The organism is Acidovorax sp. SUPP3434, assembly GCF_030159015.1.
Classification (GTDB): domain Bacteria; phylum Pseudomonadota; class Gammaproteobacteria; order Burkholderiales; family Burkholderiaceae_C; genus Paracidovorax.
This window is the reverse complement of the sequence record NZ_BQXL01000017.1, coordinates 56,514-98,836: the sequence shown is the minus strand read 5'-3', so window position 1 is coordinate 98,836 and position 42,323 is coordinate 56,514. Positions and strand designations below refer to the sequence as shown.

Below are 42,323 nucleotides of genomic sequence, written 5' to 3'. Positions count from 1 at the left end.
GTGAAACGACTTTGCGCCGATGATAGTGCGGGTTCCCGTGTGAAAGTAGGTCATCGTCAGGCTCTTACAGCCCAAATCGCCCCGACATCCAACGATGTCGGGGCGATTTGCTTTGGAGAATGAAAATTTTGAATCAAGCAATACAGTTGTAGTCACATGCAATTACAAGATATTCTTTATTCCCAGGGTTTCGGAACACGAAGGGTATGTGCAGGGTTGATCCAACGAGGCTTAGTGTGCTTGTTTGACCCGAAAGCTGATGCATTCAGCATTTGCACGGATTCCTCTGTTGATGTAGCTCCGGATGGGTTGCGTTTTCAGGTTCAAGAGGAAACGTGGGTGTACCAAGCCAAAGCCTATGTGATGCTTCACAAGCCATCTGGGACCGAATGCTCTCAGAAGCCTTCCACTTATCCAAGTGTCTATACATTACTGCCTGTGCCGTTGCGACAACGACCTTGTAAAAGTGCAATACAAGGTGTGCAAGCGGTAGGGCGTTTGGATCAAGACACGACGGGATTGCTGTTACTCAGCGATGACGGGCAATTCATTCATCGCATGAGTTCTCCCAAAAAACATGTTCCCAAAGTGTACGAAGTGGCGACGAAACACCCTGTGAGCGCAGTTCAAATTTCCCGCTTGCTCGAAGGCGTCGTACTTGATGATGATCCTGTTGCGGTGAAAGCCGCTGCTTGTGTTCAGACATCCGATCACGGTGTAAGCCTCACTTTGACAGAGGGTAAGTACCATCAGGTCAAACGCATGCTTGCTGCAGTGGGGAACCGTGTGGAGACCCTGCACAGGTCGCGTATCGGCAATCTGGCATTGCCAACCGATCTGGCGCCAGGGCAGTGGAAATGGCTTGATGACAATGATCTTGCGGCCTTGACGAGCTAGCCTGCCGCTGACTATCAATTTTTGTCGTCTCTTGCGGTGGGCTGATAAGGTACTAGGTTGTTACCTGATGGGGCAGATGCGGTGCACTTGCACCGGCTACACTGCCGCGTGTTGAAAGTACATGCTGTGAAGTTTTCATTTAGCGGATGTTTCCGCGGTGCGTTGTTGGGGTGGGCTTTTTTTGCTGCGACCGTGATCAGTGCGGCCCCTTCGTCACCCCCTCCTGTGTTCGTGCTGAACTCGCTTGAAGCGGATATCAGCGTGATTGATCCGGCTACCTGGACGGAAACCTCGCGGATTCCCACGGGGAAAGAGCCGCACCACATGTACCTGACACCGGACGAGAAATCTCTCGTGGTAGCAAATGCGCTGGCAGATACGCTGACCTTCATTGATCCCAAGACCGCCCAGGTGCAACGTACGGTGCGAGGCATTGTTGATCCTTACCATTTGCGGTTCACTCCCGACATGAAATGGCTGATCACCGCGGCCAATCGCTTGAACCACGTGGACTTTTATCGTTGGGATGGCAAAGACCTGACTTTGGTACAAAGGGTGGCGACAGCCAAAACCCCGAGTCATCTGTGGGTGGATAGCCAGAGCCGAACGGTCTACTCCACGATGCAGGACAGTGATGAACTCGTTGCGATCGACATCGCAACCCAGAAGATCAAGTGGCGGATCAAGACGGGAGCCATGCCGGCCGACATCTATGGAAGCCCGGACGATAAGTTCCTGTTCATCGGTTTGACGGGCAGCGACAGTGTCGAGGTGTTCGACGTGTCTGAAAATACGCCTCGCAGCGTCCAAAGGATCAAGACCGGCAGCGGTGCCCATGCGTTCCGCGGTGCAGGTGACAAGCGCCATGTGTATGTCAGCAATCGGGTCGCCAATACGATCAGCAAGATCGACATGGTCAAACGGCAAGTCGTCGATACCTATCCTGCGCCCGGTGGGCCAGACTGCATGGACGTTTCTGCGGATGGCCGGTGGATTTATGTCAGTGCCCGATGGGCCCGCAAGATGTTGGTCATCGACACGGTAGAGCGTAAGGTCGTTCAAAAAATCAATGTGGGCAAATCGCCTCACGGCGTCTGGACTCTGCAGCACGCTCCCAGATAAAACTGGAAAAAAATGGCATTGCGCACTTCGACCTTCGTGGGTCTCTATGCTATTTTTTTAATAGCATCTGGGGCCGTAAGTACGGCGGAAGCGGCTGAAGCAGCCGATTGCCAAAAACCGCTGTACCTGACCTTCGATACGGGGCACATGGAAATTGCCCCCTTGGTTGCCGATGTGCTCAAGCGAAAAAAAGTCCTTGTGACTTTTTTTGCAGCCAATGAAAAAACAAAAACGGGCGATGGCAGTTTGGGAACGGCCTGGGCTCCGTGGTGGCATGCACGGGCGGCAGAAGGGCATGCGTTTGCCTCTCACACGATGGACCATACCTATTGGCGTGCCGATGCTGGCACGCCGACTGCGCCGCAATTCCATGTGCGTTCCTCTTCTGGCCCTCAGGCAGGCAAGGATTTGACCCTCAGCGCTGAGCAGTATTGCAGCGAGATACGAAGGGCTTCCGATCGCTTGCGCGAAGTGACGGGGACGGCGCCCCTTCCACTTTTCAGGGCGCCTGGCGGAAAGACATCGCCTCGCCTTCTGGCCGTTGCCAAAACCTGCGGCTATGCGCACGTGGGTTGGTCGCCAGCAGGCTTCCTGGGCGATGAACTGCCCAGTGAAAAATTCAGCAATGCAGCCTTGTTGAAGAAAGCACTGGACAATATTCGCAGCGGAGACATTCTGCTGGCCCATCTGGGCATCTGGTCGCGAAAGGACCCGTGGGCTCCAACGGTGTTGGAGCCTCTGATCGACGGGTTGAAGCAGCGCGGTTTCTGCTTCAGAACGCTGAATGACCATCCCGATTACCGCGACTGGCTGACGGGCAAGCGTTGAGTCCGATCAGTCGATGGACAGGACAGGAGTTGTGAGCGATGGATTGGTTGACTAACGGTTTTGATACCGCACAGCAATGTCTGTTCGAGTCGGTCATTCAGCCTGTGATGTTCGCGACGGGCATGGCGGGGCTGCTGGAGGATGGCTATGCCGCTACCGGGTGGCTGCTGGTCGGACTGCTGCAGCTGGTGGTGATGCTGGCAATCATTGCGCCGCTGCAGCGCTGGCGGCCCGTAGAGCCCCTGCTCGACCGTGCCGCGGTGCGGACGGACATTGTCTACACACTGATTCACCGCCTCGGCCTGTTTCGGTTGGCACTTTTCTTCAGTGTCGATCCGCTGTGGGACGCATTTTTCGGCGCGCTGCGCATGGACGGTATCAGCACGTTCCATCTGGATGCGCTATGGCCGGGCGTGACCGACCTGCCTTGGGTCAGCTTGCTGGTTTATCTGGCAGTGTTTGACTTCCTGGACTACTGGATTCACCGCGGGCAACACCACTTCGAATGGTGGTGGCGGCTGCACTCGCTGCACCACTCGCAGCGGCAGATGACCATGTGGAGCGACAACCGCAACCACCTTCTGGATGACCTGCTTCGGGATGCGATCGTGGTCACCGTGGCGCAACTGATCGGTGTGGCACCTGGCCAATTCGTGGCCATCGTGGCCTTGACTCAATTGAGCGAGAACTTCCATCACGCCAATTTGCGTGTGTGGTTCGGCCGCTGGGGGGAGCGTCTCTGGGTGAGTCCCCGGTTTCACCGCCTGCACCATGCGATCGGCATCGGGCACGAATCGGTGACGATGCGCCCGGTCCAGTCTCCATCGCAGGTCGTGGCGGAGCGCTATGTCCAAGCCGAGCCCATCCAGAAACCCGTCACGGTCTTGGGTGGCTGCAATTTCGGCGTGTTGCTGCCTTGGTGGGACATCCTCTTTCGGACTGCCAATTTCGAACTGCGATACGACCCGACCGGTGTCCGGGATCAGGTTCAGCCAGGGCCGGATGGCCGTGTTCGCAACTATGGGCGGGGGTTTTGGGCGCAGCAGTGGCGAGGTGTTTTGCGTCTCCTTGGCAAAGCCTAGCCAGCGGTCGGACTTCTGCCCACGCTATGCTCGCGCCATGGCATTGCTGATCGATTCCTTCTGGCGCGCTGCCGCCTATTGCCTGCACCCCCGCGTGATTGCGCTTTCCCTGCTGCCGTTGCTGCTCATGCTGCTGCTGGCCTGGGTGGCCAGTCATTTTTTCTGGGGCATTGCGGTGCAGGCGGTCCGCTCCGCACTGGAGTCATCGGACATTCTGGCGATGGTTTGGGGATGGTTTCAGGCCTGGGGCATCGAGCAGGCACCTGCCGCCATCGCTCCTTTGATCGTGGTGGTTCTCTCGACGCCGGTGATCATGATCTTCTCGGTGCTGGTGGTCGCAGTGATCATGACGCCTGCGCTCGTGACGGTCGTGGCCAAGCGCCGTTTCCCATTGCTGGAGCGCAAGCGCGGCGCGTCGATGGTGGCCAGCCTGGCATGGTCTCTCGGCGCGACGATGGCCGCCATGGCGGCGCTGGTGGTGTCCGTTCCGCTCTGGCTCATTCCACCGCTGGTGCTGGTGCTGCCACCGCTGATCTGGGGTTGGCTGACCTACCGCGTCATGGCGTTCGACGCGTTGGCCGAGCATGCGAGCCGACAGGAGCGCGAAGCCATTTTCAAACGCCACCGCATGCGCCTGCTGACCATCGGCATCTTGTGCGGCTACCTGGGGGCAGCGCCTGGAATCGTCTGGGCGTCCGGGGTGTTGTTCGCTGCGGCGTTTTTAGTCCTGATTCCGTTGGCCGTCTGGATCTATACCCTGGTGTTCGCCTTCTCTTCCCTGTGGTTCACTCACTACGCGCTGGACGCGCTCCAACAGTTGCGTGCCGAACAAACCGGCGGTAGTGCCGGCGGCGGTGCTGGCGCTGTACCCACTCCCATCCTTACCCCCATTGCACCCGCAAACCCCGCACCATGACGCCTTCCTTCGGACTCATCATCATTGGCGACGAAATCCTGTCCGGCAAGCGCGCCGACAAGCACCTGCCAAAGGTGATCGAGCTGCTGGGAGCGCGCGGTTTGCAGCTGGCCTATGCCGACTATGTGGGTGACGACTCAGGTCGCATTACCGCGACCCTGCAGCGTGCCTTCGCTTCCGGGGATGTGGTGTTTTCCTGCGGCGGTATCGGTGCCACGCCCGACGATCACACCCGCCAATGCGCTGCGCGCGCGCTGAACGTGCCGCTCCGGTTGCATCCGGAGGCAGAGTTGTTGATTCGGGAGCGCATGCAAGACGTCGCGACGGAGCAGGGCGTGCCTTATGAGCCCGACCGTGCGGACAATGTGCACCGACTGAACATGGGGGTGTTTCCCGAGGGGGCTCGCATCATTCCGAACCCGTACAACAAGATTCCTGGTTTTTCATGCGACGGCGGTGCCGGCGGTGCCGTGCATTTCGTGCCGGGCTTTCCCGTGATGGCTTGGCCGATGGTGGAATGGGTGCTGGACCGCCACTGTGCGCAGTGGTTCAATCGCGCCCCCCAAACCGAGCATTCCGTCGTGGTCTACGGCGCGATGGAGGCGGCTCTGACGCCGTTAATGGAGCGGATTGAAAGCCAGCACGCGTCGGTACGTGTTTTCAGCCTGCCGAGCGTGGACCATCCCGTGCATGGGCGCCACATCGAGCTTGGCGTCAAAGGCCCCGCAGAGTTGGTGCCCGCCGCCTGGACCGCGTTACAGGCAGCGTTGCATGAATTTGGTGCAAACTGCGGCCCTGAAATGGTGCGAAATCTCTAGAGCCCTGTTTCACGCCATGAATTGCACTTTAATGGTGCAAATTCAGTGGGGCGGCAGATCTGGAAGCGGTCGTGCTCCGCCTTAGTGCATTGCAGCACCTGGCTGGCACGCAACCTGCTTTTCTTTCGTGGTGTTTTTTTCAACAAGCGCTTAAATCCTGGAGAACCTGATGGCAAAGACCGTTGCAGACGTGATGAAGATGGTGAAGGAGAACGAGGTCAAGTTTGTTGACTTTCGCTTCACCGATACCCGCGGCAAGGAACAGCACGTGACTGTGCCCGTGTCCCATTTCGATGAGGACAAGTTCTCTTCGGGTCACGCATTCGACGGCTCTTCGGTGGCGGGCTGGAAGGGCATTGAAGCTTCGGACATGCAACTCATGCCCGACCCCAACACCGCCAACATCGACCCGTTCTTTGAGGAAACCACGCTGTTCCTGCAATGCGACGTGATCGAGCCGGGCGATGGCAAGGCCTACGACCGTGACCCTCGCTCCATCGCCAAGCGCGCTGAGGCCTACCTGAAGGCTTCCGGCCTGGGCGACACGGCCTTCTTCGGCCCCGAGCCTGAATTCTTCATCTTCGACGGCGTGCGCTGGTCCAATGAGCCCGGCAAGGTCATGTTCGAGATCGAAGAATACGAAGCGCCATGGAACTCCGGCGCCAAGCTCGAAGGCGGCAACCGCGGCCACCGTCCCACGGTCAAGGGCGGCTACTTCCCCGTGCCCCCCGTCGACAGCACGCAGGACATGCGCGCTGAAATGTCCCTGATCCTCGAATCCCTGGGCATTCCGGTCGAAGTGTTCCACCACGAAGTGGCGGGCGCAGGCCAGAACGAGATCGGCACCAAGTTCAGCACGCTGGTCGAGCGCGCCGACTGGACCCAGGTCCTGAAGTACGTGGTCTGGAACGTGGCCAATGCCTACGGCAAGACCGCGACCTTCATGCCCAAGCCCTACGCGGGCGACAACGGCTCCGGCATGCACGTGCACCAGTCCATCTGGAAGGACGGCAAGAACCTGTTCGCCGGCGACGGCTATGCCGGCCTGTCGGACTTCGCCCTGTACTACATCGGCGGCATCATCAAGCATGCACGTGCCCTGAACGCCATCACCAACCCTGGCACCAACAGCTACAAGCGCCTGGTGCCCGGCTTCGAAGCCCCGGTGAAGCTGGCCTACTCGGCTCGCAACCGCTCGGCATCGATCCGCATTCCTTACGTGGCGAACCCCAAGGGCCGCCGCATCGAGGCACGCTTCCCCGATCCATCGGCCAACCCGTACCTGTGCTTCTCGGCCCTCATGATGGCCGGCCTGGACGGCGTGGAAAACAAGATTCATCCCGGCGAAGCCGCCACGAAGGATCTGTACCATCTGCCGCCCGAGGAAGACAAGCTGGTGCCGACCGTGTGCCACAGCCTCGATCAGGCGCTGGAGTATCTGGACAAGGACCGCGGCTTCCTGACCAAGGGCGGCGTGTTCTCCGATTCCATGCTCGACGCCTACATCGACCTGAAGATGGGCGAGGTCACGCGTTTCCGCATGGCGCCCCACCCCGTGGAATACGATATGTACTACTCGCTGTGATCCCTGGGCTGCGGCCACGGGACACACCACCAAAAGGCGGCTTCGGCCGCCTTTTTTCATGGCGTTGCCAGCGCCGTGACCCATGGATGAATAACCGCCCCGGACCGGGGGCGCCGATTGGCGAGGCCCAGCGATTGGGAGATACTCCCCTGGCATCTCCCGCATGCCGCCGGCATGCCTTGCGAGGAACCTGAATGAAAAAAACACTCATCGCACTGATGGCCATCGCCGCCGTGGCTCCCGCCGCGTGGTCGCAGGATCGCATCTACCGCTGCGGCAATGAATACACCAACAATGCCAGCCAGGCCAAGGAACGTGGCTGCAAGCTGGTCGAAGGCGGCAATGTGACGGTCGTGCAGGGCGCGCGGCCAGGCGGCGCGCCAGCAGCTTCGGGCGGCAGCGCGCCGAGCGCCAGCACCTCGCCCGCCAATGCCCCCCGGGTGGACACTAATGACCAGCGTGCGAGGGACTCCGATGCGCGCGCCATCCTGGAAGCCGAACTCCGCAAGGCCGAGGCACGCCAGGCCGAGATCGCCAAGGAATACAACAACGGCGAGCCCCAGCGCACCGCCCTCGAACTGCGCAACCCCCAGCTGTGGATGGAGCGCACCGCCGAGCTGAAGGCCAGCCTCGCCCGCGCGGACAGCGATGTGGCCGGCATCAAGCGCGAACTCGCCCGCCTGCCCGCGGCCAATCGCTGAGCGTGGTGGCTTCTTCCAAACCCGATACCGCGCGCTACCAGGCGCTGGACCTCGTGTCCACGCTGGTGGCCGTGCTGCAACCCGACGGGGCCGTGCTGTTCGCCAATGCGTCCCTGGAGAACATGCTGGGACTGTCGCGGCGCACTCTCGAAGGCTCCGACTTCAGCGGCTATTTTTCCGACCCGGCGCTGCTGCAGACGGCCCTGGCCGGCGCGCGTGGGCAGGACTTCGCCGCGCTCCGCTTCGAGGCCGCGCTTCGCCGCGCCCAGCAGCAGGATGCGATGCCCGTGCACGTGCACCTGGCGGTCGCAGAGCACACCGGCGAGATCCTGGTCGAGCTGTGGCCTCTGGAGGCTCAGGCCCGGCAGGACCGCGAGGAGCGCCTGCGTGAACAGGCGCTGGCCAACAAGGAGTTGATCCGCAACCTGGCGCACGAGATCAAGAACCCCCTGGGCGGCATTCGCGGCGCGGCGCAGTTGCTGGAGATGGAGCTCGACAATCCCGAGCTCACCGAATACACGCAGGTCATCATCCACGAGGCGGACCGGCTGCAGAGCCTGGTGGATCGTCTGCTGGCACCGCACCGCCATCCGCACCTGGTGGGCGACGTGAACATCCACGAGGTGTGCGAGCGTGTGCGGTCGCTGGTGCTGGTCGAGTACCCGCAGGGGCTGCGCGTGCAGCGCGACTACGACACCTCGATTCCCGAGTTCCGCGGCGACCGCGCGCAACTCATCCAGGCCCTGCTGAACATCGTGCAGAACGCCGCTCAGGTGCTGACCGAACGCATCGCCGTGGGCGACGCGCTCATCACGTTGAGCACGCGCGTGGCGCGCCAGGTCACCTTCGGCCGGCAGCGGTATCGGCTGGCACTGGAATTGCATGTCATCGACAACGGACCGGGCGTGCCCGAAGCCATCAAGGAGCGGATTTTCTATCCCTTGGTGACAGGGCGTGATGGGGGATCGGGGTTGGGGCTGACGCTGGCGCAAACCTTTGTGCAGCGGCACCACGGATTGATCGAATGCGACAGCGTGCCGGGTCGCACCGATTTCCGAATCCTCATTCCCTTGCCTTGAGGTCCCGATAAGCAATCCATGGGAACAAGGTAGAACCAACACATGAAGCCGATCTGGATAGTAGATGACGACCCCTCGATCCGCTTCGTCCTAGAGAAGGCGCTGGCACGCGAGAGCTTGCCGACGCGCAGCTTCACCCACCCGCGCGAGGTGCTGGAAGCGCTGGCTGAAATCACCCCCGGCGATCCCGAGCGGCAAGGTCCGCAGGTGCTGGTGAGCGACATCCGCATGCCGGGTGGCTCGGGCCTGCAACTGCTGGAGAAAGTGCGCGAACAGCAGCCGGGCCTGCCCGTCATAATCATGACGGCGTATTCCGATCTGGACAGCGCGGTCTCCGCTTTTCAGCGTGGCGCTTTCGAATACCTTCCCAAGCCCTTCGACCTGCCCAAGGCGGTGGAGCTGATCCGCCGCGCCGTCGAAGAAAGCCAGCGCGAAGAAGTCACTGAAGAGCGCCAGACCGCCACCCCTGAAATGCTGGGACAGGCCCCGGCCATGCAGGACGTGTTCCGGGCCATCGGGCGACTGAGCCAGAGCCAGGTCACGGTGCTCATCACCGGCGAATCGGGCTCGGGCAAGGAACTGGTGGCGCGCGCGCTGCACAAGCATTCTCCCGTGGCCGGCGGCCCCTTCGTGGCCATCAACACCGCGGCCATCCCGAAAGACCTGCTGGAAAGCGAACTGTTCGGCCACGAGCGCGGCGCGTTCACCGGCGCGCAGACACAGCGGCGCGGGCGCTTCGAGCAGGCGGAAGGCGGCACGCTGTTCCTCGATGAAATCGGCGACATGCCGTTCGACCTGCAAACGCGGCTGTTGCGCGTGCTGTCCGATGGCCAGTTCTACCGCGTGGGTGGCCATGCCGGCGTCAAAGCCCATGTGCGGGTGATCGCGGCGACCCACCAGGACCTGGAACGCCGGGTGAAGGACGGCGTGTTCCGCGAAGACCTTTTCCACCGCCTCAACGTCATCCGGTTGCGCCTGCCCGCGCTGCGCGAGCGCCATGAAGACGTGCCCATGCTGACGCGGCACTTCCTGCAGCAGAGCGCGCGGCAACTGGGCGTGGAGCCCAAGCGCATCTCCGACGCCGCGCTCGTCCGGCTGGGCCAGTTCGGCTTCCCCGGCAACGTGCGGCAACTGGAGAACATCTGTCACTGGCTGACCGTGATGGCACCAGCGCAGGTGATCTCGCTGCAGGATCTGCCGCCCGAAGTCCTGGAGGCGCCGGTGGCGGCAACGCCGCTGGACGCAGCAGCGGCCTCGCCAGAGCCGCGCAGCGAGGCGCCGGTTTCCACGCTGGCGGCCCCGGCTTCGCAAGGCACCGCACCGGCCATTCCTGCGGCGGCAGCGCTGCCCCGGGAAGACCGGGGGGTTGCGGCGCCGGCCCTGGGTGCGGCCATCCCGCCGGCCGGGGCGTCGCAGGTGATCCTCGCCGACCCGCCGGGTTGGGAGCAGGCGCTGGAAGCCGAGGCGCACAAGCTGCTGTCCGGGGGGCAGACCGAGGTCTGGGATGCGCTGTCGCGGCGCTTCGAGTCGCGCCTCATCCGCACGGCGCTCGCCGCCACGCACGGGCGGCGCATGGAGGCGGCGCAGCGCCTGGGCATTGGCCGCAACACCATCACGCGCAAGATCCAGGAGCTGGGCCTGGATGCACCCGAAGATGCATGACAAAAAGGCCTCCACGGCAATGAAAGCGCCGGCACGTAGCTATTGATTTTGTAGCAATAGAGCAAGATTCGGCCAGTGTTTTCACGCCGGCCTGTGCAGGCACGAGTCCTACAGGCGTGCGGTGCACAGGCCGACCTCCGGCGCAATGGATGCCTTGAAGAATGAAGGCACTGTTCAACCAACCGGAGTTACTTCATGTCCGATTTCAACGATGCAAACCGCGACCCTCTGACCAACGAGCCTGGCGCACATCCCGTGGGCACCGGCGTCGGCGCTGCTGGTGGCGCAATGGCGGGAGCGGCGGCCGGTGCCTTCGGCGGCCCGATCGGCGCCGCGGTGGGTGGTGTGGCGGGTGCGGTGGTCGGCGGCCTGGCCGGCAAGGCGGCTGCCGAGTCGGTCAACCCCACCGTGGAAGACGCCTACTGGCGTGAAAGCTACGACCGCGAGCCCTACTACGTGAAGGGCCGTGCCTATGACGAATACCGTCCTGCCTACGAACTGGGCTGGAGCTCGGTCGGCCGATACGACGGTGATTTCGAGGCCGTCGAACCCAACTTGGCCCGCGACTGGGGCACGGCACGCTCGACCAGCCGCCTGGAATGGGAAGAAGCCCGTCCCGCTGCCCGCGCCGCCTGGGAGCGCGCAGGCCGCGGCACCACTTTGGCCTCCGACTCCACGTACGGCAACACCTACGACAACACCACTGCCCTGGTGGACAACGACGACGTGGTCGATGTGCTGGACGACCTGCTGGAATCCTGCCGCGATGGCGAATACGGCTTCAAGGCTTCGGCCGAGCACGCCGACTCGCCGGAACTGAAGGGCATCTTCCTGCGCCATGCCAGCGAATGCGCGGCTGCGGCCACGGAACTGGAGCGCGAAATCCGCAACCACGGTGGCGAGCCATCCAGCGGTGGTTCGATGTCCGGTGCGCTGCATCGCGGCTGGGTGTCCGTCAAGGCGGCGATGTCCACGCGTGACGACAAGGCCGTGCTGGAAGAGTGCGAGCGCGGTGAAGACGCGGCCGTGGCCCGTTACCGCAAGGCGCTGAAGGCGTCTCTGCCGGCCAACGTGCGTGCCATGGTGGAACGCCAGGCCGAAGGTGCCCAGCGCAATCACGACGAAGTGCGTGCCTTGCGCAATCGCTTCCAGGCTGCGGCATAACGCTTCCTTAGCCGGTTCCGCGAAAGCTGAATGCCGCGCTGTCACCGCCACTGCGGTGGCCGTGGCGGTGGTTATTTCGCTGCAACCCTGTGCCCCAAAAGCCCCGGACCCCGGGGCTTTTTTGCGTTTGCCAGCAATCCTGCAAATCCCGTTCGCATCGTGCTGCGGCGCTTCGCTTGGGGGCCTGCAACGGTCCGTGGACGAACCCTAGAGTGAGCGGTTCACCGGTGGTGTGCTCACCCGGTGGACCATTCCGTTCACAACAAAAGGGGGGAGATTTCATGAACGCAATCCACAGCAGCCCGGTATCTGCCCGGCGGCCGGGCCCTGAACGGGGGCAGAGCTTTCCTGGTGCCGATCGGCGCGAGACCAACGCCAACACGGACGCGCCCCCGCAACGCTCCCGTGCGCAAACCACGGCGTCTTCGGGCGGGCTCCAGCCGCTTTTTCCACGCTCTGGCAGGCCGCGCGGCGACGCCGTCGCGCCTTCGCCCCGGGCCGCATTGTCGCGGCCACCCGGGTCGGTACGGCCGGCCGGGGGCGAGCATGCCGCCATGCCTGGGTCCATCTCCTCCCTGGAGGCCGCTTCGTTCGTCGAGATCGACCTGTCCGAAAGCGTGTCTGACCGGACCTCGGTCTATTTCTCCGCCCGGACGTCTCTCCCTCGGGAGGAGGCGTTGCATGACGCCGCTGAGGACACGATCGCCTCGCTCCTGGGCCCGGGCGCCGCGCAGGCGCCGGACGTGGTCGCGCGGCTGGAGCGCAACACCGAAGTGCTTTTCACGAAAGGCATCGACACCCCGAAGAAGCTCCACGATTTCCTGAGCCAGGCGTGGCGGCACGATGCGACGCTGAGTTTTATCGGAATGGGCTTTGCCGACGGCGCGGGCTACATGGCCGCCATGACGGCGGCCAACGAAAAGCTGGTGGCGATGCTGCCGCTGGCGCTGCTCAAGAACCCCTCCCTGCTGGGGCTGGCGGTGGGCGTCGGCGTGGGTGCGGTGGATGTGTTCACCAGCGTGGTTGGCGGAGCCATCATCAAGCCCGGCATCTACAACGACTATGGCGGCAACGCCCGGCTGCCGGCGTCGCTGCGGCCGGATCCGCATGCAGAGATTGTCAAGAACGCGGGCGTTTCGGCGGGGCTCAACGTGGCCAAGAACCTGCCCAGGACGGTGGAGCCCTACATCCAGGCGGCCATCGAGGGCCGGGGCGACCACAGCGTGAACCGTGCCTGGGCGGACCGCATCGACGCGACCTTCATCGATGGGTTTGGCGGCATGCTGGCCGCCGGGGCGAAAAACGTGATGAAGCTGTCGCAGACGGTGCCATATGACGCCCGCATGCTGCTGCGAGACGACCTGCCCGAAGTCATCGACAAGACCCAGGCCTCCTGGGGCGACAGGATCAAGGCCATGGGCCCGTCGGCGCTGCAGGGCGCCAAATCCCTGGTGACCTCGCCCGTGCCGGTCGCGGTGGTGGCCACGGTGGGCCTGTTCGCGTCCGAGCTCTTTGCCGCCAACGCCAGCATCGACCTAGCCGGATCGCCTGCAGAGCTGCCCCCCGACCGGGCCGATGCCGGCATGCTGGCGGGCAAGCGGGCCTCGTCGGTCATGCTGTTCGGACTCATGTCGGGGCTGATCGAAATCGGGGCCCCGTATGTGGCCCAGGGCGGCGCCTACGCCGCCCGGAAAATCAAGGACGGCTGGCAGCAGGCGCCCAACGTAATGGCCTGGGCGCAGGAGCGCCTGGGTCCCACCGCCCGCAGGCCGTCGGATGTGGAAATGGGGCTGGCGGGCGCGGCCCGTCGCTGACCGCTGGCAGCCCGCGGGGCCGCGCGTTTTCGGTGGTCAGTCCAGCGTGGCGACGACCGGTGCGTGGTCGCTGGGCTGCGGGTTCTTGCGCGGCGCGCGGTCGATGGTGCAGGCCGTCACACGCGCCCGCAGCGCTTCGCTCACCAGGATGTGGTCGATGCGCAGGCCGCGGTTCTTCTGAAAGCCCAGCATGCGGTAGTCCCACCACGAGTAGCTCTTTTCGGGCTGGTCGAACAATCGGTAGGCGTCGGTCAAGCCCAGTTGCAGCAGCTGCTGGAAGTGGCCGCGTTCCTCCACGGTGTGGTGGATGGTGTCCTTGAGGCCCACCGGATCGAACGAGTCGCGGTCTTCGGGAGCCACGTTGAAATCACCCAGCAGGGCCAGGCGCGGGTGCGCCTGCAATTCCTCGCGCAGCCAGCGGTGCAGCGCTTCGAGCCACAGCATCTTGTAGGCGAATTTTTCCGACCCCGGCGCCTGGCCGTTGACGAAATAGCCATTCACCAGCCGCAGGGGGCCGTCCGGGGTGTCCAGGGTGGCGGCGATCACGCGGGCCTGCGCGTCTTCGTGGGCGGGGATGTTCCGCACCACGTCGCGCAGCGGGCTGCGGCTCAGGATGGCGACGCCGTTGTAGGTTTTCTGGCCGAAGGCCACCGCGTGGTAGCCGATCTCCTTCAACGCGTCGTGGGGAAACTTTTCGTCCACCAGCTTCAGTTCCTGCAGGCACAACGCGTCAACGGGGTTGTCGGCGAGCCAGGCGATCACCTGGGGCAGGCGCACGGAGAGGGAGTTGATGTTCCAGGTGGCAAGTTTCATGTTCGACCCATCTTGTTGGCGCACGCGCCGTTCGTCTTCGGAGCATCCCCCGCTTGCGGCCGTGTGGCTTCGCGCGGGGATGAGTCCGCCGATTTTCCCCCGGGTGGGGGACGCCCCACGCGAAATTGCTGGGCGAGGGGGCGCTGCGGTGTCGGGTAGGGCCGAATGCCGTGCCGCTTTGGGTCGAGAAGGCCTGCAATGGCCGGGAAAAGAGGCATGAGTGGCCGCGCGGGGAAACCGAAGGCGGCAGGCCGCGCGGCGGAGAACGAAGGCGTCGTCAAGGCCGGGGAGGGGGCTTATGCGCGGCGCCTTGAAGCCGCAACCTTGGCCCAGCGAAGGCGGTCAGCGCAGCGGCGACAGGATGCCCGTGAGGCGCCGCCAGTCGACGGGCTTGAGAAAGTGGTGGTCCACCACCGCCAGCAGTTCGGTGACGCGGTCGTTGGTGTCCGTCCAGCCGGTCAGGGCGATCAGAACGATGTCGTCCTTGTGCTTTTCGCGCACGCGCCGCGCCAATTCCAGTCCGTCCATGCCCGGCATGTCGAAATCCAGCAGCACGCAGGCTGGTTGGTGCTTTTCGATGTAGTTCAGCGCGTCCGCGCCGCTGTTGGCAATCGCAGCGGTAAAACCATCCAGTTGGAGGGCCATGGCTGCCAGCTCCGCTGTCTCGGGATGATCGTCCACCACCAGTATTTCCGCCGCCCTTTGGGTCATTCCGCTCGTCTTTCTAGTAACCACGTTTTATACCTGCAAGCGCTCGAACCGGCTATGTCAAAAGACATGGCACGGCCGCCGGCCCTGTCTGGCCAACGGCGCGCCTGCAATAGGGGTTTGTGGGTGGCCGTCATGGCAGCGGGGCGAGCGATGCGTCGGCACGCGCGGCTTCCTGCGGGCCGCGCACCTGCGGCAGGCAGTCGGGGTATTCGCGCTGGATGAAGGTGACCAGCGCCTCGCGCACCCGGCAGCGCAGGTCGAACGCCAGGCCCGACGATCGGGCCGAGACCAGCACGCGGATCTGGATGGTGCGCTCAGTCACGTCGGTGAGCTGCAGCACGCTCACACGCCGGTCCCACTCCGGTGCCGTCTCCAGGATGCGGTCCAGTTCGGCACGCAGCGGGTCCAGCGGCAGGCGGTAGTCCGCGAAAAGGAACACGGTGCCCAGGATCTGCGAGCTGGTGCGGGTCCAGTTCTGAAAAGGGTTCTCGATGAACCACTGCAGCGGGATGATCAGCCGCCGCTCGTCCCAGATGGCCAGCACCACGTAGGTGCCCGTGATCTCTTCCACACGGCCCCATTCTCCCTGCACGATCAGCACGTCGTCGATTCGGATGGGCTGGGCCAGCGCGATCTGCAGGCCCGCGATGATGTTGCTGAACACGGGCCGTGCCGCGATACCGGCCACGATGCCGACCACGCCGGCCGAGGCCAGCAGGCTGGCGCCCACCTGTCGGGCGCCGGGAAAGGTCATGAGCATGAGCGATACGGCGGCCATCACCACGCCCGTCATGGCGGTGCGCGACAGCACCCGGGCCTGCGTGGCCACGCGGCGCGCCGTCAGGTTGTCTTCCACGTTCGCCGGATAGCGGGCGATGAGCCCGTCCGCCACCCCGCCGATGGCGGCGATCAGCGCCCAGGCCGTCACCGCGATGAGCGCCAGCCCGGTGAGGTGCTGCACCGTGCCGAGGTGGGGCAATGTGTCAGCCGCGGCCACCCAGACCAGTTGCGTGGCGAACAGGGGTAGCAGCACGCGCATGGCGGGCACGCAGGCCTGCACGACGGTCTGCAGCACGGGCAGCCCGCGCGTGGCCCGCAGGGCGAGCAGCGCGGCGATGCGGTGGGCCATGGCACCGGCCATGGCGGCCAGGCTGGCGCCGAGCAAGGTGGCGAGCCAGGGGGAGAGGGACAGAAAATCCAGCATCGTCGAGGGGGCTCCTTGGGATGGGGTGGCAAGAAAAGAGACGGCGGCGGGATGGGCGGGCCGCTTCGGGGCTGCCGCTCGCCGGCCGGGCGAGATGGGACTTGGGTAAGGCCGATAAAACCCCCCGGTTTTTACTGGGAGGTGCCCTGACCGCAGGGGCCGGGGCCGGGTACATCCCGATTGTCCAAAAACTGCTTGGAAGTAAAAGGTTCCAAGAACTGTTACGTTTTGACATACTGCAGGGCGCGTGCCCCTCGGGCATGTCCTGACCAGTGTGTGTGTCCTGCCGTGATGGAAGGTTCAAAGCGACTGTGATGGTGTCTCCAGGAATGCATAGCGTGCGCGCCGCCTGCGCGACCGCCTTCGGCCCCCGGGGCCGGCCAGCGGCATGGGGTACCGTCCCATGGCGGTGAGCACCCGCTCCGGCGGCATCGGCGGCCTGCACGACCACGCCATGGGCGACTGGCGGTGGCGCCGCGGTGCCGCGCTGGTCGTTGCCATGGCGCTGCTCGGGGCGTGGCTGGTGGTCGAAACCGTGGCGCATGTGCGCGCGGCGGGCCGGGGGGAAGAGCGCAGCCGCCAGCTGGCGCACACGGCCGATTCGCTGCTCAACCAGAGCATGGGCAGCCCGATCCTCGGTGCCGTGACGCTGCTGGGGCTCAGCGAGCCCGCGCTGAAAGAGGTGGCGACCGGCGAACTGCCCCCCGATGCGCCCGAGGCGCTCGCCCGCCTGGCCGTGGTGCGCGGCCGGTTCCTCATGAGCGGCGTGTACGTGCTGTCCCGCGATGGCACCGTGGTGGCGCACGAGACGCCGGGCGCGCCGTCCACCGGCATCAACCTGGCCTACCGGCCGTATTTCCAGCAGGCCATCCGGGGCGGCGTGAACGTGTACCCGGCCCTGGGCAGCAACACGCAGGAGCGCGGCCTGTACTACGCCGCGCCGCTGTACGAGGGCGATTCTCCGGCCAGCGCCATCATCGGCGTGGTGATGGTCAAGGTGGCGTTCGACGCGTTCGATGCGCAGATGGCCCGCTCGGGCTACCCCATGCTGCTGATGTCGCCCAAGGGCGTGGCCTTTTCGGCCACCCGGCCCGAATGGCGCTACGCCATGGCGCCGCCGCTCACCCAGGCTCGCATCGATGCCGTGCGCGACCAGCGGCAGTTCGGCAAGGTCTTCGACAACGGCGTGGCGTCGGCGCTGCCGTTCCGGCTCGATGCGCGCGAGGTGGTGGTGAACGGGACGACCTACGCGCTCGACAAGCACCCGCTCGACTGGAAGGACCCCGACGGCACGTGGCAGCTCGTCGCGCTGGACGACGTGAGCGCGCTGTTGCCCCCGTCGCGGCGCTGGCTGATCGGCGGCGGCACGTTCGCCCTGCTGCTGCTCATGGGCGGCATGATGCTGGAGATGCTGCGCCACCGCGCGCGCATGGCGTCCGCGATGGAGCGGTTCCAGGTGCTGGGCGCGGCGCTGCAGACCAGCCCGGTGGCGGTGGTCATCACCGACGCGCAAGGGCGCATCGAATGGGTCAACACCGAGTACGAGCGCAACAGCGGCCGCACGCTGCAGGAGGTGCGTGGTCAGAAGCCCTCGGTCATCTCCAGCGGCCAGACGCCGCCCGAGACCTACCAGCAGCTGTGGGCGCGGCTGCTGTCGGGGCAGTCCTGGCGCGGCGAATTCATCAACCGCCGGGCGGACGGCACCCTGTTCCATGAAGAGGCGACGCTCTCGCCCGTGTTCGACCAGCGGGGCCGGCGCATCGCCATCGTCGGGCTGCACGAGGACGTCACCGACCGCATCACCGCCCACCATGAACTGCAGCGGCGCGAGCGCCTGCTCAACGACCTGCTGGCCCAGCAGACCGCCATCTTCGACAACGCGCCGCCCATCCTGCTGGTGTGCGACGGCGTGTTCCGCCAGTTCAACCCGGCGTTCACCGAGTTGATGAAAGGCTCGGCCACCGAGTTGCTCGGTCACTCCGTATCGCGGATATTCGGCGGCGCGCAGGGCCATGGCGTGTTCCTGGAGCGCACCGGCGCCCGGCTGGCGGCGGGCGAGGCGGTCCGGGAGGTCTGCACGCTGCACCGCCTGGACGGCACGACGTTCGAGGCCCGCGTGTCCGGCCGCAGCCTCGAGATGGACGGCTTCAGCGATTCATGCCTGTGGGTGATCGAGGACGTGAGCGAGACGCGCGCGGCCGAGGAGGCCATGCGCGAGATCAATGACCGCCTGGCGCTGGCGCAGGAGGCCGGCAAGGTGGGCGTGTTCGATCTGGACTTGGCCTCGGACCGGCTGGTGTGGAGCGACAAGCTCGAATCCCTGTACGGCGTGCCGCCGCAGCCCGAAGGGCGCAGCCTGCAGGACTGGCTCGACCGTCTGCACCCCGAAGACCGGGCCCGCGCCCAGGCGCGCATCGACAGCGCGCTGGCTGGCAGCGACGGCCAGTTGCAGGACTCCTGGCGCGTGGTGCGGCACGATGGCGAGGTGCGCTGGTTCCTGTGCGCGGCGCGCATCATCCGCGACGACGAAGGCCGCGCGCGGCGACTGATCGGCGTGCAGGTGGACGTGAACGACCAGAAGTTGCTGGAGGCGCAGGTGGCCGAGCAGCTGGTGTTCCAGCAGGCGCTCATCGACGCGATTCCCGTGCCGCTGTTCTACAAGGATGCGGAGGGGCGCTACGTGGGCTTCAACCGGGCCTACGAGCGCGCCTTCGGCGTGCGCCGCAACGACCTCATCGGCCGCACCGTGCTGGACCTGCATTACCTGTCCGAGGCCGAGCGCGCCGCCTTCGACTCCGATGCGCAGTTCGCGCTGAGCGGTGCGCAGTCGGTGCACAAGGAGGTGGACCTGCCGTATGCCGACGGCGAGATCCACCACACGCTGTTCTGGCTGCACGGGTTCCAGCGGCCGGACGGCACGCCGGGCGGCGTCATCGGCACCTTCGTGGACATCACCGACCGCCAGCGTGCCGAGCGCGAGCTGCGCCGCGCCAAGGAGATGGCGGAGGAGACCACGGCGCTCAAATCCAACTTCCTGGCCAACATGAGCCATGAGATCCGCACGCCGATGAACGCCATCATCGGCATGTCGCATCTGGCGCTCAAATCGGGCCTCACGCCGCGCCAGAGCGACTACGTCTCCAAGATCCAGCAGGCCGGCCAGCACCTGCTGGGCGTGATCAACGACATCCTGGATTTCTCCAAGATCGAGGCGGGCAAGCTCATCGTCGAAAAGCAGCCCTTCGTGCTCGACCGCATGCTGGAGGGCGTGGCCGACGTGGTGGGCTACAAGGCGGGCGTGAAGGGGCTGGAGCTGGTGCTCGATGCCGCCGCCGACGTGCCCGCGCACCTGGTGGGCGATGCGCTGCGGCTGGGGCAGATCCTCATCAACTTCGCCAACAACGCCATCAAGTTCACCGAGCGCGGCGAGATCCACATCCTGGTGCGCGTGCTCGAGCGCGCCGGCCAGCGCGTGCTGCTGCGCTTCGAGGTGCGCGACACCGGCATCGGCATGACCCCCGAGCAGATGGGGCGGCTGTTCCAGAGCTTCCAGCAGGCCGATGCGTCCACCACGCGCCGCTACGGCGGCACCGGCCTGGGCCTGGCCATCTGCAAGAACCTGGCCGAACTCATGGGCGGCGAGGTGGGCGCCGAAAGCGAGCCCGGCAAGGGTTCGGCCTTCTGGGTGACGCTGCCGCTCGATTGCGGCATGACCGTTCCCGCACTGCTGCCGCCGCTCGGCGTGCGCGGGCGCCGCGTGCTGGTGGTGGACGACAACCAGACGGCGGCCACCGTGCTGTCCGACATGCTGCAGGCCATGGGCTTCGAGACGACCGAGGTGGAGTCCGGCCTGCAGGCGCTGGCCGCGCTGCGCCAGGGCATCGACGAGCGGCATCCCTACGGCCTGCTGCTGATCGACTGGCACATGCCGGGCATGGACGGCATCGAGCTGGCCCGCCGCATCCGCGAGATCGGCCTGGACCGCGTGCCGCAGATGCTCATGGTCACCGCCTACGGGCGCGAAGAGGTCATGCTCGCCGCCCGCGCGCAGGGCATCGAGACCGTGCTGGTCAAGCCGGTGAGCGCCTCGGTGCTGTACGACACGCTCATGCAGCCGCTGGAGCACGGCTGGATGCCCACGCAGGCCCACCTGGCCCAGCCCGGCAGCGACCAGCCGCCGCTGGCCGTGCGCGGCGCCACCGTGCTGCTGGTGGAGGACAACGAACTGAACCAGCTCGTGGCCCTGGAGCTGCTGCGCGATGCCGGTTTCGTGGTGGACGTGGCCGCGCACGGGCAGGCCGCGCTCGAATGCATCGAGCGCCAGGACTACGACGCCGTGCTCATGGACATGCAGATGCCCGTGATGGACGGCGAGACCGCCACGCGTGCGCTGCGCGCGGACCCGCGCCACTCCGACCTGCCGATCATCGCCATGACCGCCAACGCCATGGAGTCCGACCGCCAGCGCTGCTTTGCCGCCGGCATGAACGACCATGTGCCCAAGCCCATCGAGCCGGCAGTGCTCTGGCGGGCTCTGGCGCGGTGGATCCGGCCGCGCCCGGGGCTGGGCGTGCGCCTGGACGAGGCCGGCGGGGCGGCGAGGCCCGCGGTGGCCGCCGGCCCGACGGGCACCGGGGCCTCGGCCGCGACCGCCGCCGCGATGGCAGGGTCCGCTCAACTGCCCCAGGGCGTGCCGGGGCTCGACACGGTGCTTGGGCTGCAGCGCGCGCTGGGCCGGCCCGCGCTGTATGCCGACATGCTGCGCCGGTTCGCGGAAGGTCAGCGGCACGTGGCGCGCGACCTGTCCGGCGCGGTGCGGGCGCAGGACTGGGAGCAGGCCGAGCGGCTGGCGCACACGCTGCGCTCGGTGGCGGCCAACATCGGCGCGCAGCCGCTGTCCCACGAGGCCGAGGCCCTGGAGCAGGCGCTGCGCAGCGGCCAGCGCAGCGCGGCGCTGCAGCGCCTGTGCGACGGCGTGGACCGGCGCGTGGCCGAGTTGCTGGAAGGTCTGGACGCCTGGGCGGCGGCGGCGCAACCCGCTGACCCCTTGCCGGCGGATGCGCTGCCGGGCCAGCCGGCGCCGATGGCGCTGCGCCCGGCCTTGCAGCGCCTGCAGGTGCTGCTGCAGGCCGACGACCCGGCCGCCGTGGACCATCTGCAGCAAAATAGGCCGGTGCTGGAAAGTGCGTTGGGCGCGGCGTTCGCCGCGCTGGAATCGGATACCCGGAGTTTCGAGTTTGAGCGGGCCTTGGACACGCTGCATGCCGCGGCGCAATCGGACCTCGACGGGTCCGAGCCTTCTCCAGGCGGGGCCGCATGACAGGACCACCCCATGGACATTCCCCATTTCTATGCCGACGAGTCCCTCTTTGTCGAAAAACCCATCGCCACCGTGCTGGTGGTGGACGACACGCCCGACAACCTCACCCTCATGGGCACGCTGCTGCGTGACCACTACCACGTCAAGGTCGCCAACCAGGGCGAGAAGGCCTTGCGGATCGCGCAGTCGTCCCCGCCGCCCGACCTGATCCTGCTGGACATCATGATGCCGGGCATCGACGGCTACGAGGTCTGTCGCCAACTGAAGGCGCATCCGCAGTCGCGCGACATCCCGGTGATCTTCCTCACCGCGCGCTCCACCTCGGACGACGAGCGCACGGGCCTGGCGGCCGGTGCGGTGGACTACATCACCAAGCCCATCAGCCCGCCCATCCTGCTGGCGCGCGTGCACACCCATTTGGCGCTGAAGGCCACCGCCGACTTCCTGCGCGACAAGAGCGCCTACCTGGAGCGCGAGGTGGCCATGCGCACGCTGGAAGTGCAGGCCATCCAGGACGTGACCATCATGGCCATGACCTCCCTGGCCGAAACGCGCGACAACGAGACGGGCAACCACATCCGCCGCACGCAGCTGTACGTGAAGGCGCTGGCCGAGCACCTGCGCCTGCACCCGCGCTTCGAGCAGACGCTGACCGAACGCATGATCGAGCTGCTGTACAAATCGGCGCCGCTGCACGACATCGGCAAGATCGGCATCCCCGACCGCATCCTGCTCAAGCCCGGCAAGCTCACGGTGGAAGAGTTCGAGGTCATGAAAACGCACACCACGCTGGGCCGCAATGCCATCGAGGACGCCGAGCGCCGCCTGGGCATGCGCGTGGCCTTTCTGAGCGTGTCCAAGGAGATCGCCTACAGCCACCAGGAAAAGTGGGACGGCAGCGGCTATCCGGAGGGCCTGGCGGGCGATGCCATTCCCGTCTCGGCACGGCTCATGGCCGTGGCCGACGTGTACGACGCGCTCATCAGCAAGCGCATCTACAAGCCCGCGTACTCGCACGAGCAGGCCTGCGCCACCATCGTGCGGGGCCGCGGCACGCATTTCGACCCCGACATGGTGGATGCCTTCGTGGACCTGGCCGACGACTTCCGCGACATCGCGCTCAAGTACCCCGACCCGGAATAGCCCGGCACGGGCCGCAGGCCCGAAAAGAAAAAAGGGACTGCCGCGCGGCCCATGGGCCGCAGCGGCAATCCCTTTGCGCGGGCGCGGATGGGTCAGCGGGCGCCGGTGGCGGCTTCGCCGTCCTCGGCCGGGGTGGCCGGCACCACGTCGTCCAGGCCGTCCGTGGGCAGCGAGAGGTTGGCCGCCGCCTGGCGCACGGCCGCCTTGTCTCCGGCGCTGGCGAACTGGCTGTATTTGCTCAGGATGGGCACCAGTTGGCCGTAGATGCGCGGTGCGCCGGCCAGGCATTCGCGCTGCTCCAGGAAGTCCGCCTCGCCCGTGAAGTTGCCGACCAGGCCGCCGGCCTCGGTCACCAGCAGCGAGCCGGCCGCCACGTCCCAGATCGACAGGCCGGTCTCGAAGAAGGCTTCGGTGTAGCCCGCGGCCACGTAGGCCAGGTCCAGCGCGGCGGCACCGGGGCGGCGCAGGCCGGCGGTGCGCTGCATCACGTCGGCCATGATGTTCAGGTAGTTCTTGAAGTTGTCGCCCGGGCGGAACGGAAAGCCGGTGGAGATCAGGCATTCCTTGAGCTGCGTGCGCTTGGAGACGCGGATGCGGCGCTCGTTCAGGTAGGCGCCGCGGCCCTTGGTGGCGGTGAAGAGGTCGTTGCGGGTCGGGTCGTAGATCACGGCCTGCTCGACCTTGCCGCGCACGGCCAGCGCGATGCTCACGCAATAGACCGGAAAGCCGTGGATGAAGTTGGTGGTGCCGTCCAGCGGGTCGATGATCCAGACGAACTCCGAATCCTTCGCGCCGTACTCGCTGCCCGATTCCTCGGCCAGAATGCCGTGGCCGGGGTAGGCGGTGAGCAGCGTCTCGATGATGGCCTTTTCGCTCGCGTGGTCCACCTCGGTCACGAAATCGTTGATCTGCTTTTGCGAGATCCGCACGGATTCCACGTCCAGGGCCGCGCGGTTGATGATGGCGCCGGCGGCGCGTGCGGCCTTGATGGCCACGTTGAGCATGGGGTGCAGATTGGTCGACATTGGATTGTGGCGTGGGCCGGGCGCGCGGCAAGGGCGGCCTGGCGGTTCAGGAACGGGGAATGGCGCCCCGGCGATGCGGACGGCGACAATGAGCGCGCGATTTTACCCGTACTGCCTTTTTTCACCGACCGCGCGCCATGAAGACCCGTTTCATCCTCCTCCACACCAGCCATGCCGGCAACGTCGGCGCCGCCGCTCGCGCCATGAAGACCATGGGCTTCGGCGACCTGGTGCTCGTTGCCCCGCGCTGGGCCAATGTGCTGCGCCGCGAGGAAACCATCCAGCGCGCGAGCGGCGCCCTCGACGTGCTGGAGAACGCGCGCATCGTCGCCACGCTGGACGAGGCCCTGGACGGCATGAGCCACCTGTGCGCCACCGCCATGACCCCGCGCGACTTCGGCCCGCCCACGCGCTCGCCGCGCGAACACTTCGAATTGCTATTGAAAAGTGAGCGGCATGCCATAGAAAAACATGCGCTGGAGCCCGATTCGACTCCAACACCGACCGCCGAGGCCGGCGTGGCCTTCCTGTTCGGCAGCGAGCGCTTCGGCATGGCCAACGACGACGTGTACCGTTGCCACGTGGCGCTGTCGATTCCCACCAACCCCACGTTCGGCTCGCTCAACCTGGGCGCGGCCATCCAGGTCGTCGCCTACGAATGGCGCATGGCGCTCGGCGGGTTCGCCGCCGCCGAAGAAGACGGCGCGGCGGCGGCAGCAGCACCCGCCACCGAGCGCGCCGACGCCGCGCAGGTGGCCGGCATGCTGGCGCACTGGGAGCGCGCGCTGGTGGACATCGGCTTTCTCGACCCCGCCGCGCCCAAGAAGCTCATGCCCCGCCTGAACCAGCTGTTCAACCGCGCGCAACTCACGCCCGAGGAAATCCACATCCTGCGCGGTGTCGCCAAGGCCATGACCGGCGCCGCGCAGGCAAAGCGCTAGACTCGGCGGCTCTTTTTCCGCTGCGCCCCCACGCCCCACCACCCCATGTTTGCCCGCCTGCGCTCCGACGTCCAGTGCATCCTCGACCGCGACCCCGCCGCGCGCAGCACCTGGGAGGTGGTCACCTGCTACCCCGGCCTGCACGCGATCTGGCTGCACCGTCCGGCGCACTGGTGCTGGCGCCACGGCCTGCCGTGGCTGGGGCGCTTCATCTCGCATTTCGCGCGCTGGATGACCGGCATCGAGATCCACCCGGGCGCCAGGATCGGCGAGCGCGTCTTCTTCGACCACGCCATGGGCGTGGTGGTCGGCGAGACCGCCGAGATCGGCGACGGCTGCACCATCTACCAGGGCGTGACGCTGGGCGGCACCTCGCTCTACAAGGGCGCCAAGCGCCACCCGACGCTGGGCAAGGACGTGGTGGTGAGCGCCGGCGCCAAGGTGCTGGGCGGCTTCGAGGTGGGCGACGGCGCCAAGATCGGCAGCAACGCGGTGGTCATCAAGCCCGTGCCGCCAGGCGCCACGGCCGTGGGCATCCCGGCCCGCATCATCCCCTCCAAGGCCGGCCAGAGCGCCGACGTGACCGAGCCGCAGGCCGCGCGCCCCTTCACTGCCTACGGCATCACGCAGGAAGACGATCCGCTCTCGCAGGCCATGCGCGGCCTGATCGACAACGCGTCGTCGCAGGAGCACCAGATCGCGCTGCTGTGGCAGGCCATCGAAAAGCTTTCGGCCAACCCGCAGGCACCGGCCAAGGACTGCGTGCCCTGCGACGCGGCGCGCGAGGAGCAGTTTCAGGCGGACAAGCTCAACGAGCTGGTGGGGAAGTAGCCGGCGCCTTGGCCGGTGGTCGGTGTTGGCCCCGGCTTCGATGTTCAAGCAAAAAAGGCCTGCAGCGCAATAAGTACTAAGGCGTTGTGCTATAAAAAATATAGCATCAGCGCTGCACGGCCGATTTCGGCCGGAACGCCTTGCACACCGCCTCGTGGGTTTCGAGGTACGGCCCGCCGATCAAATCGATGCAGTAGGGCACCGCGGCGAAGATGCCCGGCACCACCGGGCTGCCGTCCTCGCCCCGCAGGCCTTCCAGCGTTTCCGCAATCGCCTTGGGCTGGCCGGGCAGGTTGATGATGAGCGTGCTGCCGCGCACCACCGCCACCTGGCGCGAGAGGATGGCCGTGGGCACGAAGCGCAGGCCGATCTGGCGCATCTGCTCGCCGAAGCCCGGCATCTCCTTGTGGGCCACGGCCAGCGTGGCCTCGGGCGTCACGTCGCGCAGGGCGGGGCCCGTGCCGCCGGTGGTCAGCACGAGGCTGCAGCCGGCGGTGTCGGCCAGCTCGATCAGCGTGGCGCTGATGGTGGCCTGGTCGTCGGGGATCAGCCGGGGCTCGAAGGCGATGGGGTTGCGCAGCGCGCGGGCCAGCCAGTCCTGCAGTGCGGGCAGGCCTTTGTCCTCGTAGACGCCGGTGCTGGCCCGGTCGCTGATGGAGACGATGCCGATGCGCACCGGCTCGAAGCCGCCGGTCGCGGCAGGTGCCACGGCCTCAGGCATCGCGGCCGGTTTCTTCGTGGCGGGCGTGGGTGGCCGCGTCTTCCATCTGTTCGCGCACCAGCTGGAACAGCTCGCGGTAGGCGCGGCCCTTGCGTGGGGCCAGGCCCTCGGACACCTGCACGTTCGCGACCTTGCCCTCGGGCTGCGCATCCTTGCGCGCCTGGCGGATCAGTGCGCGGATCTGCTGCGTGTCGGTGCGCGGAAAGCGCTCCAGCCAGTCGGGCAGCGCGGCGTCGTCGGCGATCAGCCGGTCGCGCCAGCGCTCGGAGGCGTGCAGCGCGAGCTTTTCGGCAGCCGATCCGTTGTGCTGCTCGTCCAGCGCGGCCTGGGCGGCGGCCACGGCGGTGGGATCGAGCTGGCGCATGATCTTGCCGACGTACTGCATCTGGCGGCGCTTGCCCTCGAAGTTGGTGATGCGCCTGGCCTCGGCCAGCGCGTCGCGCAGTTTCTCGGGCAACTGCAGGCGTTCCATCAGGTCGGCGCGCAGCGTGAGCAGGTCTTCGCCGAGCTTCTGCAGCGCATCGCTCTCGCGCTTCAGGTCGGTCCGGCTCGCTTCGTGCGTGCCTTTGAGCTCGGCTTTCAGTTCGATGTCCAGCTCGCTGCCTTCGGCAACGAACTGGCCTCGCACGTAGTAGCCTTTTTTGGGTTTGCGTGACATGGTGGGGGCAATGGGAGGGGCACGCGTGTGCCCATACAGGCTTCGGCACCTTGGCGCCGAAGGCGGCAAGTATCATAGCCGCCGATATGAATACACCCAGCCCACGCGCCGCCGGCGCCGCCCCGAAGACACCCGACAGCGGTTTCAGCTACACCCGCCCGTTTTTCGAAGACCTCGTGGACCGAGCCCTGGCGCACGCCAAGAAGCTGGGCGCCACCGACGCCGGCGCCGAGGCCTCCGAAGGCTGCGGCCTGTCGGTCAGCGTGCGCAAGGGCGAGCTGGAGAACGTCGAGCGCAACCGCGACAAGTCGCTGGGCGTGACGGTCTACATCGGCCACCGGCGCGGCAATGCCAGCACCTCGGATTTTTCCAACGCCGCCATCGAGCAGACGGTGCAGGCCGCCTACGACATCGCCCGCTTCACCGCAGAAGACCCGGTGGCCGGCCTGCCGGACGAGGCCGACATCGCTCCCGAGGACTCGCACCGCGAGCTGGAGCTGTTCCACCCCTGGGCCATCACCAGCGAGGAGGCCGCGCGCATCGCCATGGAATGCGAGGCCGCCGCGCTTCAGACCAGCCGCCGCATCACCAACAGCGAAGGCGCGGGCGTGTCGGCCCAGCAGAGCCACTTCTTCAGCGCCCACACGCGCGGCTTTCGCGGCGGCTATGCCAGCTCGCGCCACAGCCTGTCGGTGGCGCCCATCGCCGCGCTGCCCGGCAAGAATGCCGACATGCAGCGCGATGCCTGGTACAGCTCCATGCGCGATGCGCGCGAGCTGGCCGCGCCGGCCCAGGTGGGCCGCTACGCCGCCGAACGCGCCCTGAGCCGCCTGGGCAGCCGCAAGATCCCCACCACGCAGTGCCCCGTGCTGTTCGAGTCGCCCCTGGCGGCCGGCCTGCTGGGCGGCTTCGTGCAGGCCGTGAGCGGCGGCGCGCTGTACCGCAAGAGCACCTTCTTGCTCGACTCGCTGGGCAAGCAGGTGCTGCCCAAGCACATCGACATCCTGGAAGACCCGTTCATTCTTCGCGGCAAGGGCAGCTCGCCCTTCGACGACGAAGGCGTGCGCGTGTCGCCCCGCAAGGTGGTGGATGCCGGCCGCGTGGAGGGCTACTTCCTCTCGAGCTACTCGGCGCGCAAGCTGGGCATGAAGACCACCGGCAACTCGGGCGGCTCGCACAACCTCACGCTCACCTCGCGCCGCACCCGCGCGGGCGACGACCTCGACGCCATGCTGAAAAAGCTGGGCACCGGCCTGTTCGTGATCGAGCTGATGGGGCAGGGCGTGAACTACGTGACGGGCGACTACTCGCGCGGCGCCAGCGGCTTCTGGGTGGAGAACGGCCAGATCGCCTACCCGGTGCATGAGATCACCATCGCCGGCAACCTGAAGGACATGCTGAAAGGCATCGAGGCCGTGGGCGCCGATGCCTACAACTACGGCGCCAAGACCGTCGGCTCAATCCTCGTGAACCGCATGAAGGTAGCGGGCAGCTGACGCAACCCGCAGCGGTGCCGAAAGCACCGACCCCCAACAAAAAACCCGCCAGCGGCGGGTTTTTTGTTGGGCTGAACGAAAGCCGATCAGCGCTGGCGGCGCAGGCGGGCGATGCCGAACATGCCGAGCAGCGAGGCCATCAGGATCAGGCCCCATTCGGACACCGTGGGAATGGGCGATGCCGTCACCGCGGCCGCGGCCATCGCGTAGCTCACGGGGGCGTTGTTGGCCGTGCTGCGCGAGGTGTCGGTCACGGTCGATGTCAGGCAGGTATCGGTCGCGCCGCTGCTGCCCGTGCCCGTGTTCTGGCAGCCGGAGTTGTGGGTGGAGGTGCTGGTGGCGCCGGAGACGATCACGGCCGCGAAGCGGTCCGCCGTGGTGTGCGGTGCGGTGCCCGTCATCCACAGCACGGCCTGCATCAGGTTCACGTTCGTGATGTTGCCGGAGGCGTCCGTGGAGATGCGCAGCGTGTTCAGACGGGCGTTGGGGTCGGTGGAGGCCACGGTGTCCAGGCCGCTGGAGAAGCTGTAGGAGGTGACGGTCGAGCCGATCTCCAGGTTGCTGGCGCTGGCGGGCAGGTTACCGGCCGTCGTGAAGGTGCCGGTGACGTTGTTCGTGGTCAGGTAGTTGGCGCACAGGCTCGCGGGCGTCGTGGTGCAGTTCGTGTAGTTCTGCAGGCTGGCGTAGTTGCCGGTGCTGTTGATGTTGACCGTGGCACCGAACGATGTACCTGCCGCCAGGGCGAACACAGTGCCCAATAGGATTTTTCTCATAACCGCCTCCAAGGGTTAGTAATTGTTACCGCCAGAAAGTTTAATGCGGAACCGCAAACGATTCTGTAACTGTTGCATTGGTGCCAATTTCGAAAGCCACCGCTCTGGCGCGGCGAGCCAGTGCGGTGGCACCGATGGCCCCCCGTTTCCCAGGAAGGCCGCCCGCGCGCTCCACGCAGCCGGTGGGACCGCTCAATACGCGGCGCCCGACTGGGGCGGCACCGCCGCCACCGCCGGCCCGCCGAACTGCGCGCGCAGCTTGCGTGCCGCGCCGACGAACATCAGCACGTCCACACCCACCGCCACGAAGGTGCAGCCCAGGTCCAGGTAGCGCTGCGCCAGCACGGGATCGGAGGTGAGCGTGCCGGCGGCCTTGCCGCTGGCGATGATGGTCCGCATGGCGCCTTCGATGGCGGCCTGCACGTCGGGGTGGCCGGGGTTGCCGCGGTGGCCCATGGACGCGGCCAGGTCGGCCGGGCCGATGAAGACGCCGTGCACGCCGTCCACCGCGCAGATGGCGGGCAGGTTCTGCAGCGCCGTCACCGTTTCGGCCTGCACCAGCAGGCAGACCTCGTCGTCGGCCACCTGCAGGTAGTCCGTGCGGCTGTTCCACTGCGACACGCGGGCCACGGCGCTGCCCACGCCTCGCGTGCCGTGCGGCGGGTACTGAGTGGCGGCGGCAATCGCCCGGGCCTGCTCGGCCGTGTCCACCATGGGCACGAGCAGGGTGCGCGCGCCAATGTCCAGCATCTGCTTGATGAGCGCGGTGCTGCCTTCCACCACGCGCACCACCGGCTGGGCGGGCTGCGCGGACACGGCCTGCAGCGTGGCCAAGGTGCTGCGCACGTCGTTGGGTGCGTGCTCGCCATCGATCAGAAGCCAGTCGTAGCCGGTGGTGGCCGCGGCCTCGGCCAGGTACGGGTCGGCCATCGACAGCCACAGGCCGATCTGGGGCCGGCGGGCGGCGAGGGCGGATTTGAAGGGGTTGTGTGCGGGCATGGTGCGGGTCGTGCGTGAAGCGAAGGGGAAGAAGAACGAAGGGTAGCCGGCCGGGCTCAGACGCCGGCCAGCAGGTGGCCAGGCGGCAGCGGCCGGCCCTGCAGGTGGTCCACGATGTTGCGCGCCGTGGCGGTGGCCACGCGCAGCGCGGCATCGCGCGTCACGCCGGCGACGTGGGGCGTCAGCAGCACCTGGGGCAGGGTGTTGAGCGGGTGGTCCGCGGGCAGGGGCTCGGTGTCGAAGGTGTCCAGCCCCGCGCCGGCGAGGTGGCCGCTGCGCAGCGCCGACAGCAGGGCCGCTTCCTCCACCACCGGGCCGCGCGCGGTGTTGACGAGAATGCCGCCGGGCCGCAGGCAGTCCAGCTCGCGCGCACCGATCAGGCCGCGCGTGCGGTCGGTCAAGGGGCAGTGCAGGCTCAGGATGTCCACGCGCGCCAGGAAGGCATGCAGGTCCGGCTCGGTGGCAAAGCCGTCGGCCTGGCCCGCCGGGCGCAGCACCAGCACCTGCGCGCCCAGCGCGGCGGCCAGCCGCGCGGTGGCGCGGCCGATGCTGCCGTAGCCCACGATGCCTACCGTGCTGCCCCGAAAATCCCGGCCCTGCCACTGGCTGTCGGCCCAGCCGCCCGCGCGCACGCGCCGGTCCAGCTCGGGCAACTGGCGCGTGAGCGCGAGCATCAGCGCCAGCGCGTGTTCGGCCACCGCATCGGCATTGGCGCCCAGGGCCACGGCCACCGCCACGTGGCGCCGCTGTGCCGCCGCCCGGTCCACGCTGTCCACCCCGGCGCCGTTCTTGGCCACGATGCGCAGCGCGGGCGCGGCGGCCATCACGCGCTCGGTGATGGGCTTGGAGCCGCGCAGCACGATGGCCTGCGCGCTCGTGGCGGCCAGCCGTTCGGCCAGCGTGTCCTCGGTGATGGGCTCGGCCATGCAATGCACGCGGCCGCCGCTGCGGCGCACCAGGTCCTGCGCGGCCTCGGGCCAGTGCGCGGCGGTGACGAGGACATCGAACGGGGCGGTGGAAGGGACCAGGGAGGATGGGACCGGATCGGGCGTCGTGGAAACGTTCATGGCGCGTGCGTGCGGTGGGGCAAATGGGTAAATGGGGTCGGCGAGCTGAACAGGCGCAATGCAGGGCGGGCCGGGCCACGCCCGCCCCGTGCGTGCCGTGTCAGTCGATGCGGATGCCGTTGGCCTGGATCACCTTGCCGTAGCGGCCCAGCTCGTCCTGCGTGAAGCGGGCCAGGGCCTGCGGCGTGCCCGGCTGGGGGCGCACGCCCAGCGCGGCCATGCGTTCCAGCACCTCGGGCTGGCGCAGCACGGCGTTCAGCGCGGTGTTCAGGGTGGCCACCACGTCCTTGCTGGTTTTGGCGGGGGCGTACAGGGCATACCAGGCGTTGACCTCGAAGCCGGGGTAGCCCGCCTCGGCGAAGGTGGGCACGTCCGGCAGCTCGGGCAGGCGCGCGGGCGCGGCCACGGCGAGCGCCCGCACCTTGCCGCCCTTGATGAGCGGCGAGGCGCTGGTGAGCGTGTCCAGGATCATGTCCAGCCGCCCGCCCATCAGGTCCATGGTGTGGGCGTTGCCGCCCTTGTAGGGCACGTGGTTGATCTGCACCTGCGCGGCCTGCTTGAAGAGTTCCGCCGCCAGGTGCAGCGGCGAGCCGTTGCCCGACGAGCCGTAGTTGAGCGCCCCCGGCTGCTTGCGCGCGGCCTCCACCAGCGCGCGCACGCTGGTGTATGGCGAATCCTGCGCCACCACCAGCACCATCGGCACCACGCCGATCAGCCCGATGGGCGTGAAGTCGGCCACCGCGTCGTAGCCGGGCTTGGCATAGAGGTGCGGGCTCACCGCGTGGCTGGCCAGCGAGCCCAGCACCAGCGTGTAGCCGTCCGGCGCGGCCTTGGCGGCCACCGTGGTGCCGATGGTCGTGCCGGCCCCCGGTCGGTTGTCGATCACCATGGGCTGCTTGAGCGCATCGCCCAGCTTCTGCCCCACGAGCCGCGCCACGGCATCGTTGGCGCCGCCGGCCGGGTAGGGCACCAGCAGCGTGACGGGTTTGGTCGGATAGGCGTCGGCCGCGTGGACGGCGGCGAGCGGCGCGGCCAGCCCGCACAGGGCGAGCGCGGCCGATACGACGAGCGCTCGGCGGCCGGTGGTGGTGCGGGTGCGGGTGAGTGGGCCGGGGTGTGCATGGGCACGGGAAGCGATGGGAACCATGGTGTTGTCTCCTGGTGTGTGGTTTTTACTTGGGCGAACAAACCGGCACCGCGCCCATGTCGCGCCGTGCCAGTGGGGAAATCGATCAATGCATGGGGGCTTCCGTGGTGGGGGGCTTGCGTGGCGGTGACAGGCGGTTGGGTGGCGGGCGCTTCGTGCGTTTGGTGTGCTGGAGTGGACCGTGTGCCCCTCAGCCCAACCCCCCCTGGCACACGTACTTCGTGTGCAGGTAATCCTCCAACCCGTGCGTCGATCCCTCGCGCCCGTAGCCCGACTCCTTCACGCCCCCGAACGGCGCCGCCTCCGCCGCCAGCGCCCCTTCGTTGATCCCCACGATCCCCGTCTCCAGGGCCTCCGCCACGCGCCAGATGCGGCGCACGTCCTGGCTGTAGAAGTACGCGGCCAGGCCGAACGGCGTGTCGTTGGCGGCGGCGATCACGTCCTGTTCGTTCTCGAAGCGCGTGAGCGGCGCCACCGGGCCGAACGTCTCCTCGCAGGCGCAGGCCATGGTCGCATCGGCGTTCTCCAGCACCGTGGGGGCGTAGTAGGTGGCGCCCAGCTCGGTCAGGCGTTTTCCACCCGTGAGCACCTTGGCGTCCTTGGCGACGGCATCCTGCACATGCCGCTCGATCTTCTCCACCGCCCGGGCGTTGATCATCGGCCCGATCTGCGAGGCCGGGTCGCTCGCCGGTCCCACCTTCAAGGCCGCCACGCGGGCGGTGAGCTTCTGTGCGAACTCGGCATGCACCCTGGTGTGCACGAACACCCGGTTGGGGCACACGCAGGTCTGGCCGCCGTTTCTGAACTTGGCGGCCATGAAGCCTTCCACCGCCGCGTCCACGTCGGCGTCCTCGAACACGATGAAGGGGGCGTTGCCGCCCAGCTCCAGCGAGAGCTTCTTGAGCGTGTCGGCGCTGCGGCGCGCCAGGTGCTTGCCCACGGGCGTGGAGCCGGTGAAGGTGATCTTGCGCACGCGCGCATCGTCGAGCCACACGTCCACCACCTCGGGCGTCTTCTCGCGCGAGGCGGTGACGATGTTCAGCACCCCGGGCGGCACCCCGGCCTCGTGGGCGAGCAGCACCAGGGCCAGGGACGTGAGGGGCGTGTCCTCGGCGGGCTTGCAGACCACCGTGCAGCCGGCGGCCAGGGCCGGGGCGATCTTGCGGGCGATCATCGCGGCGGGAAAGTTCCACGGCGTGATGGCGGCGACGACTCCGACGGGTTCTTTCAAAGCGAACATGCGCCGACCGGGCACGGGGGCGGGGATGACCTCGCCGTTCATGCGCGTGGCCTGTTCGCCGAACCATTCGATGTAGCTGGCGGCATAGGCCACCTCGCCCTTGCCCTCGGCCAGGGGCTTGCCCTGCTCCAGGGAGATCAGGGCGCCCAGGTCGTCCTGGTGGGCCAGCACCGCATCGTTCCAGCGCTTGATGATGGCCGCGCGCTGCTTGGCCGGCACCTGGCGCCAGGCGGGAAAGGCGGCATGGGCGGCCTCCAGCGCGGCCCGGGCCTCGGGGGCGCCGGAGTCGGGCACCTCGGCGATCACGGTGCCGGTGGCGGGGTCGGTCACGGGCAGCAGCGCGCCGGGGCCGGGGTGCCAGTGCCCCGCGATGAAGTTGGCGCTGCGGATCAGGTCGGGGCGGGTGAGAGTCAGGGGCATGGCAAGGACGGAATGGGGTTTGAATGAAATCGGGCTCCAGTGCAAATAACACTAGGGCATCGTGCTATCAATTTTGTAGTAATGGTGCTGACCCGGTTCAGCCAGGGTCAGCTCACGATGCCCAGGTGCCACGGCACGAACTCGTGGTCGCCCAGGCCCAGCAGCTCGCTCTTGGTGGCGCCGCCGCTCGCGTGCCGCAGGATCTGCTCGAAGATGCGCTGGCCCATCTCGGGCACCGTCAGTTCGCCGTCCAGGATCACGCCGCAGTTGATGTCCATGTCTTCCTCCAGCCGCTGGTACATGGCCGTGTTGCTGGCCAGCTTGATCGTCGGCGCCGGTTTGCTGCCGAACATCGAGCCTCGCCCGGTGGTAAAGCAGATCAGCTGCGCGCCGCTGGCGATCTGCCCCGTGGCCGCCACCGGGTCGTAGCCCGGCGAATCCATGAAGACGAAGCCGCTCTCGTCGATGCGCTCGGCATATTCGTACACCGCGCGCAGCGGCGTGGTGCCGCCCTTCATCGCCGAGCCGAGCGACTTTTCGAAGATGTTCGCCAGCCCCCCGGCCTGGTTGCCGTGGCCCACCACGCCGTTGAACTGCGCGTTCTGCCCGGCCGCGTAGCGCTCCCACCAGGCCAGGCGGTCCAGCAATTTTTGCCCCACCTCGGGCGTGATCGCGCGGCGCGTGAGCATGAACTCCACGCCGTGGATCTCTGGCGTTTCCGACAGGATGGCCGTGCCGCCGTGGCGCACCAGCACGTCCATCGCCGCGCCCAGCGCCGGGTTGGCCGTGATGCCCGAGAACCCGTCCGAGCCGCCGCACTCCAGTCCGATCTTGAGGTGGCTGGCGCTCACCGTGCTGCGCCGCGCGGCGTTGGCGGCGGGCAGCATCGCCTCGATCGCCTCCACGCCCGCGGCGATGGTGGCGCGCGTGCCGCCCACGTCCTGCATCACCAGCGTGCGCATCAGGCGCCCGCGCTGCAATCCTTGCGAATCCACCAGCCCATCGACCTGGTTGCGCTCACAGCCCAGGCCCACGATCAGCACGCCCGCCAGATTGGGGTGGCGCGCATAGCCCGCGATCGTGCGGCGCAGCACGTCGAAATGCTCGCTGGGCGACGACATGCCGCAGCCGCTCGTCTGCGCGAACGCCACCACGCCATCGACGTGCGGGAAGGCCTTCATCCGCTCGGGCGTGAAGTGCGCGGCGATCTGCTTGATGACCGTGGCCGAGCAGTTCACCGACGACAGGATGCCGATGAAGTTGCGCGTGCCCACGCTGCCGTCCTCGCGCACGAAGCCCTGGAACGTGGCGCGCTCGGCTTGCGGCACATAGTCCACCGGCCGCACGTCCGCGCCGAAGGCCGGGTCGCGGTAGTAATCGACCAGCTCGATGTTGTGGCTGTGCACGTAGTCGCCCGGCTCCAGGTCGCGCGTGGCCACGCCGATCACCGTGTCGTACTTCTTCACCTGTTCGCCCTGCGCGATGCGCCGCGCGGCGATCTTGTGGCCCGCCGGCACCTGGGCGCGCGTGCGCACGCCCAGGTCGGCAATGGCCTGCCCGATGGCCAGCGCCGACTTGGCCACCAGCACGTTGTCGTTGGGGTGCAGGTGCAGCAGCGGGCTATCGGTGAGGGCGGGGAGCGGCGCAATGGCGTTCATCGGTGGGGCTTTCGGGTGGGGGCGCTTCGGGGGCGGCGCGGCGGCTGCGATGCCGCCGCCCGTTCGCTCGGTATCAGCTCTTCATCAGCTCGCGCAGCTTGAGCTTGTCGATCAGCACGGTCTCCTTGGCGTAGACCGTGTTCACGTATTTTTCGTAGTCGGGGCCGTCCAGGTACAGCAGCGGCGCATCGAGCCGGTCGGCCACGGCCTTGAACTCGGGGCTCGCCACGGCCTGGCGGAAGGCTTCGCGCAGCTTCGCCGCAATGGCCGGGTCCAGCCCCTTGGGCGCGCCGATGCCGTTGGGCGCATCCACCACCACGTCGTAGCCCAGCTCGCGCAGCGTGGGCGTGTCCTTGAAGCGCGCGGTGCGCTGCTCGCCCCAGGTGGCCAGCAGGCGCAGCTTGCCCGCCTCGACATGCGGCGCCCACGAGCTGGAATCGGCCAGCGCATCCACATGGCCGCCCAGCACGCCCTGCAGCGCTTCGGCGCCGCCCTTGAACGGCACGTGGTTCAGGCGGATGCCCGCCACGCTGGCGAATTCTTCCATGCCCACGTGCGTGGCACCGCCCACCCCCGCGTGCGCATAGGTCACTTGGCCGGGGTTCGCCTTGGCGTGCTGCACGAAGTCCTGCAGCGTCTTGAACCGCGAATCGGCCGGCACCGCGATGCCGAAGGTCTGGCCCGAGGTGCGCGCCAGGTAGGTGAAGTCCTTGCGCGGATCGGCCTGCAGCGTGCCCAGTTGCGAGAACCGCGTGACCGAGATCGGGATCTGCCCGATCGTGTAGCCGTCCGGCCGGGCGGAGGCCAGGGCCTTCGAGCCGATCATGCCGGAGGCCCCGGCGCGGTTTTCCACCGCCACCGCCTGGCCCAGGATGCGGCCGGCCACCGTGCACAGCGTGCGCATCGACTGGTCGGCCGTGCCGCCGGCCGGCCACGGGCAGATGAAGGTGATCGGGCGCTCGGGATACCCGTTGGCCAGGGCGCGGGAGGGAAGAATGGTGGACGTGGCGGCCAGGGCAGCCGCGCCGGCGGCGCCCAGCACGAACTGGCGCCGCTGCAAGGGGCGGGAAGAATTCATCGATGTCTCCGGTCTGTTTTTTATCGGGAAAGCACAGGCCGGATTCTTGGGCAGACAATCATTGCTTTCCAATGAATTAGCAGACTCGCTTCATAGCCTGCAGGTTATGAAGCCGAACGGCACCTTCCCCTTCGTTGAAAGACGCACCGATGACCACCGAACCGACCGAGGCCCTGCAGCAGGTGCTGCACCACGACATCCCGCTCACCCGCGACATGGGCCTGACCGTGCTGCGCTGGGAGGACCACGCGCTGCACCTGCATCTGCCGTTGGAGCCCAACGTCAACCACAAAAGCACCATGTTCGGCGGCAGCCTGTATTGCGGCGCCGTGCTGGCCGGCTGGGGCTGGCTGCACCTGCGCCTGCGGGAGGCGGGCATCGAGGGGGGCCACATCGTGATCCAGGAGAGCCACATCCGCTACCCGCTGCCCGTGCGCGGGGCGGCGGTGGCGATCTGCGAGGCGCCCGACCCGGCCTTGTGGCGCACCTTCATCACCACGTACCAGCGCCGCGGCCGCGCGCGGCTTGCGCTGCACACCCGCGTCCGGGCCGAGGGCAGCGAGGACGACGCCGTGCAGTTCACCGGGCAGTTCGTGCTGCACCGCTGACCGGGGCGCGGCCGGCCCGTGCCGGCCTGTGCCCCGGTGCCCGCGCTGCATCGCCCACCTGCGGCTTCCTTTCCTGTCCTTTCCTTCAACCACCTTCCACGCCCACGCCCCATGAGCCAGATCGACCGCGTTTTACGCTCCAACCTCAAGCTGCGGCACCTGCAGATGCTCGTGGCGCTGGACCAGTTTCGCCACGTCGGCCGCGCGGCGGATTTCCTCTCCGTCACCCAGCCCGCCGTCTCCAAGACCCTGGCCGAGGTCGAGCGCATGTTCGGCCTGCCGCTGTTCGACCGCTCCACGCGCGGCACCGAGCCCACCGCGGCCGGTGCGAGCGTGGTGCGCTTCGCGCGGTCCGTGCTGGCCGGCTACGACCGCACCCGCGACGAGATCGCCGCCGAGGCCAGCGGCGCGCGCGGCCGCACCAGCGTGGGCGCCATGGTGGCCGCCACGCCCGTGCTGCTGGCGCAGGCGGTGGAACAGCTCAAGGCCCGGTCCCGCCACACCACCGTGCTGATCGAGGAGGGCGACCTGACGCGCCTGCTGCCGAAGCTGCGCCTGGGCGAGCTGGACCTGTTCGTCGGCCGCCTGGAGCCGGGCTACGCATCACCCGACCTGGAAACCGAGGCCCTCTACGACGACCCCATGGTCGCCGTCGTGCGACCGGGGCACCCCCTGGCCACGAAGCGCAAGCCGCGCTGGGCCGACATCGCCGGGCAGCCCTGCGTGCTGCCCCCGCCCTGGGCCTCGCTGCGCGTGAAGCTGGAGCAGCAGTTCTTCGCGCACGATCTGCACCCGCCGGCCGACATCGTGGAGTCGGCGTCGTTCCTGTCGCAGATCACCTTCTTGCACCAGCGCGGCGCCGTGGCCTTCATGGCGCGCACGGTGGCGCGGCATTTCGCGGAGCAGGGGATGCTGGCGGTGGTGAAGGTGCCGGTGGAGATCGCGTTGCCGCCGGTGGGGTTGATACGGATGCGGGGAGTGGAGGGGACGCCGGTGACGCAGGCGTTGGTGGGGTGTTTGAGGGAGGTGGGGCGAGTCTGAATTATTTTTATACCTATAAAATTCGCATAGAGAATAAATAATTCGTTTTCTCTGGATATGCAATTTATCGAGAAGATTATTATTAATGCTTCATTGTTAACTTGCACTGCCATGAAAAAATTTATGCGAGCTTTAGGGGCTGGTTCTAGTCGCACACATCGTACCCCGCCACAAAATTTATCTCGACCAGAACGCTCACCTTCAAGTCGGCCAAGTTCGAGGCACAGTGAGTCAGGCGCACTGTCGGAATTGGCAAGTAGAGGTGGTAATTATGGGGGGGCTAATTCGCTGCCACCCCGCGCAGAAAAAAAAGCAGCCGCCTTGAGGGAGGCATTGGAAAATTCCTACGTGTCGTATGAGTTGTCAGAGTATGCGCGAACAGCGCTGTCAGCCGCTTCGACAGGGAGTACGGGTGAGATCACTGCACTAGACGCCAGAAATAAACAACTCTTAGCAAACGCATATAACGACCGCCATTCAGAACTTCGGTTGAGTTGCCACGACTCTGCGCAATCATTCTTTGCCGAATTCATGCAGTCGCAAAAACCAGCTTGGCGATCCATCGTTCAATTGAGTCAATCGAGCCTACATCACGTGGCTATGGATGTGCGTATTCAAGATGGAAAACGAACGCTATTGGTAATTGAGCCAGCGCTAGCGCGCGGTGAAGATGACAATGGAGATGTACAAATTCTTGCAGGATATGAGCAATTGGCTAGAAATGTTCAAAATTGCTTGGGTGACGATGGGGATTTGGCAGTTGTACAATTAGGTGCCCAAAAGTCAAACTATGATTGCATTATTTTTTCACTCGACTTAGCGCTCTGTGCTTACCAGAAAGACAATATTTTTGATGAATTGCATGATAGTTTGAGGAGAAATGTTAGATGTTTTTCTTCTCAAGAGAGAAAATCCGTAGTTGATAAAAATATTGAATTTATTGACGGCACTAAATTTTTACCAGCAGTTTTCTTCAAACATGCGCATTCGCGGGCAACTATCGCGGAAGTTATCGAGAGTCAGCCCGAACTGGAAGGAAAGAACGTCAGTACGGGTCGCGATAATCCTGCTGAAACGCTTTCGGAGCGTGTGCAGGACTTTCGAGTAACGAGAGAGAAGTCTTACAGCATGTCAATCGAGGCATCAAGGTTGAGAAAAATAAGAAAGGCTATCGAATGATGGCCCAATTAGCCGCCCATTACACGCTGCTCATGCCACGAAGCCGCTCTGAAGCAAAACGCGCTGACTAAGGTCGATTTACCGGTTACTCACTACTTTGATTCCTGTCCAGCAAGTGACTGAAGCTATTGGACAAGAGGTATGGCACGAATGACCCGGCGAACCACCACCAGTTCGACTGCCAGTAAGCGACCCCCCAGCAGATCCAGGCGAACAGGACAGTTGCTCTGCGCACTACACGTGACGGGGGAACGGTTTTCATCTTGCGACCTTAACGCCTTGGAGTCCCCACCTCACGTAAACAAGGTAGGGGACGATTCGAACCGTGCCCGCGGGTGTGGAGATGTGAATGGGGATGCGCGAAACCTTCTCGATGAAACCATTGAGCGGCCTGCCGATGCGGGCCATGTATACCCCCGCTCCGAAGATGCCATCCAATCCGAAAGGGCTCGCGTTGATAACCCCAGTGCGCGCTATGCCGGCGGCGCCTGCCCTGGTGGTGAAATGGATCAGATTCTTCGGCAGCGCTGCGAAGCCATACCCTGCGGTTCCAAGCGTCAGGGCTGTGGTGGGTGCAATGTCTGGGGTCCACAGAACGGCCAGGGCGCCGGGTACATGCGCCAGTGGTGCAAGCGGGCTCTTTGAGTTCACGGCGATATCTGCCCAGTACTGAGCGGCATTGTCTCCGGCCAGCGTTGATGCTCGATAGAGTTGCTGGAGCTTGAGGAGCACCCTGTTCATCGCGCCCGGATCGGAAACCTCGACAGGTTTACGGCACCCATCGGGCAAGCACACCAATTTTTGTTCGGTCATAGAGTCTTATCTGTTTCACAGGCCGCGAACCATAGACTGGTGTGGACTCGCGTACCTTCCTTAAATGCCGCCGGATTGGGCTTTCTTGGGCTTGCGTGAAACTGACAATGGTCTGCCGAAATTGTGTGCAATGGTGCTACGTCGGCTCGGATGCAAAGATCGCCACGCAAGCACCCGCCAGAGTGGTCAGAGTACCGGACCTGCGTTGATCAAGCTTTAGCGATTTGTGCGGCAATCGCCTCGCCCACCTGCGTGGTGTTGGCCGTGCCCCCTAAGTCGGGCGTCTTCGGCCCGGTCTTGATGACCTCTTCGATCGCCGCCACGATGGCATCGTGCGCCTGCCTTCCCGCGCCCTGGCCTTGCGTCAAGAAGTCCAGCATCAGCGCGCCCGACCAGATCATGGCGATGGGGTTGGCGATGTTTTGGCCGTAGATGTCCGGTGCCGAGCCATGCACGGGCTCGAACAGGCTGGGGAAGGTGCGCTCGGGGTTCAGGTTGGCCGAAGGCGCCAGGCCGATGGTGCCGGTGGTGGCGGGCCCCAGGTCGGAGAGGATGTCGCCGAACAGGTTGGTGGCGGCCACCACGTCGAAGCGCCCGGGCTGCAGCACGAAGCGGGCGGTGAGGATGTCGATGTGCTGCTTGTCCAGCGTGACCTCGGGGTAGGCCTTGGCGATGTCGTCGGCGCGGGCGTCCCACCAGGGCATGCTGATGGCGATGCCGTTGCTCTTGGTGGCGAGGGTCACGTGCTTTTTGGCGCGGCTTTGCGCCAGGTCGAAGGCGAACTTCAAGAGGCGATTGGCACCGTGGCGCGAGTAGACCGATTCCTGGATGACGATCTCGCGGTCGGTGCCCTCGTACATGATGCCGCCCAGGGACGTGTATTCGCCCTCGGTGTTCTCGCGCACGACGAAGTAGTCGATGTCGCCGGGCTTCCTGCCGGCCAGGGGGCACGGCACGCCCTCGAAGAGCCGCACGGGGCGCAGGTTGATGTACTGGTCGAACTCGCGGCGGAACTTGAGCAGCGAGCCCCACAGGGACACATGGTCGGGTACGGTGGCGGGCCAGCCGACGGCGCCGAAGAAGATGGCGTCCACGCCGGCGAGCTGGGCCTTCCAGTCGTCGGGCATCATTTTTCCGTGGGCGGCGTAGTAGTCGCAGCTGGCCCAGTCGATGGTGCGGCATTCCAGCTCGAAGCCGAAGCGCTCGGCCGCGGTCTGGATGGCCCGCAGGCCTTCGGGCATGACTTCCTTGCCGATGCCGTCGCCGGGAATCACGGCGATCTGGTACTTGGTTTTTTGCATGAGGGTCCTTGTGGAAAAAGTGGAGCGGCAGGTGCCGGATGGGGCATTGTTCGGCAGTGCCGCGCAAAATACAATCGGCCGCCTGTGGTCTCATTCTTCACACTTCGTGCACAAAATTCCTTCCAACGACGACCTGCGCGTGTTCACCGTGGTGGTGCGCAAATCGAGCTTCGGCGAGGCCGCGACCGAGCTGGGCACCTCGCCTGCCTATGTGAGCAAGCGCATCCGACTGCTGGAGGAGGATTTGGCCGTCAAGCTGCTGCACCGCACCACGCGCCGCGTGGTGGTGACGGAGGAGGGCGAGCGCGTGTTCCACTGGGCGCAGCGCATCCTGGACGATGTGGACCAGCTGCTGCAGGAGGTGGCGGTCACGCGGCGCGAGCCCCGCGGCCTGCTGCGGGTGAGCTGCAGCTTCGGATTCGGGCGGCGCGTGGTGGCGCCGGCGTTGTCGCGGCTGGTGGAGCGCCA

At 66.3% G+C, this 42,323-nt stretch carries 36 protein-coding genes (1 of these 36 only partly in view); 21 read left to right on the top strand and 15 right to left on the bottom strand.

Features of this window, described 5'->3' with window-relative positions:
* The first annotated feature begins 156 nt into the window (after positions 1–156).
* The 12 genes from AVKW3434_RS20550 to AVKW3434_RS20495 all read left to right on the top strand — a co-directional run bounded on the left by AVKW3434_RS20550 (position 157) and on the right by AVKW3434_RS20495 (position 13,668).
* The gene (locus AVKW3434_RS20550; protein ID WP_284407300.1) at positions 157–897 is read left to right on the top strand and encodes a 16S rRNA pseudouridine(516) synthase; all 741 of its coding nucleotides are present in this window, start codon (positions 157–159) and stop codon (positions 895–897) included.
* Positions 898–1,059: 162 nt separating this feature from the next.
* On the top strand, positions 1,060–2,019 hold the full coding sequence (locus AVKW3434_RS20545; RefSeq protein WP_284407305.1) for a YncE family protein: 960 nt from the start codon (positions 1,060–1,062) through the stop codon (positions 2,017–2,019).
* Between the two features lie 12 nt (positions 2,020–2,031).
* The gene (locus tag AVKW3434_RS20540) at positions 2,032–2,847 is read left to right on the top strand and encodes a polysaccharide deacetylase family protein (protein WP_284407299.1); all 816 of its coding nucleotides are present in this window, start codon (positions 2,032–2,034) and stop codon (positions 2,845–2,847) included.
* Between the two features lie 38 nt (positions 2,848–2,885).
* Positions 2,886–3,929 (top strand): sterol desaturase family protein, encoded by a 1,044-nt coding sequence (locus tag AVKW3434_RS20535; RefSeq protein ID WP_284407298.1) that lies wholly within the window; start codon positions 2,886–2,888, stop codon positions 3,927–3,929.
* Between the two features lie 37 nt (positions 3,930–3,966).
* Positions 3,967–4,845: an EI24 domain-containing protein gene (locus AVKW3434_RS20530; protein WP_284407297.1), complete on the top strand. Its 879-nt coding sequence runs from the start codon at positions 3,967–3,969 to the stop codon at positions 4,843–4,845.
* The gene (locus tag AVKW3434_RS20525) at positions 4,842–5,663 is read left to right on the top strand and encodes a competence/damage-inducible protein A (RefSeq protein WP_284407296.1); all 822 of its coding nucleotides are present in this window, start codon (positions 4,842–4,844) and stop codon (positions 5,661–5,663) included. The genes AVKW3434_RS20530 and AVKW3434_RS20525 overlap by 4 nt, the downstream gene beginning before the upstream one ends.
* Positions 5,664–5,832: 169 nt before the next feature.
* Positions 5,833–7,248, top strand: a complete 1,416-nt coding sequence (glnA, locus tag AVKW3434_RS20520; protein ID WP_272551879.1) for a type I glutamate--ammonia ligase — start codon at positions 5,833–5,835, stop codon at positions 7,246–7,248.
* Between the two features lie 194 nt (positions 7,249–7,442).
* On the top strand, positions 7,443–7,949 hold the full coding sequence (locus tag AVKW3434_RS20515; protein ID WP_284407295.1) for a hypothetical protein: 507 nt from the start codon (positions 7,443–7,445) through the stop codon (positions 7,947–7,949).
* Between the two features lie 5 nt (positions 7,950–7,954).
* On the top strand, positions 7,955–9,028 hold the full coding sequence (gene glnL, locus AVKW3434_RS20510) for a nitrogen regulation protein NR(II) (protein WP_502869138.1): 1,074 nt from the start codon (positions 7,955–7,957) through the stop codon (positions 9,026–9,028).
* A 42-nt stretch (positions 9,029–9,070) separates the two neighbouring features.
* Positions 9,071–10,690 (top strand): nitrogen regulation protein NR(I), encoded by a 1,620-nt coding sequence (ntrC, locus tag AVKW3434_RS20505; RefSeq protein WP_284407294.1) that lies wholly within the window; start codon positions 9,071–9,073, stop codon positions 10,688–10,690.
* 195 nt (positions 10,691–10,885) lie between these two features.
* Positions 10,886–11,854, top strand: coding sequence for a ferritin-like domain-containing protein (locus tag AVKW3434_RS20500; protein ID WP_272568244.1), 969 nt, complete (start codon positions 10,886–10,888; stop codon positions 11,852–11,854).
* Between the two features lie 554 nt (positions 11,855–12,408).
* Positions 12,409–13,668 carry a hypothetical protein gene (locus AVKW3434_RS20495; RefSeq protein WP_284407293.1) on the top strand — a complete coding sequence of 420 codons (1,260 nt, stop codon included), beginning with the start codon at positions 12,409–12,411 and terminating at the stop codon, positions 13,666–13,668.
* 36 nt (positions 13,669–13,704) lie between these two features.
* On the opposite strand, the gene xth is transcribed toward AVKW3434_RS20495, so the two are convergent.
* From xth to AVKW3434_RS20480, 3 genes are all read right to left on the bottom strand, one after another.
* Positions 13,705–14,481 (bottom strand): exodeoxyribonuclease III, encoded by a 777-nt coding sequence (gene xth / locus AVKW3434_RS20490; protein ID WP_284407292.1) that lies wholly within the window; start codon positions 14,479–14,481, stop codon positions 13,705–13,707.
* 342 nt (positions 14,482–14,823) lie between these two features.
* Positions 14,824–15,192, bottom strand: coding sequence for a response regulator (locus AVKW3434_RS20485; RefSeq protein WP_284407291.1), 369 nt, complete (start codon positions 15,190–15,192; stop codon positions 14,824–14,826).
* Positions 15,193–15,322: 130 nt separating this feature from the next.
* Positions 15,323–16,396, bottom strand: coding sequence for a mechanosensitive ion channel family protein (locus AVKW3434_RS20480; protein ID WP_502869137.1), 1,074 nt, complete (start codon positions 16,394–16,396; stop codon positions 15,323–15,325).
* Positions 16,397–16,784: 388 nt separating this feature from the next.
* Between AVKW3434_RS20480 and AVKW3434_RS20475 the strand changes: the two genes are divergently transcribed.
* The gene (locus AVKW3434_RS20475; protein ID WP_502869136.1) at positions 16,785–21,716 is read left to right on the top strand and encodes a PAS domain S-box protein; all 4,932 of its coding nucleotides are present in this window, start codon (positions 16,785–16,787) and stop codon (positions 21,714–21,716) included.
* A gap of 12 nt (positions 21,717–21,728) precedes the next feature.
* The gene (locus AVKW3434_RS20470) at positions 21,729–22,859 is read left to right on the top strand and encodes a response regulator (RefSeq protein ID WP_284402728.1); all 1,131 of its coding nucleotides are present in this window, start codon (positions 21,729–21,731) and stop codon (positions 22,857–22,859) included.
* Positions 22,860–22,951: 92 nt separating this feature from the next.
* Here the strand turns inward: AVKW3434_RS20470 and AVKW3434_RS20465 are convergent, their stop codons facing one another.
* Positions 22,952–23,884 carry an inositol monophosphatase family protein gene (locus AVKW3434_RS20465; RefSeq protein WP_284407290.1) on the bottom strand — a complete coding sequence of 311 codons (933 nt, stop codon included), beginning with the start codon at positions 23,882–23,884 and terminating at the stop codon, positions 22,952–22,954.
* Positions 23,885–24,021: 137 nt separating this feature from the next.
* Here AVKW3434_RS20465 and AVKW3434_RS20460 point away from each other — a divergent pair, with 137 nt between their 5' ends.
* Both AVKW3434_RS20460 and cysE read left to right on the top strand, forming a co-directional pair.
* Positions 24,022–24,825: an RNA methyltransferase gene (locus AVKW3434_RS20460; RefSeq protein WP_284407289.1), complete on the top strand. Its 804-nt coding sequence runs from the start codon at positions 24,022–24,024 to the stop codon at positions 24,823–24,825.
* A gap of 45 nt (positions 24,826–24,870) precedes the next feature.
* Positions 24,871–25,656 (top strand): serine O-acetyltransferase, encoded by a 786-nt coding sequence (gene cysE / locus AVKW3434_RS20455; protein ID WP_284402731.1) that lies wholly within the window; start codon positions 24,871–24,873, stop codon positions 25,654–25,656.
* Between the two features lie 106 nt (positions 25,657–25,762).
* Here the strand turns inward: cysE and mog are convergent, their stop codons facing one another.
* Complete coding sequence (gene mog, locus AVKW3434_RS20450) at positions 25,763–26,377, bottom strand: molybdopterin adenylyltransferase (protein ID WP_284407288.1); 615 nt, start codon at positions 26,375–26,377, stop codon at positions 25,763–25,765.
* Complete coding sequence (yjgA, locus tag AVKW3434_RS20445) at positions 26,370–27,035, bottom strand: ribosome biogenesis factor YjgA (RefSeq protein WP_284407287.1); 666 nt, start codon at positions 27,033–27,035, stop codon at positions 26,370–26,372. Before yjgA ends, mog begins: the two co-directional genes overlap by 8 nt.
* A gap of 86 nt (positions 27,036–27,121) precedes the next feature.
* On the opposite strand from yjgA, the gene pmbA reads away from it, so the two are divergent.
* Entirely contained in the window at positions 27,122–28,531 is a 1,410-nt protein-coding gene (gene pmbA / locus AVKW3434_RS20440) for a metalloprotease PmbA (protein ID WP_284407286.1), read from the top strand.
* Between the two features lie 86 nt (positions 28,532–28,617).
* Here the strand turns inward: pmbA and AVKW3434_RS20435 are convergent, their stop codons facing one another.
* From AVKW3434_RS20435 to AVKW3434_RS20405, 7 genes are all read right to left on the bottom strand, one after another.
* Entirely contained in the window at positions 28,618–29,304 is a 687-nt protein-coding gene (locus tag AVKW3434_RS20435; RefSeq protein WP_284407285.1) for an IPTL-CTERM sorting domain-containing protein, read from the bottom strand.
* 192 nt (positions 29,305–29,496) lie between these two features.
* Positions 29,497–30,303 carry a 4-hydroxy-2-oxoheptanedioate aldolase gene (gene hpaI / locus AVKW3434_RS20430; RefSeq protein ID WP_284407284.1) on the bottom strand — a complete coding sequence of 269 codons (807 nt, stop codon included), beginning with the start codon at positions 30,301–30,303 and terminating at the stop codon, positions 29,497–29,499.
* Positions 30,304–30,359: 56 nt separating this feature from the next.
* A complete protein-coding gene (locus AVKW3434_RS20425) occupies positions 30,360–31,370 on the bottom strand; it encodes an NAD(P)-dependent oxidoreductase (RefSeq protein ID WP_284407283.1) in 1,011 nt (336 codons plus the stop codon).
* A gap of 100 nt (positions 31,371–31,470) precedes the next feature.
* Positions 31,471–32,517, bottom strand: a complete 1,047-nt coding sequence (locus AVKW3434_RS20420) for a Bug family tripartite tricarboxylate transporter substrate binding protein (RefSeq protein WP_284407282.1) — start codon at positions 32,515–32,517, stop codon at positions 31,471–31,473.
* Positions 32,518–32,707: 190 nt separating this feature from the next.
* The gene (locus AVKW3434_RS20415) at positions 32,708–34,177 is read right to left on the bottom strand and encodes an NAD-dependent succinate-semialdehyde dehydrogenase (protein ID WP_284407281.1); all 1,470 of its coding nucleotides are present in this window, start codon (positions 34,175–34,177) and stop codon (positions 32,708–32,710) included.
* Positions 34,178–34,284: 107 nt separating this feature from the next.
* A complete protein-coding gene (locus tag AVKW3434_RS20410) occupies positions 34,285–35,835 on the bottom strand; it encodes a UxaA family hydrolase (protein ID WP_284407280.1) in 1,551 nt (516 codons plus the stop codon).
* Positions 35,836–35,908: 73 nt separating this feature from the next.
* Positions 35,909–36,913, bottom strand: a complete 1,005-nt coding sequence (locus AVKW3434_RS20405; RefSeq protein ID WP_284407279.1) for a tripartite tricarboxylate transporter substrate binding protein — start codon at positions 36,911–36,913, stop codon at positions 35,909–35,911.
* 149 nt (positions 36,914–37,062) lie between these two features.
* Here AVKW3434_RS20405 and AVKW3434_RS20400 point away from each other — a divergent pair, with 149 nt between their 5' ends.
* The 3 genes from AVKW3434_RS20400 (at position 37,063) to xopJ (ending at position 39,741) form a co-directional block, all read left to right on the top strand.
* Positions 37,063–37,521, top strand: a complete 459-nt coding sequence (locus AVKW3434_RS20400; protein ID WP_284407278.1) for a thioesterase domain-containing protein — start codon at positions 37,063–37,065, stop codon at positions 37,519–37,521.
* Positions 37,522–37,632: 111 nt separating this feature from the next.
* Complete coding sequence (locus tag AVKW3434_RS20395) at positions 37,633–38,562, top strand: LysR substrate-binding domain-containing protein (protein ID WP_284407277.1); 930 nt, start codon at positions 37,633–37,635, stop codon at positions 38,560–38,562.
* Between the two features lie 57 nt (positions 38,563–38,619).
* Complete coding sequence (gene xopJ / locus AVKW3434_RS20390) at positions 38,620–39,741, top strand: YopJ family type III secretion system effector XopJ (RefSeq protein ID WP_284407276.1); 1,122 nt, start codon at positions 38,620–38,622, stop codon at positions 39,739–39,741.
* A 258-nt stretch (positions 39,742–39,999) separates the two neighbouring features.
* Here the strand turns inward: xopJ and AVKW3434_RS20385 are convergent, their stop codons facing one another.
* Together AVKW3434_RS20385 and AVKW3434_RS20380 are read right to left on the bottom strand one after the other, a co-directional pair.
* Complete coding sequence (locus tag AVKW3434_RS20385) at positions 40,000–40,554, bottom strand: hypothetical protein (RefSeq protein WP_284407275.1); 555 nt, start codon at positions 40,552–40,554, stop codon at positions 40,000–40,002.
* Positions 40,555–40,763: 209 nt separating this feature from the next.
* Positions 40,764–41,855 carry a tartrate dehydrogenase gene (locus AVKW3434_RS20380; protein ID WP_284407274.1) on the bottom strand — a complete coding sequence of 364 codons (1,092 nt, stop codon included), beginning with the start codon at positions 41,853–41,855 and terminating at the stop codon, positions 40,764–40,766.
* Positions 41,856–41,961: 106 nt separating this feature from the next.
* Between AVKW3434_RS20380 and AVKW3434_RS20375 the strand changes: the two genes are divergently transcribed.
* Positions 41,962–42,323 carry the 5' end (the start) of a LysR substrate-binding domain-containing protein gene (locus AVKW3434_RS20375; RefSeq protein ID WP_284407273.1) on the top strand. 589 nt of this gene lie beyond the right edge of the window, so only the first 362 of its 951 coding nucleotides appear in the window; it begins with the start codon at positions 41,962–41,964; its stop codon lies beyond the right edge, outside the window.

Excerpts from the sequence above, each read along its gene's own strand:
- AVKW3434_RS20550 (WP_284407300.1), top strand. The coding sequence starts at position 157 with ATGCAATTACAAGATATTCTTTATTCCCAGGGTTTCGGAACACGAAGG.
- AVKW3434_RS20540 (WP_284407299.1), top strand. The coding sequence starts at position 2,032 with ATGGCATTGCGCACTTCGACCTTCGTGGGTCTCTATGCTATTTTTTTA.
- AVKW3434_RS20535 (WP_284407298.1), top strand. The coding sequence starts at position 2,886 with ATGGATTGGTTGACTAACGGTTTTGATACCGCACAGCAATGTCTGTTC.
- AVKW3434_RS20530 (WP_284407297.1), top strand. The coding sequence starts at position 3,967 with ATGGCATTGCTGATCGATTCCTTCTGGCGCGCTGCCGCCTATTGCCTG.
- AVKW3434_RS20525 (WP_284407296.1), top strand. The coding sequence starts at position 4,842 with ATGACGCCTTCCTTCGGACTCATCATCATTGGCGACGAAATCCTGTCC.
- glnA (WP_272551879.1), top strand. The coding sequence starts at position 5,833 with ATGGCAAAGACCGTTGCAGACGTGATGAAGATGGTGAAGGAGAACGAG.
- AVKW3434_RS20515 (WP_284407295.1), top strand. The coding sequence starts at position 7,443 with ATGAAAAAAACACTCATCGCACTGATGGCCATCGCCGCCGTGGCTCCC.
- ntrC (WP_284407294.1), top strand. The coding sequence starts at position 9,071 with ATGAAGCCGATCTGGATAGTAGATGACGACCCCTCGATCCGCTTCGTC.
- AVKW3434_RS20500 (WP_272568244.1), top strand. The coding sequence starts at position 10,886 with ATGTCCGATTTCAACGATGCAAACCGCGACCCTCTGACCAACGAGCCT.
- AVKW3434_RS20495 (WP_284407293.1), top strand. The coding sequence starts at position 12,409 with ATGCCTGGGTCCATCTCCTCCCTGGAGGCCGCTTCGTTCGTCGAGATC.
- xth (WP_284407292.1), bottom strand. The coding sequence starts at position 14,481 with ATGAAACTTGCCACCTGGAACATCAACTCCCTCTCCGTGCGCCTGCCC.
- AVKW3434_RS20485 (WP_284407291.1), bottom strand. The coding sequence starts at position 15,192 with ATGACCCAAAGGGCGGCGGAAATACTGGTGGTGGACGATCATCCCGAG.
- AVKW3434_RS20480 (WP_502869137.1), bottom strand. The coding sequence starts at position 16,396 with ATGCTGGATTTTCTGTCCCTCTCCCCCTGGCTCGCCACCTTGCTCGGC.
- AVKW3434_RS20475 (WP_502869136.1), top strand. The coding sequence starts at position 16,785 with ATGGGGTACCGTCCCATGGCGGTGAGCACCCGCTCCGGCGGCATCGGC.
- AVKW3434_RS20470 (WP_284402728.1), top strand. The coding sequence starts at position 21,729 with ATGGACATTCCCCATTTCTATGCCGACGAGTCCCTCTTTGTCGAAAAA.
- AVKW3434_RS20465 (WP_284407290.1), bottom strand. The coding sequence starts at position 23,884 with ATGTCGACCAATCTGCACCCCATGCTCAACGTGGCCATCAAGGCCGCA.
- AVKW3434_RS20460 (WP_284407289.1), top strand. The coding sequence starts at position 24,022 with ATGAAGACCCGTTTCATCCTCCTCCACACCAGCCATGCCGGCAACGTC.
- cysE (WP_284402731.1), top strand. The coding sequence starts at position 24,871 with ATGTTTGCCCGCCTGCGCTCCGACGTCCAGTGCATCCTCGACCGCGAC.
- mog (WP_284407288.1), bottom strand. The coding sequence starts at position 26,377 with ATGCCTGAGGCCGTGGCACCTGCCGCGACCGGCGGCTTCGAGCCGGTG.
- yjgA (WP_284407287.1), bottom strand. The coding sequence starts at position 27,035 with ATGTCACGCAAACCCAAAAAAGGCTACTACGTGCGAGGCCAGTTCGTT.
- pmbA (WP_284407286.1), top strand. The coding sequence starts at position 27,122 with ATGAATACACCCAGCCCACGCGCCGCCGGCGCCGCCCCGAAGACACCC.
- AVKW3434_RS20435 (WP_284407285.1), bottom strand. The coding sequence starts at position 29,304 with ATGAGAAAAATCCTATTGGGCACTGTGTTCGCCCTGGCGGCAGGTACA.
- hpaI (WP_284407284.1), bottom strand. The coding sequence starts at position 30,303 with ATGCCCGCACACAACCCCTTCAAATCCGCCCTCGCCGCCCGCCGGCCC.
- AVKW3434_RS20425 (WP_284407283.1), bottom strand. The coding sequence starts at position 31,370 with ATGAACGTTTCCACGACGCCCGATCCGGTCCCATCCTCCCTGGTCCCT.
- AVKW3434_RS20420 (WP_284407282.1), bottom strand. The coding sequence starts at position 32,517 with ATGGTTCCCATCGCTTCCCGTGCCCATGCACACCCCGGCCCACTCACC.
- AVKW3434_RS20415 (WP_284407281.1), bottom strand. The coding sequence starts at position 34,177 with ATGCCCCTGACTCTCACCCGCCCCGACCTGATCCGCAGCGCCAACTTC.
- AVKW3434_RS20410 (WP_284407280.1), bottom strand. The coding sequence starts at position 35,835 with ATGAACGCCATTGCGCCGCTCCCCGCCCTCACCGATAGCCCGCTGCTG.
- AVKW3434_RS20405 (WP_284407279.1), bottom strand. The coding sequence starts at position 36,913 with ATGAATTCTTCCCGCCCCTTGCAGCGGCGCCAGTTCGTGCTGGGCGCC.
- AVKW3434_RS20400 (WP_284407278.1), top strand. The coding sequence starts at position 37,063 with ATGACCACCGAACCGACCGAGGCCCTGCAGCAGGTGCTGCACCACGAC.
- AVKW3434_RS20395 (WP_284407277.1), top strand. The coding sequence starts at position 37,633 with ATGAGCCAGATCGACCGCGTTTTACGCTCCAACCTCAAGCTGCGGCAC.
- xopJ (WP_284407276.1), top strand. The coding sequence starts at position 38,620 with ATGCAATTTATCGAGAAGATTATTATTAATGCTTCATTGTTAACTTGC.
- AVKW3434_RS20385 (WP_284407275.1), bottom strand. The coding sequence starts at position 40,554 with ATGACCGAACAAAAATTGGTGTGCTTGCCCGATGGGTGCCGTAAACCT.
- AVKW3434_RS20380 (WP_284407274.1), bottom strand. The coding sequence starts at position 41,855 with ATGCAAAAAACCAAGTACCAGATCGCCGTGATTCCCGGCGACGGCATC.